This is a genomic window from Agromyces indicus (genome assembly GCF_031432295.1).
Classification (GTDB): domain Bacteria; phylum Actinomycetota; class Actinomycetes; order Actinomycetales; family Microbacteriaceae; genus Agromyces; species Agromyces indicus.
In genome coordinates this window covers 620817-677081 of sequence record NZ_JAVKGS010000001.1, presented here as the reverse complement: position 1 = coordinate 677081, position 56265 = coordinate 620817, and the positions used below count along the sequence as shown (strand labels likewise).

The window sequence follows — 56265 nt, the reverse complement described above, 5'->3', positions numbered from 1 at the left end:
GCGAGGGCAAGGGCGAGCACGGCGAGCTGCCGCCGAACAACTGGCAGTCAGTGTTCGGCGGCTCCATGTGGACCCGCGTCACTGAGGCCGACGGCTCCCCCGGCCAGTGGTACCTGCACATCTTCGACAGCTCGCAGCCCGACTTCGACTGGACCAATGAGGAGGTGCGCGAGGAGTTCCGCCGCATCCTCCGCTTCTGGCTCGACCGCGGGGTCGACGGCTTCCGCGTCGACGTCGCCCACGGCCTCATCAAGGCCGACGGCCTGCCCGACTACACCCCGCCCGCCGACGCCGGGTCGATGGGCGGCAACGCGCACGGCCTCGAAGCCGGCGTGCCGCTCGAGCCCGAAATCCACGACGAGGGCGACGGCGCACCGTACTGGGGCCAGGAGGGCGTGCACGAGGTGTACCGCGACTGGCGGAAGCTGCTCGACGGCTACCCCGGCGAGCGCATCCTCGCCGCCGAGGCCTGGGTCGACCCGCTCACCCGCGTGGCGAAGTGGGTGCGTCCCGACGAGATGCACCAGGCGTTCAACTTCGCCTACCTCGAGACGCCGTGGGAGGCGCCCGCGCTCCGCAACGTGATCGACCACTCGATCGAGACGTTCGGCGCGGTCGGCGCGCCCTCGACCTGGGTCCTGTCGAACCACGATGTGATCCGGCACGCCTCGCGCCTCGCGCTGCAGGCCGACAGCCTGCAGGGCCACGGCATCGGCCCGAAGAGCGCCGGCCTGCCCGACCCGGTCGTCGGCCTGCGCCGCGCCCGCGCCGCGACATCCGTGATGCTCGCCCTGCCGGGTTCGGCCTACATCTACCAGGGCGAGGAGCTCGGCCTGCCCGAGGCGATCCACCTGCCGGATGACGCGCGCCAGGACCCGACCTGGTTCCGCACGAACGGGGAACGGTACGGTCGCGACGGATGCCGCGTGCCCATCCCGTGGGAGGCCGACGCCCCCTCGTACGGCTTCGGGCCGACGGATGCCGCGTGGCTCCCCCAGCCCGCCGAATGGGCCGCCCTCGCCCGCGACCGCCAGCGCGGAGCCGAGGGGTCGACGCTCGAGCTCTACCGCACCGCGCTCGGCCTCCGCCGTGAACTCGGTCTCGCGACGGGCTCCGTCGCGTGGCTCGACGGGTTCGGCGATGACGTGCTCGCGTTCCGCAACGGCCGGGTCACCGTGATCGGCAACACCGGCTCCACCCCCGTGGCCCTGCCCGCGGGCGAGGTGCTGCTCGCGAGCGGTGACGTGTCGGGCGGCGAACTGCCGGCCGACACCACGGTCTGGTTGCGCGCGTAGCGCGAACGACGGGGGCGGATGCTGCGGCATCCGCCCCCGTTGCGTTCGCGCACGCATGAGCTGACTGGCATCCCGGATCCACCCGATCGATCAGGTGTCGACGGGACCGCGGCATCCACTCCCGGAGCAGATCGAGGTGCTCCATCTGAAGCACGCCTCGATCGATCGCCGAATCGACGGTCGCGAGCGTCGTCGCGGCATCGGTGCACGCGAACATCTCGGCAAGCGCGAGGGTGAGCGGATCACGGGCTCGGTCGAGACCGCCGCGCGTGCTGTAGTGCACGCAGACGCCGTGCTCCTCGCGGTCGAGCGGCACACGCCGGTCGGTCGGCGAGCTCAGCCTCCCCGTGGAGTGGCGCACGCGCACGTGAAGCCGGGCGTCGCCATGCACCCACAGTCGGTGCATGCGCGCGACGGTGGTGGCCGTGGCCGTTCCGCCGACCCGCACGGCGCGCATCAGGTCCGGGTGCGCGTCCGGAGCGGCGAACCATCCGTTGCGGACACGATCGATCTCGGCGGCGCGCACGGCCGCCCGCACCTGGTCTCGGGTGCATCCCAGCTCGACCAGCCGAGCCAGTGGCAGGATGCCGCCCGCCGATCGCAGGTGGGCCAGGGGCGTGGACACGGGTCGAGTGTGCCCGACCCGCACGGCCTCATCCGCCGGATCGGTGGGGACTGTGGAGAACCGCACTCACTGATGCATGAGATTCCGGACGCGGGGCCCGCATGAGGAGCTCATGGCCGGATTCTCATGCATCCGGAGCGAGGGGAAGGAGCGGGCGGCGGGCCCGCGGCATCCGTCAATTGGTGTTGGCCCAGAGCCACTCGAGCGGGTCGACGTGGGTGCCGCCGACGCCGCCGATGCGGATCTCGAAGTGCAGGTGCGGGCCGGTCGACATGCCGGTGTTGCCGGTGTTGCCGACGACGTCGCCGACCTCGACGCGGTCGCCGACCTCGAATCGGCGGGTGCCGTACTGCATGTGCGCGTAGACGCTCGTGACGGTCTGCCCGTCGATCACGTGGTCGATCATCGTGACCGCGCCGAGCGACCCGCCCGCGTCGGTGGAGACTGACACCACGCCGTCGGCGATCGCCTGGATCTCGGCACCGTCGCCCGGGTTGAAGTCCTGCCCGCGGTGGTTGGTCGAGCAGCCGGCGCAGTTGCGGTACCCGAACCGGTCGCCGATGTGCACGCCGACCGCGAACGGCCACTGGATGGTGCCGAGCGGGTTGTTCGTGAACGTCGCCTCGGGGCGGATGCCGGCCGCGCGCGCGTACTCCTCGATGGTCTGCGCCTGGTAGCCCTCGCGCCCGACCGCGGCGGCCGTCGCGCCGCCGGTGATGTCGACGCGCTGCCCGTCGAGGGTCGCGACGGTCGTGTCGCCGAGGGCCATCGCCTGCACGTCGGCCGGCGACAGCAGCGACAGCGACGGCACGGATGTCGCCACGGCGAGCAGGGCGACGAAGCTCATCGCCACGAGGCTCGCCACGCGCGTGGTGATCGCTCGGCGCAGCGTGCGGCGCGGGGCCGGTCGGCCCGCGGGGCGCGGCGCCGGGCGGGATGCCGCGGCCGGCGAGGCGGCGGAGCGCCGCGGAGCGGGCTCGGTCACGTCGCGCGGCGCAGCCGACCGGGCCGGGACGTCGGGACGACGCGCATCCGACGCGGAGGGCCGAGCTTCGCCGCCGCCGGAGCGTGCGGGTTCGGCGGAACGGGGAACGACGCGACGGTCGAGGGCCCGGTCGTCGCGAGGTCCGCGAGCCTGCGCGGCCGGCGCCTCAGCGGGTCCATGCCCCTCGGCGGGGCGGGACGGGCGCGGACTCGGGGCGACGTCGGCGGCCGGACTTCCGTCGACGGCGGGCGCGGCCGCGGGACGGGCGGATGCCGACGGGCGAGCGGCCGGTGCAGGTTCGTGACGCGGTCCACGCGCGCCCGGTGCCGGACGCGCGGGCGCGGCCGCGGGGCGACGCTCCCGCGGCGGCTCGACATCGAACTCGCGGAACTCGAGCCCCTCGGGCGCACGGCCCGTGTTCGCCGCAGCGGCGAGCACGGCCGAGAGGTCGTCGGTGGATTCGGCGCGCAGGTCGCGGGGACGCTCCTGCCGCGGTGCGGCGGGCTGCTCCTCGCGGCGAGGCGAATCGGTGGGGATCACGCGCGGCACGGGCGGCTGCAGCGGACGCATCGAGGCCGGCCGCTCGGCGATGGGCCGCTCGACCGGCGAGGGGCGTGCCGCGGTGGCAGGGGAAGGCGACATGGCCCGCGCGGGCGCGGGCGCAGCAGCGGGCGCGGGAGCATCAGCGGGCGCGGCCGCAGCAGCGGGCGCCGCAGCCGGCGCGGCACGACGGCCCGTCCGCGGCGCAACCGGCGCAGACTCCGCCGCTGACGTCGGACCCTGCCGCTCCGGAACCGCAGGCGCCCGCGACGCGGCAGCAGAGGTCGGACGCGGTGCGACGTGCGCGAGCTCCCCGCTCAGCGTCTCGGCCTCGCGGCGGAGGCGGCGCGAGCTCGCGGCCGGAGGGGCCGGCGCGGCCGGCGCGACCGGGGCTGCGGGCGCCTCACGACGCTCGCGCGGACGCAGCGGCCCCGTGGCATCCGCTCGGCCCGACATCGAGGATGACCCCGCCGAGGACGGCGCGGGCGCTGCCCCCCGGCCCGGGAGGAACGACTCGAACGACTCGAACGAGGCTCCCCCGGAGACGCCGAAGGCCGAGTCCATGCCGGCCCGAGGGCCGGCCGGCTCGGCCGACGAGGTGGAGCGGTCCCGCAGTTCGCGACGGGTCAGGGGTCGCTCAGGCCGCGAATGGGCCTGAGTGCCTGGCGTGGAACCGTCGGGCACGAGGGGGGTCTCGGGCACGTGGGGGGACTTTCGGCTCGGGATCGGGGGACCTTCGGCCGCGCACCTTCGAACGCGGTCGAAGGTCACGGATCGATAAAGCGTAACCGCTCCGTCGCCGCGGCGCCATGTCGGTGTGCGAACGCGAGTCGCGCGCGGACGCCCCTGTGGAGAGCCCGGTGCCGCCGGCTCAGTCGGCCGGCACGCCCGCGTCGTGCAGCAGCGCCGCGAGCTGGTCGAACACCGACGGCGCCGCGGCGAGCAGCAGTCGATCGTTCTCGCGACCGCCGTCGGGGCCGCCGACGCGGCCGCCCGCCTCGCGCACGATCAGCGCGCCGGCGGCGTGGTCCCACGGGTTCAGGCCCTGTTCGTAGAACGCGTCGAGCCGGCCCGCGGCGACCGCGCCGAGGTCGAGCGCAGCCGATCCGATTCGGCGGATGTCGCGCACGCGCGGCAGCACGTGCAGCAGCGCCTCGGCCTGGCTGCGCCGCCGGTCGACGGCGTATCCGAAGCCGGTGCCGACGAGCGCCTGCGGCAGTGCGACCTCCGTGTTGACCCGCAGCTCGCGGTCGCCGAGGTGCGCACCGCCGCCCGCCGACGCGGCGAACACCTCCCCCGACACCGGGTTCACGACGACGCCCGCCACCGCGTTCCAGTGCTCCGGGTCGGGCGGCCCGTCGACCACGGCGATGCTCACCGACCACGCCGGGATGTCGTACAGCAGGTTGACGGTGCCGTCGATCGGGTCGACGACCCAGTTGAGTCCGCTCGTGCCGACGTGCGTGTCGTCCTCCTCGCCGAAGATGCCGTCGTCGGGCCGGGCGTCGAGGATCATCGACCGGATGCGCGCCTCGGTGTCGCGGTCGACGGCCGTGACCACGTCGGTCGGCGTCGACTTCGTCGCCTCCACGGCGATGCCGCGGCGACGCTCCTCGAGCGCGGTCTCGGCGACGTCGAGCGCGATCCGTCGGGCGATGGCGAGCAGGTCTGCGGATGCCGCGTGGCCGGCGTCAGGCGTCATGCCCCCAACGCTACGCCTCGCCGCGGCATCCGCCCCGACCACGATCGCCCCTGCATGGACCGCGGCCGGACGCGACATCCGTCGCCGAAGACGACGAAAGCCCCGGCGGACCGGGGCTTTCACGTGGTGGCGAGTGAGGGATTCGAACCCCCGAAGGCTATGCCAGCTGATTTACAGTCAGAGAAATGGCGTCTCATCGGGTATTTTCAGTCTCGCGCCGTCTCGTCTCGTCTCAAGGATTCGCACGGGCTCCGAGACGTGGGGAGACTCAGCGAGACGACCCGAGACGGGTGGTAATCGCAGCGGCGTGCTCACGAGCGTGCTCACGCCGTGCGCACGAGAGAGGCAAAGGTGATCAGCTTCGACGAAGCCCGCGAGCTCGCAAGGCGAGCCACCGGCCACGACATCGCCGCGCACGGCTGGGAAGACGCCGACGCGTACCTCGTACTGCGCGAGCGTCCGGCAGACGAGCCCGTGCCGATCGGCGAGCAGCCGCTCATCGTGTTGAAGTCGACGGGCGAGGTCCAGGAGCTCGTGGCGGTGCTCAACCTCGATCGCATCGCCGCGATGACACCGCTCTGACAGTCATCGGCGAGCGGCGCGCCGACCCCATCGCTGGCGAATGCATGCATAACGTGCGATACTGCTTGCACGACGGTCACATGCAAGCATCTTCGAGCGAGATTGGTTGGCGAGCGAATGACAGAGAGCACCACTACCGGAAAGGCCGCTGGCGGCATCGCGCGTGCGGCAGTACTGACACCCGAGGAGCGATCCGAAATCGCACGGCGTGCGTCAGCCGCCCGCTGGGCGAACAAGGGCGAGATCCGCGATGTATTGGCCGGATCCCCGGATACCCCTCTCGTGATCGGCGATGTCGAGATCGAGTGCTACGTGCTCGACGACGACACCCGGGTGATCACGCAGGCGAGCATGCTTCACGCCATCGGGCGTTCTCGGCGTATTCCGGGTGCAGAGGGTTCCGACGAGAGCCTTCCGCCGATTCTTCGCGCCAAGTCGATCCGGCGCTTCATCCCGGATGATGTCGTCGAACTGGCTCAACCGGTCTCGTTCCGACTCCCCTCGGGCGTCCGTGCGAACGGGTACCGTGCAGATCTCCTTCCGACGATCTGCGAGATCTACCTCGCAGCGCGCAGCGAGAATGCGCTGCCGCCCAACCAGCGCCACATCGCCGCACAGGCGGAACTGCTCGTTCGAGCCCTCGCGCACGTCGGCATCATCGCTCTCGTCGACGAAGCGACCGGCTATCAGGAGATCCGGACGAAGGACGCCCTGTCTCGGATCCTCGAGGCTTTCGTCGCGAAGGAGCTTCAGCCTTGGGTCAAGACGTTCCCTCCCGAGTACTACCGCGAGATGTTCCGCCTGCGCGGCATCGAGTACGACCCGATGTCGGTACAGCGACCTCAGTACTTCGGAACCCTGACCAACGACATCGTGTATGACCGGCTCGCTCCGGGCGTCCGGGATGAACTGAAGGCCTCTCAGAAGAAGGCCGAAGGCAAGTCTGGCAAGCTCTTCCAGCACCTGACGACGAGCGTCGGATACCCCAAGCTGCGTGAACACCTCGGGTCGGTGGTGACGCTCATGAAGTTGAGCACCGATTGGAACGACTTCAAGGCGAAGCTCGATCTGATCCACCCGTCGTACAAGAAGAACATGCCGTCGCCCCTTTGGCTCGATGCATCGGACTTCGGGCTGTGACCGCCTGAGCTCTCCGCGCATCCGGGCCGACGCGGGTCGCGGGCGAGCGCATCGAAACGTGCCGATTTCCGATCGGTCATGGGTTCGCCTGAAGTCGGCGAACATTCGTGATCGCTCGCACGCTTCGTTGTTCACGTGACACGGGTAACGATGCGCGGCGATCGATCGCCGAAACGAGCCGATGTCTTATCGGCCATGGGTTTTCGGCGCACGACGAAACACGCGCGAGCTCCTGATGTCTTGGGCCTCGCCTCGTAGACTCTGGCTCGTTCGGTGGTCGACGACGATGCCCCCGGCATCCGCTCGCGCGGATGACCGGGGGCGTTGTGCTGTTCGAGTCGTCAGTCGCTCGCGGCGACGAACGCGCTGCGCCCGTCTTCGAGCATGCGCAGCTGGCGCGCCGTCTGCTCGCCGCCGCCAGAGCGTGCGATCTCGTACGCGTCGGGGTCGAGCCGGTAGACCTCCTGCATCGCGCTGATCGACGCGTCGAACGACTCCGCCGTCTCGGTCATCGCCCGGTGCCACGCGAGCGGAGCCGCCGCCGCCTGCTCGACCTCGCGGGCGTTCACAGCGTCAGGGTCGCCGAGCTCCACGAGCCGGTCGAACGCGCGCAGCCGCGTCTCGTCGATGATCTCGGCGCGGCTGGTCGACGCGAGCACTTCGGGCAGCGTCTCCACGAGGTCGACGATCGCGAGAGCGCGCTCCGGGCGGGCGTTGCTGAGGATGTTCGCCAGCGACTGCCCGGCTTCAAGCATGGCGCGCACCTGCGCCTGCTCGTGCTGGAGCACGGCGATCTCGTCAGCGGTGCGCGCCCGCTTCGCGTCGAGCACGCCGTCGTGCGTCTCAGACGGCTGCGGCAGGGTCGGGCGTGCGGCGAGCAGAGACGCGCGCGCCTGCTCGACACGCTGGCGACGCGTGGCCTCCAGCGCATCGGGCGTCAGCGCGTCGTCGGTGTGCGTCACAGCGGCGTGCACCGCGTCGCGGTACTGCTTGATCGCTTCGGCGTAGTTCGTCATGTGAGTGATTCCCCTCGTGTTCGGTGGCCGGGTGGCCGGTTACTGCGCGCTGTCTGCGTGCAGGGTCTTCGTGGAGCTCGCTGCTGCTCGCTTCCGTGCGCGATAGGAGCGGTTGTTCTCGCGCTGCCTCGCGCGGAGGCGTTCGAGCTCGTCGGCGCTCATAGCGGCGCGACGCGCACGCATCCGTTCGCGGTTCCTGGCGCGGTACTGATCGCCTCCGCGCTCACGGTCCTCGCGACTCCGCTCGCTCTTGCAGCGGCGGCACATGCCGTCTGCTGCGACACCGAATGCTGCGCGCGAGTGTCCTCGCGGGCATAGCAGCCAGTCGCCGCCGTGATCGAGCTGGTTGTTGTGCGTCATGCACAGAGGCTTGTAGTCGGCGAGATCGTCGCTCCAGCGCACGCGCTTGCCGTGGCCGTCCTCGCTGAACCGCAGGGTGCCCTCATCGCCGACGAGTCCCCACCCGTCTGCGAGTCGTGTGCAGCCGGGTGCGACGCACCGGCGTCCCACAGCGTTGCCTCGCCGCGCCTTGAGCTCTTGATGCACTCGCTCGTATCCGCTCATCGTGTCTGGCTCCCTTCGTCTGTCTCATGCGCGCGCAGCTGGAGGATCGTCGGAGACGCGCTCTCCGCGTCGCTCGCGTGCGAGAGCTCGTCCACGCGTTCAGAGAGCGCCACGCGAGCTCCCAGCGCTGCGCCGCTCATTGCCCGCTTCCGAAGTGCTTGCGGATGATTCGCTCACGACGCCGGTTGATCGCTCGGAGCTCGCGCGCACGGGCGTCGATCGCAGCGGGCGCGTCGAGCTCTTCGAGCAGCACCGCGAGGTCGTCGCTCTCGTCGATCGCGTCGAACGTGGCCGCGAGCTCGTAGACCATCGCAGGCTGAGCAGCACGAGCCGCGCGCTCGCCAGCCTCGATCTCGTCGATGCTCGGGTTGCCGAGCTCGGCCATGATCGCGTCGGCGAGCGCGAACGCGCCGAGCCCGTCGAGGTGCTTCGTCGAGCGCTTCATGCCGCGCTGCCCTTTGCCAGCCGGATGCCGGCCTCGATCTGGCTGCGCGACATGCGCTGCCAGCTGGCGATCTGCTCGGGCGTCACCGTCTCGCCATGCACGGCTTCGCGGAGGAACTTCAGTTCTGCGATCAGTGCGGCGAGATCGACGGTGCTTGCCTGCGAGGCTGCTGCGTCTGCATCGTCGTCAGCGAATGCCCGAGCCGAGTCGTCGACATCGTGACGAGCGCTGTCGACGACAGTCCTCGCAGCTTCGTTCTCGCGATTGTTCAGCGACTCGTCGATGAACGAAACAGAGTCTCTTGTCTCTGTCTCTATAGGCGGTGTCATCTTGACACCGACGCCGGTGTCATTCTGACGCCGAGATCGGTGTCGTTCTGACACCGAAGCGGGGTCACGCGTGACATCGTTTCGGTGTCGATCTGACACCGAAACGCGCAGCAGCCTGTACTCGTTCACGTCGTTCCTGCTGCCCCGCTTGTTGCGACTGACGCGGACGTAGCCGCGTTCCTCCAGCGGCGGGGTCGCGCGCAGGGCCGTCGACTTCGACATGCTCGCGAGCCTTGCGAGATCGTCGACCTTGCCGACCCAGCGACCCTCGCTCCGTCTCGTGAGCCGCTTCAGCACGATCAGCAGCCACCGCGAAGCCATGGGCACGTCCGGGGCGTCGACGAAGCTGTCACCGATCATCGTGAACGTCTCGCGATCGCCGCTCGGCGCACTCTCGCTCATCGGGTGGCTCCCTGTCTCGGTGGTCGTGTGTCGTCGGGCGCGTTGGGAGCCGCGCGGGGTGGTCAGTGCTCGGGGGCCGCGTCGAGCATCGCGAGCAGCGCAGCGCGCGAGACGAGCAGCCGCCTGCCGATCCGGATCGTGGGGATGTCGCCGCGCTTCGCCGCGCGATACGCACCCGGCCTGCTGAGCCCGAGCAGACGCCCGGCTTCCTCGACGCTGATCGTCAGTCGCTCGTCGGTGTTCGCGGCGCTCATCATTCGCCTCGCGCCTCTGCGTCGAGCGTCCGCAGGATGTCGGCGTACGCGTTCAGGTGCTCGGGGCTCGGGCGGCAGAACCCGGCTTCCCAGCGCGAGACGGTCATGCGCGTCACGCCGAGCGATCGGGCGATTGCCGACTGGCTGACGCCTGCGGCTTCGCGAATTGCCTTGGCGAGGGCCGGGGCCGGGAGGCTGCGCCGGGCTCGCGCTTCGTCGATCACGTTCATGCTCATGGGCACCATGATGCGTGATCGAGACGATTGCGCGCAGCCTCGTCCTCTATCGACTCAGCGCGCCTTTGTGAGACAGCTAATGGCGCTTGATAACAAGCATTAGCGCAACTCATCCTGTCTCACGCGCATCTGTCGCATATATCGATACGCGCGTGTAGCATCCAGTCCATGAAGCACTCACGCTGGGACATCACGCCCGCTGCGCCGCTCCCCCTCGATGAGCTCGCAGCAGGCAGCTGGCTCGCCGTCGACGACACCGAAGGCGACGCCGGGCGGCTCTTCGTGCGCGTCGCGGAGGCCGCAGACGGGCGACTCGTCATCACGGGCCTGCACATGAGCGGCGAGGGCGAGATCACGGCGAACACGCTTCGCGCGATCCAACCCGCCGCGATCCTTCGCACGATCGCATGGCGCGAGAGCGGCGTTGCTCCCCCGCGCTCGGTCGGCGAGATCGGCCCGACTGGGCTCGCCCGCTTCGAGGGGGTCGCTGACGAGCTCGCGACGGTCGCAGAGGCCACGGAGCAGACGGGCGACGAGAGCCGACGCGGGCGACGGGGCCCCACCCGCGACAAGCTCGTTCGCTTGGCCGAGACGTACCGCCGTCACCTGCGAGCCGACCCCCGCGATCCGGTGGCCGCGACGCTGCGCGAGCTCGCGAGGGGCGGTCTCCCGATCGCACGAGCGACCGCTTACCGCTGGCTAGACCGCTGCCGCGAGCTGGGCCTGCTCGACCCGAGAGAGGACAACCGATGATCTACCGACGCTGCGGATGCCGCGACACGAGCGGCAAGGTGATGGGCAACGCGTGCCCGAGTCTGAAGTCGAATCCGCGACACGGCACATGGACGTACCGGCTCACGCGCACCGATCCCGACACGGGCAAACGCAGCTTCGTCACGCGGGGCGGCTTCGCAACGAAGAGCGAGGCGAAGCGGGCCCACGATGACGCGTCTCGCGTGCTGCGAGCGGGCGGCACGCTGCGCACGCGTGAGCAGACCCTGGGCGACTTCCTCGCGTCGTGGCTCATCGACGCAGAGCGCTCGCTGAAGCCGACGACCGTGCGCGAGTACCGCCGACACATCGATGCCGAGATCGTGCCCGCTTTGGGGCGTGTGCCGCTGTCCCGGCTGCGCAAGCAGCATGTGGCCGACTTCATCGCGCAGCTGACGCGCGCCGGGCGCGGCGCGACGACGGTGCGACGCATCCACGCGACCCTGCGCAGTGCGCTCAGCGACGCTCTCGCGCGCGACCTGATCGACACGAACCCTGCGGTTCTGCCCGCGAAGTCGAAGACGCTGCCGAACGTCGCCACGAAGCGCGTGAGCCCGTGGGAGCCCGCTGAGGCTGCGCGCTTCCTCGACGTGGCAGCGTCGCATCGTCTCGGCGCATTGTTCGAGCTCGCGATCCTCACCGGCCTTCGGCGCGGCGAGCTCTGCGGGCTGCGGTGGGCCGATGTCGACCTCGCCGCGCGGAAGCTCACGGTGCGCGTGCAGCTGGTCGATGTGAGCGGCGACGTTCGTGAGCAGTCGATCAAGACGGCGGCGGGCTCGCAGCGTGTGCTGCCGCTCGGCGATCGCGCCGTGGCTGCGCTGATCGGGTGGCAGATCGCGCAGCAGGCCGAGCGCGACGCTGCTGGGGTCGCGTGGGTCGACTCGGGGCGCGTGTTCACGATGAGCGACGGGCGGCAGCTGCGGCCCGCGTACGCGTCGAAGCTGTTCGAGACGTTGCAGCGCGACTGCGGGCTTCCGCGTCAGCGCTTCCACGATCTGCGGCACCTGTTCGCGTCGCTCGCGCTGAGCAGCGGTGAGGACATGGGCGTCGTGTCGAAGCTCATGGGTCACAGCACGTCGGTGATCACTCGCGACCTTTACGCGCATCTGGTCGGCGATCGCGCTCGTCAGGTCGTGTCGGGCGTCGCTGATCTGCTCTCCCCGAGCAGTAGTGTGCTCACCCGCGTGCTCACGAGAGACGAAACCGCCCCGCTCAGTGGCTCGCGATGAGCTCTGGCGGGGCGGACTTCCGCATGATTCTGCGGGAGTGGCGAGTGAGGGATTCGAACCCCCGAAGGCTACGCCAGCTGATTTACAGTCAGATCCCTTTGGCCGCTTGGGTAACTCGCCGTACACCCGACCACGTTCCTCACGCGACCGGGGGCCACACAAGGATACCCATGCGGCGGCGTGTCGAGAAATCGAGGCGAGCGGATGCCACGACGCCCGCGCCGCACCCGCGGCGGCCGTCCCGGCGCGGCCCGCCGGGCGGCATCCGTTCACAGGTGGATCGGCATCGTGTCGTTCGGGCCGAGCTCGTCGCGCCGGCCGTCGCGGTACTCGTCGGGGCCGGCAGGGTGACGCGTCGCTGACGGCGGGAACACCTGCGGGACGGGGGCGATCGGCTGGGTGCCGCGCACGGGACCGCGGAGGCCTGCGCGGGCGATGACGCGCTGGATGGTGAGGTCACGCTCGTTGGGCGCCCCGACGTACCGGATCTCCTTGAGCCCTTGGGTCTGCGCGGCCGACTCGAACACGAAGTGGCCGAAGCCGAAGATGCGGCCGACGACCGGCCGGCGCACCGAGATGTCGAGGATTCGCGCGAGGGGCATCGTCGCGATGTTCTGCGTGAGGATGCCGTGCACGCGGAACACGCGCATGTTGGTGATCACGAAGCGGTCCATCTGCGCCTGCAGAATGCGCCACAGGCCCCACACGGCGAGCACGAGGGCGGCGAGCGCCGGCAGCCACCACGCCTGCGGCGGCACCCAGAACGCGATGATCAGCAGCGGCGCCGCGGCGACGAGCAGCAGGACCGGCTTGACGATCGCGGCCCAGTGCTTGGCGACCTCGTCGACGATCACCTCGCCCTCGTCGGCGATGAGGAACCGCTCGACCCGCGGGTCGAACAGGCTGCGGGCGTTCGGGGTCACCGGCGGCATCCGTTCGCGACTACGCGGCGGCCAGCGACGAGAAGAACCGGCCCACCGCCTCGACACCGCCCCACACGGCGGCGACCGCGCCCTGCACCGCGCCGGCGGCATCCTCCGGACGGGTGATCATGTAGAACAGGGCGAACACGACGACGAGCCCCAGGGCGAGGCGCTTGACCCACTTCACGCGGACTTCCCTTTCATCACGGTGCAGGTGGGCAAGCCTGTCCCCCCGGAGGACGAGCCCTGAACGCTGCTTTCCTACCCCAGTCCGAGGGACGCGGCAATGCGCCACTCCGCGCGGCGATAGGATCGGGTGCCGCCGGCCTGCACCCCGAGCAGTCCGCGGCGGGCGAGGAGCGATGGCCGGCATCGAGGAAGTGGCGAAGCTCGCGGGGGTCTCCACCGCGACCGTCTCGCGTGCGCTGAGCGGCCGCGGTCACGTCTCCCCCACGTCGAAGGCGAAGGTCGAGGAGGCGGCGGCCCTGCTCGGCTACGTCGTGTCGTCGAACGCGTCGAGCCTCGCCTCGGGCCGCACCCGGAACATCGGCGTGGTCATCCCGTTCCTCAACCGGTGGTTCTTCTCGTCGGTGCTCGAGGGCGCCCAGCAGGCGCTGCTGCGCCGCGGGTACGACCTCACGCTCTACAACCTGTCCGGCGACGGGCGCGAGCGCTCGAGCGTGTTCGAGCACTTCCTGCTGCGCCAGCGCGTCGACGCGGTCATCGCCGTGTCGCTCGAGCTCACCGAGCACGAGGTGCAGCGCCTCCACGACCTCGGCAAGCCGCTCGTGGGCGTCGGCGGTCCGATCCCCGGCGTGCGCACCCTGACGATCGACGACGTGGGGGTGGCGCGGCTCGCGACCGAGCACCTCATCGGGCTCGGCCACCGGCGGATCGCGCACATCGGCGGCGACCTCGAGTTCGACCTCGACTTCCACCTGCCCACCAACCGACGACTCGGGTACGAGGCGGCGCTGCGCGAGGTGGGCGTCGAGCCCGACCCGACGCTGTTCGCGCCGGCCGACTTCACCATCCGCGGCGGCTACCACGCGGCGAAGCAGCTGCTCGGGCGCCCCCACGACCGGCCGACGGCGATCTTCGCGGCATCCGACGAGATGGCGATCGGGTCGATCCTCGCCGCGCGCGACCTCGGGCTGGTCGTGCCGCGCGACGTGTCGATCATCGGCATCGACGACTACGACCTCTCCGACTTCTTCGGCCTGTCGACGGTCGCGCAGTTCCCGCGCGGCCAGGGCGAGCAGGCCGTCGAGATCCTCATGGAGCAGCTCGAGCCGGGGCCGGATGCCGCACCCGGGGCATCGATGACGCAGCTGCCGTTCGAGCTGCGCGTGCGCTCCTCGACCGCCACCCCGTCCGAGCTCTGACCGGCCCCCGCGGGGCGGGTGCGTCAGGCGGGGAGGCGCAGGCGCGCGAGCGCGCCCTGGATGGCGACGGCGGCCGCGCCGCGGGCCCACGGGTCGAAGCCCGTGTCGTCGACGTGCACGACGACCTCGGACGCCTCGGGGTCGCGATCCGCGGCGAGCGCGGCGAGCGCCGTGTCGCCCGCGACCGACCACAGTCCGACGCCCTCCCCCGAGAGCACGATCGCGTCGACCATGGCGAGGTTGGCGATGTAGCCCATCATGCGGCCGAGCGAGCGGCCCGCGGCATCCGTCACCGAACGGGCGAGCGGATGCCGCGCCGCCGCGAGTTCGATCACCTCGTCGTAGCCGATCTCGCGCCCGAACGCGATGCCGACCTGGGCGCAGATGCTGGGAATGGAGAGCATCGCGGTCGAGCAACCCCGGTGTCCGTCGACGCAGAGCGGGCCGCTGGGGTCGAGGGGCAGGTGGCCGCCGAGGCCGAGGCCCGTGTCGGGCGTGGTCACGACCCGATCGTGCATCACGAGCCCGTAGCCGACGCCGGCGCCCACGGTGACGACGGCGAACGCGTCGCGCCCTCGGGCGGGGCCGAACCACTGCTCGGCGGTGGTGAGCGCGGTCACGTCGTTCTCGACGTCGACGGGCAGGCCGAGGCGCGCTTCGAGGAGGTCGGCGAGCGCGACGTCGCGCCAGCCGAGGAACGGGGCGCGGGTGACGACGCGCTGGTCGGCGACGTTGCCGCCGACGCTCACGCCGAGGCCGGACACGCTCGGGAGGTCGGGCCCCTCGACGGCGAGCAGGGTCTCGACGAGGTCGCCGATGACGTCGACGACCGCGCGGGGGTCGTGCCGGTCGAGCGCGCGTTCCTCGCGCGCGACCGCGGTGGCGCGCAGGTCGGTGAGCACGGCATGGGCGGCGTCGCCGCTGAGCTTCACGCCGACGAATCGGCGGGCGTCGGCGCGCACGTCGAGCGGGCGGGCGGGCCGGCCGGTGGCGCCCTGCACGAGGTCGGGGGCCTCGACGAACAGGCCGCGGTCGAGGAACGGCTTCGACAGCCGGGTGAGGCTCGCGGGCGACAGGCCGAGGCGGCGGCCGAGGTCGGCGCGGGAGATCGGGCCGTGGATGAGCACCTGACGGGCCAGTTCTCGCGCGGAGCCGCCGAGTTCGACCTGCGTCATCGCCGCCTCCATCGCCGTGGTTCGTTCCATCTTGACACGAACGTACCGACGAAACACGGCCCCGACGTCGGGCGCAACGGGATTGACAGATCATTTATTTCTGTCATAGAAAGAACGTCATGCAGCGCGGCACCGACCCGATCCACCTCCGCAACGGCGGCACCAGCGTGGTGCTCTCCCTCGACTACGCGCCCCTCCCGGCGATCGTGCACTGGGGACCCGACCTCGGCGAGGTGGGCGCCGACGAGCTCGCGGCCATGGCCCTCGCGGCGATCCCCCAGCGCGTCTCCGGCGGCATCGACGTGCCCGCCGCCCTCACCCTCATCCCGCAGGAGTCGTCGGGGTGGCTCGGCACCCCCGGCCTCGCGGGTCATCGCGACGGCCGCGACTTCTCGACGCGCCTCGCGACCGTCGACGTGCAGACGGACGCCGCCACGGCGACGATCACCGCCCGCGACGACGCCGCCCGGCTCGAGGCGACCATCGAACTCGAGGTCACCGCCTCGGGCCTGTTCCGGCAGCGCATCACCCTGCGGAACCTCGCGGACGCGCCCTACTCGGTCGTCGCGCTCACCCCGTTCTTCCCCGTTCCCGCGATCGCCGACCAACTCCTCGACACCACCGGGCGCCACCTGCGCGAGCGGTCGCCGCAGCGCCACGAGTTCACGATCGGCACGCACCTGCGCGAGAGCCGCCGTGGGCGTCCCGGCGCCGACGCGAGCCTGGTCATCGCCGCGGGCCGCCGCGGATTCGGCTTCGAACGCGGGATGGTCCACGCCGTGCACACCGCCTGGAGCGGCAACCACCGCCTCCTCGCCGAGCGCCTGCCCACCGGCGAGTCCTCCCTCGGCGCGGGCGAGCTGCTGGCCCCCGGCGAGGTCGTCCTCGAGCAGGACGAGTCGTACGCGACGCCGTGGGCGATCGGCTCCTGGGGCGACGGGCTGACCGAGCTGTCGAGCCGGTTCCACCGCGAGCTGCGCGCGCGTCCGCAGCATCCGCGCCGCCCGCGCCCGGTCACGCTGAACACGTGGGAGGCCGTGTACTTCGACCACGACCGCGAGAAGATCGACGAGCTGGCCCGGCGTGCGGCATCCGTCGGCGTCGAGCGGTTCGTGCTCGATGACGGATGGTTCCTCGGCCGCCGCGACGACACCGCGGGCCTCGGCGACTGGTGGGTCGACGAGACCGTGTGGCCGGACGGGCTCGGTCCGCTCATCGAGACGGTCACGTCGCTCGGCATGGAGTTCGGCCTGTGGGTCGAGCCCGAGATGGTGAACCTCGACTCCGAGCTCGCCCGCAACCACCCCGACTGGATCCTCCGCGGGCGCGACGACCTGCCCGTGCCCGCGCGCCAGCAGTACGTGGTCGACCTCGCCAACCCCGACGCCTGGCAGTACCTGCTCGAGCGGCTCGACGCGCTGCTCGCCGAGTACGACATCGCCTACCTCAAGTGGGATCACAACCGCGACCTGCTCGAGGCCGGCAGCGCCCACACCGGCCGAGCGCGCGTGCACGAGAACGTGCAGGCGCTCTACCGGCTGCTCGCCGAGCTCAAGCGCCGCCACCCCGGACTCGAGATCGAGTCGTGCGCGTCGGGCGGCGCGCGCGTCGACCTCGGGATCCTCGAGCACACCGACCGGATCTGGACGAGCGACACCCTCGACCCCATCGAGCGTCTCCAGATCCAGCGCTACACCGGGATCCTCGTGCCGGCCGAGATGATGGGCGCCCACCTGACGAGCCCCGAGGTGCACACCACGGGCCGCACCGTGCAGCTCGACACGAGCGCCGGCGTCGCCCTGTTCGGGCACTTCGGCGTCGAATGGGACCTGACGACCCTCGACGACGCCGGGCTCGCCCGCGTGCGCGAATGGGTCGACCTCCACAAGCGGCACCGCGCGCTCATCCACACCGGGACGCTCGTGCACGGCGACACCCGCGACGACACCACCGACGTGCGCGGGGTGGTCGCGGGCGACGCGGCATCCGCGCTCTTCACGTTCACGCAGGTGACCACCAGCGTGACCCACCCGCCCGGCCGCTTCACGCTGCCGGGCCTCGACCCGGACCGCAGGTACGCGGTGCGGATCGCCGCCGGACGCGTGGACCACGGCCCCGGCCAGTCCACGCTCCCCTGGGCCGAGCAGCCGATCGTGCTGACCGGCCGGCAACTGGGCACCGCGGGCCTGCAGGCCCCGGTGCTCTTCCCCGGGCAGCTCGTGCTGCTCGAGCTCACCACCGCCTGACGCTCCAACCCGAACGCGCAAGGAGGCGCACGATGAGGGACCAGACCATCCGCACGCATTCGCACCGGAGACGGCGAGGTCGGCGACGAGCGCCCGTCGCCGCGGCATCCGTCGCCCTCACCGCCGCCGCGAGCCTGCTGCTCGCCGGGTGCGCGACCGGGGGCGGCGGCGACGGCCGGACTCAGCTCGACTTCTTCCAGTTCAAGGGCGAGGCGCTCGAGGACTTCCAGCAGATCATCGACGACTTCGAGGCCGAGAACCCCGACATCGACGTGGTGCAGAACCAGGTCGCCGACGCCGACACGCTGATCCGCACGCTCCTGGTGAAGGACCGCACGCCCGACGTCATCACGCTGAACGCCAACGGGAACTTCGGCCGCCTCGCGCAGGCCGGGGTCTTCCACGACTTCAGCGACGATCCCGTGCTCGAGACCATCAACCCGGCGGTGCAGGAGATCCTCGCCGACCTCGGCACGTTCGGCGACGAGGTCAACGGCCTCGGCTACGTCAACAACGCCGACGGCATCATCTACAACATCGACATCTTCGAGGAGCAGGGCATCGAGGTCCCCGAGACCTTCGACGAGCTCATCCAGGTGTGCGAGCAGTTGCAGGATGCCGGGATCACGCCGTTCTACGGCACGCTCGGCGACGCGTGGACGACGCTGCCATCGTTCAACGGCCTCGGCGCCTACCCGGCGCAGGAGGGCTTCTTCGACGAGATGCGCGAGGAGGGCGCCGACGTCGGCGCCGACTCGTCGGTGTCCTTCCAGCAGGACTACCAGGAGGTGCTCGACCAGCAGGCCCAGCTCTACTCCTTCGCGCAGGAGGGCTATCGCGGCCGCACGTACGACGACGGCAATGCGGCATTCGCCAACGGCGAGGCGGCGATGTACATGCAGGGCATCTGGGCGGTGAACCCCATCCTGGGCGTGAACCCCGACATCAACCTCGGCATCTTCCCGTATCCGACCGAGAACCCGGACGACCGGCTGCTCGTCTCCGGCGTCGACGTGGTCGTGACCATGGGCAAGGACGCGCCGAAGAGCGAGGAAGCCATGCGCTTCATCGAGTACCTCTTCCGGGAGGACGTGATCACGGCCTTCGCGGCGTCGCAGTTCATGATCCCCTCGGTCGAGGGTGCCGAGCTCAGCGACGACCCGGCCATCCAGTCGGTCGCACCGTGGTTCGAGGAGGGCCGGATCACGGGCTTCATCGACCACCAGGTGCCGCCGGGCATCCCGCTCGACGCGACCGTCCAGCAGGCACTCTTCACCGGCGATGCGGACCAGGCGCTCGCCACCCTCGATCGCGAGTGGGCCAAGGTCGCCGCTCGCACGATCCCCGTGACGGGAGAATGACATGAGCACTCTGACCCAGGCGACGCGGTCGTCGACGGGCGGCGGCGGTGCCGGGCGCGCCACCCGGATGCGCTCCGACAGCAGGCGGGCGGCGCCCGCGTACTACTGGATGGTCTGGCCCGCGGTCATCGCCTTCGCGGCCTTCCACACCCTTCCGGTCCTCGTGGGCATCTTCTTCAGCTTCACGAACTACGCCGGCTACGGCGCCTGGAACTTCGTCGGGCTGTCGAACTACGCCAACCTGTTCGGCGACGAACGGGTGCTGCAGGCGTACGGGTTCTCGTTCCTGTTCGCGATCGTCGCGACGATCCTCACGAACGTGTTCTCGCTCGCCATCGCGCTCGGACTGAACGCGAAGATCGTCGGCCGGAACTTCTTCCGCGGCGTCTTCTTCGTGCCGTACGTGCTGGCCATCCTCGTCATCGGCTACGTGTTCCAGTTCTTCTTCTCGAACTCGCTGCCGAGGATCCTGGCGGGCATTCCGGTGTTCCGCGACAACATCCTCACGAGTCCCGAGTGGGCGTGGATCACGATCGTGGTGCTCGCCGTCTGGCAGGCCTGCGCGTTCGCGATCATCATCTACCTGTCCGGGCTGCAGACGATCCCGGGTGAACTCTACGAGGCGGCGTCCATCGATGGTGCCGGTGCGTGGCGGCAGTTCCGGTCGATCACGTTCCCGCTCATCGGGGCCTTCTTCACCATCAACGTGGTGCTGAGCCTCAAGAGCTTCCTGCAGGTGTTCGACCCGATCGTGGCCCTCACCAACGGCGGGCCGGGCACCTCGACCGAATCGGTGACGCTGCTCATCTTCAAGGGCGGCTTCTCGGGCGGCGAGTTCGCCTACCAGACGGCGAACGCGGTGATCTTCTTCATCGTCATCACGATCGTCTCGCTCTTCCAGTTCCGGGTCCTTCAGCGCAGAGAGGCCGAATTCTGATGACCACCACCACGACCACGGCGGCGCAGGCCTCCGAGGCGATGCCCGAGGAGCGGGCACGCCGCGGACGGCGCCGCCCCGGACGCGAATCCGACGACACCCGCCGCATCAACTGGTGGGCGACCGCCCTCATCGCGGTGTGCTCGCTCACCGTGCTCATCCCGATGTACCTCGCGGTCGTGGTCGCGCTGAAGACGCCCGACCAACTCGCCGGGGGAACGGGCTTCGAGTGGCCGAGTCCGATCAACCTGCAGAACTTCGCCGAGGCGTGGGAGCGCACGAACTTCCCGCAGGCGCTGCTGAACACGGCGTTCATCACGGTCGGTTCGGTGATCTTCACGCTGCTCACGAGCTCGGTCGTCGCCTACGGCATCGCCCGCAACCTGCACCGGCCGTTCTTCAAGGTCGTGTTCTTCTACCTGCTGGCGGCGCTGTTCATCCCGTTCCCGATCATCATGCTGCCGCTCGTGAAGCAGACGGCGATCCTCGGGATGGACAACCCGGGCGGCCTGATCATCCTGTACACGATCTACGGCCTGTCGCTGAACATCTTCATCTACACCGCCTACATCCGCTCGATCCCGATCGAGCTCGAGGAGGCGGCGAGGGTGGACGGCGCGGGCACCTGGCGGGTGTTCTGGCAGGTGATCTTCCCGTTGCTCATGCCGATGAACGCCACGGTCGGCATCCTCACGTGCGTGTGGGCGTGGAACGACTTCATCATGCCCCTCGTCGTGCTGACCGAACCCGAGCACCGCACGCTGCCGCTCGTGCAGTACGTGTTCCAGGGGCAGTTCAACGTCGACTACACGGTTGCGTTCGCGTCGTACCTCATGGCGATGGCGCCGCTGCTCATCATCTACATCTTCAGCCAGCGCTGGGTCATCTCCGGCGTCACGCGGGGATCGATCAAGTAAGGTCCACGGATGCCGCGGGGCGGGCGCATGCGCACACCGCCGCCCCGCGGCATCCGCTCGGCCTCACGTACCGCACCACCCTCGAGAGGAAACGCACCGCATGACCACCTCGCGCCCGACCACGATCGACGCCGGAACCGTGCTCGCCACCGACCCGGACTGGTGGCGCCAGGCCGCCGTGTACCAGATCTACCCGCGCAGCTTCGCCGACGCGAACGGCGACGGCATCGGCGACCTGAAGGGGATCACGTCGCGCATCCCGTACCTCGTCGAGCTCGGCGTCGACGCGGTGTGGCTTTCGCCGTTCTACCCGTCGGCGCTCGCCGACGGCGGGTACGACGTCGACGACTACCGCGACGTCGACCCCAAGCTCGGCACGCTCGCCGACTTCGACGAGATGATCGCGGCGCTGCACGCCGCCGGCATCCGGCTCATCGCCGACATCGTGCCGAACCACTCGTCGAACCGGCACGAGTGGTTCCGCGAGGCGCTCGCGTCGCCGCGCGGCTCGGCGGCCCGCGACCGCTACCTCTTCCGCGACGGCGAGGGCCCGGACGGCACGCAGCCGCCGAGCGACTGGCAGTCGATCTTCGGCGGGTCGGCATGGGAGCCGGTGGGCGACGGCCAGTTCTACCTGCACCTGTTCGCGCGCGAGCAGCCCGACCTGAACTGGGCGAACCGGGAGGTGCGGGACGACTTCCTGCGGACCCTCCGCTTCTGGTCCGACCGCGGCGTCGACGGGTTCCGGGTCGACGTCGCGCACGCGCTCGCGAAGGACCTGACCTACCCGCTGCGCTCGCACGCCGAGCTCGAGGAGATGAAGCTCGCCACCGACGGCGCGCACCCGCTGTGGGATCGCGAGGAGCTCGACGAGATCTACGCCGAGTGGCGCGCCGTGTTCGACGAGTACGACCCGCCGCGCATCGCGGTCGCCGAGGCGTGGGTCGCGCCGTCGCGCCGGCACCGGTACGCCGCACCGACGAGCCTCGGCCAGGCGTTCAACTTCGACCTGCTGCGCGCCAACTTCGACGCCGCCGAGTTCCACGAGATCGTCGACCGCAACATGGCCTTCTCGGCCGAGACGGGCTCGTCGAACACGTGGGTGTTCTCGAACCACGACGTCGTCCGCCACGCGACGCGGTACGGCCTGCCCGACGACCCCGACAACGAGGGCGACGTCGGCCGGCAGTGGCTGCTCGCCGGCGGCGACCCGGCCGAGGTCGACTCGGAGCGCGGGCTGCGGCGGGCGCGCGCAGCGAGCCTGTTCCTGCTCGGCCTGCCCGGCAGCGCCTACCTGTACCAGGGCGAGGAGCTCGGGCTGCCCGAGGTGGCCGAGATCCCCGACTCGGAGCGGCAGGACCCGTCGTTCTTCCGCAATGCCGGCGTCGAGGTGGGGCGTGACGGATGCCGCGTGCCGCTGCCCTGGGTCGCCGACGCGCCGTCGTTCGGGTTCGGGCCGTCCGCGGCATCCCATCTGCCGCAGCCGGCGTGGTTCGCGTCGTACGCGGTCGACGTGCAGGCGGACGACCCGACGTCGACCCTGTCGATGTACCGGCGGGCGCTCGCACTGCGGCACGAGCTGCAGGGCACCGAGAAGCTCGCGTGGGTCCAGCTCGACGAGCCGGAGGTGCTCGGGTTCCAGCGCCCGGGCGGCTGGACCGTCGTGACGAACTTCGGCACCTCGCCCGTCGCGCTGCCCGCGGCCCTCGCCGAGCGCGAACTGGTGCTCGCGAGCGGGCCGCACCCCGACCCGGCGGTGCTGCCCGGCGAGACCACCGTCTGGTACCGCTGAGCGCTGCCGGCTCGGTGTCCTTCCGGCGCCGCCCCGTTCGTCCTTACAGTAGAGCCGGCCACGGGGGCCGGCCGAGCGAACGGAGCGGATCATGCCCACCTACATCGCACTCACCTACACCGCCGACGTCGATTGGACGGCGCCCGAGCAGGCCGAGGAGATGGCGCAGTACTCGCGGTTCGGCCAGGAATCGGCCGACGTCATCCGCGGCGGTGCCGTCCTGTACCCGACCGGAACCGCGACCACGGTGCGCGTCACGGGTGGCGAGGGGGGTGACGTCGTGCTGAGCGACGGCCCGTACGCCGAGACGAAGGAGGCGCTCACCGGGTTCTTCCTCCTCGAGTGCGCCGACCTCGACGAGGCGATCCGGCACGCGACGCGCATCCCGGCGGCCTGGAACGGAGCCGTCGAGGTGCGCCCGGTTCCCGACCTCCCTGCGATGGCGCCGTCGGAATGACCGACGCCCGCGGGTCGCGCGACGCGCTCGCGAGCGTCATCCGTCTCGAGGGGCGGATGGTGCTCGCGACGCTCGTGCGACTCACCGGCGACCTCGGCGTCGCCGAGGACGCCGTGCAGGACGCGTCCATGGCGGCGCTGCAGGAGTGGCCGCGCACCGGAGTACCTGCGGAGCCTCGCGCATGGCTCATCGTCGCTGCGAAGCGACGGGCCATCGACCGGCTCCGACGCGACCGCATCCGCCCGCAGAAGGAACGGGAGGCGACGCTGATGGCCGTGCAGACGGCGCCGGACGCGCCCGAGCCGAGCGTGGTGCGCGATGACCAGCTGCGACTCGTCTTCACCTGCTGCCACCCCGCGCTCGCGCCCGAGGCGCAGGTCGCGCTCGCCCTGCGCACGCTGTGCGGGCTGAGCGTGGGCGAGGTCGCGCGAGCCCTGCTCGTGAACGAGGCGACGATGGCGAAGCGGCTCGTGCGCGTCCGGGCCAAGATCGCCGATGCCGGCATCCCGTACCGGATCCCCGACGAGGCCGACCTGCCGGAACGGCTGCGCACCGTCGCGACGACGGTGTTCCTCATGTTCAACGAGGCGTACGCGTCGCGATCGGACGGGCCCCACGAACGTCGAGCGCTCGCCGACGAGGCGGTGCGGCTCGGTCGCCTGCTCGTCGAGCTGATGCCGGGCGAGGCGGCGCTCGAGGGGCTGCTCGCGACGATGCTCCTCCAGCACTCGCGGCGCGACGCGCGAACGGATGCCGCGGGCGAACTCGTGCTCCTGGCCGACCAGGACCGCTCGCGCTGGGACCGGGCGATGATCGCCGAGGGCGTGGACCGGGCGGCTCGTGCCATCCGTCTCAGCTCGCAGCGGCCCGAGCGTTTCGCCGTCACCGCCGCCATCGCGGCCTGCCACGCGATGGCCCCCGACGCGGCATCCACCGACTGGACGGCGATCCTGTCGTGGTACGACGTGCTGCTGACGCTCGACCCGAGCCCGGTCGTCGCGCTCAATCGCGCCGCAGCCGTCGCGGAGGTGCGCGGACCCGGCGCCGGTCTCGAGGAGCTCGACCGCATCGCGGGGCTCGACCGCTACCCGTGGGCGCACGGGCTCCGCGCCGAGCTGCTCGCCCGGCTGGGCCGGCACGACGAGGCGACGGATGCCGCGCGGCAGGCGATCGCCCTCACCGACTCCCCCGCGCAGCGTCGGCAGCTGGCGCTGCGGTTCCCTCCGGTCGAGGGACCCTGACCCGTGGCATCCGCTCGGCGCCTCGATAGACTGGCCCGCATGGCAGATTCGACGTTCGACATCGTGAGCAAGGTCGACAAGATGGAGGCCGAGAACGCGGTCAACCAGGCCCGCAAGGAGGTCGAGCAGCGCTACGACTTCAAGGGCGTGGGCGCGTCGGTCGAGTGGTCGGGCGAGAAGATCCTGCTGAAGGCGACCTCCGAGGAGCGCGTCAAGGCCGTGCTCGACGTGGTGCAGTCGAAGTTCATCAAGCGCGGCATCTCGCTGAAGTCGCTCGACTCCGGCGAGCCGTATGCGTCGGGCAAGGAGTTCCGCATCGAGATCGCCCTGAAGAACGGCATCTCGCAGGAGAACGCGAAGAAGATCGGCAAGATCATCCGCGACGAGGCCCCGAAGACGGTGAAGTCGCAGATCCAGGGCGACGAGCTGCGCGTCTCGTCGAAGAGCCGCGACGACCTGCAGGAGACCATCCGCCTGCTGAAGGCCGCCGACCTCGACGTCGACCTGCAGTTCGTCAACTTCCGCTAGTCGGCGCGTACCCGCGGAGCCAGCGGGTGATCGCGGCGTAGGCGGCGGCGCGCGCCGGCTCCCGCGACAGGAACACGTCGTGCAGCGCCCCGTCGACCCGCACGACGGTGACCTCCGAGCCGAGGTCGATGGCGTGCCGGGCGATGTCGTCGACGACGAGCACGGTGTCGGAGGTCAGCATCGCGTCATCCCACCGCGGCTGAAACGTCGAACGCGCCGAGAGCAGCGTCAGCACCGGGGCGCCCACGTCGATCCCCGCATCGATCGCCTTGTGCCCGGCGAGGATCGCCGTCAGCCACGCGGGGTGGATGGGGAAGCCGCGGTCGGGCCGCAGGCGCGCGTCGTACTCCCACTCGCCGTCGAACAGGCGCGAGATCGAGCGCGCGTAGAACCCGCGGTCGATGTTCGGCAGCGGCCGCGACGGGTTCACGCGCGCCCCGAACTCGATCACCGGCGAAATCGCCTGCCGGCCGATGCTCCGCAACTGGAACTCCAGCCACGGGCTGTTCAGCACGAGCGCCACGGCGCGTCCCCGATTGCGATCGGCCCAGAGGCTGAGCGTGAGACCGCCGGTCGAGTGCCCCATGAGCACGAGCGGGCGAGCGGATGCGGCGGGGCCGGCCGTGCCGGCGGCATCCGTCGTCGACTCGGGGCGGCCGTGGCCCATCACGGCGAGCGCGGCCTCGATGTCGGCGTCGTACGTCGCGAGGTCGGTGACGTACCCGGGCGTCTGGCCGTCGCGGAGGGAGCGCCCGTACTTGCGCAGGTCGAGCGCGAAGAAGCGGGCCCCGGCGTCGGCCCAGAAGCGCGCGATCCCGGGGTTGAAGAAGTAGTCGCTCCAGCCGTGCACGTACAGCACGTCGGCTCCGGATGCCGCGGGCGGCTCCTCCGGCTCGGGCGCGGGCTGCCACGGCCAGCGCCAGCGCGGCTCGCGCCGCGGCTCGCGCGGCGGCGGGACGTACCGGACCAGCGTCGCGACGACCTCGCCCTCGTCGTCCTCGCCGAGCGGCAGGGTGAGCTGCTCGAAGTCGGGGCCGAGGACGTCGGGCGCCCACGCGGCGGATTCCGTCCGCTCGGGTGGCGATGCGGTGGTGGCGGTCGTGTCCCCCTCCATGCGGCCAGCCTAGGCGGCGGCGCGCGCTGCCATCTGAAGCCAACGTCTATCGCAGCGTTCTCGAGGACGCGCTAGGCGAATCGCTCGATGATCTGCAGGACCGCTGGTGTGAGAATCACGATGAACAGGACGGGAAGGAGGCAGAAGATGAGCGGGAAGAGAATCTTGACGGTCACCTTCTGTGCCGCTTCCTCCGCACGCTGGCGGCGCTTCAACCTCATTTCGCCGGATTGAACGCGCAGGACGTCGCCGACCGAGATGCCGTATGCGTCGGCCTGGATGACCGCGCGAACGAATCTCCGGAGCTCCTCCACGTTCGTTCGTCCTTCAAGTTCATGAAAGGCATCGCGGCGCGAACGACCGATGCTCATGTCCTGCAGCACGCGCACCAGCTCTTCCGCGAGCGGCCCGTGGCCCCCACGTGCTGCCTTGGCCATCGCAGCATCGAATCCGAGCCCCGCCTCGACGGCAATCGTCATCTGGTCCAAAGTGTCCGGCAGCGCGCGCTGGATCTTGTCCTGTCTATCGTGCGCCTGACTGTTGATGCGCACGTCGGCGAGGAAGAAGAGCATGAGAACGCCGGCTATCGAGAGCAGGATCCTGAATGGGTGCGGGTCTATCGCGATGACAAGCGCGCCTACCACGGCGGCGAGGACCCCCAACACGATCTTGCGCCGCAGAATCCGCGCGACTGTCAGGCCCGCTGGCCTTCCCGCGAGCACGATCTGGCGGCCGAGCCAGCCGACGTAACCTTGAGGAGCAGCAGTAACGAGGGATGCGCCCATTGAAGGCTGCTGCGTCAATACGGCGGCATCCGCGCTGGCATTCGAAGACACTGTCTTCCGCGCTGGGAAGAGCAGGAACACGAACGCCGCGATACCGACGACTGTGGCAGCGACGGCTGCATAGCCCAGGATTTCCCAGCCCATCAGAATTTCACCTTCACGACCGCATTGATCCAGATGCTTCCCAGAACGAGAAGCACGCCTGCGAGGATGAGCGCGATGACGCCCAGTGGGTTGGTGAAGAAGACGCCGATGTATGCCGGCTGAAGGAACAGCAGGGCGACGAATACGAAGATGGGCAGCGCGATGAGAATGAGCCCAGACAGTCGCCCCTCGGCACTCAACGCGGCGACGTGCCGGCGAATCTGGTTACGCTCACGAATCGTGCGGCCCACCTGGTCGAGGACTTCGGCGAGATTGCCTCCGGTCTCTGCGTTGATCGCCACGGCCTGAGCCATCCACTCGAAATCATCGCTCTGCATCCTGTGGGCGGCGATTGTGAGCGCATCTGGCAGAGGGCGCCCGAGGCGCGTCTCGTTTACCACTCGCGCGAGTTCCTCACCCATTGGGGCGTCCGCGTCCGAAGCCACACCCGCGACCGTACGCGAAAGTCCATGGCCGGCGCGGAGCCCGCCAGCAATCAATTGGACGGTGTCATCGACTTGGTCGGCGAACTTCGCGCGCCGCGCACTCGTTCGCATGATCAGGATGATCTTGGCCGCGATCGGGGCCACCGCTGCAAAGATGATGGCCAACAGAAGCGAAGTCCCGTTGATCAATCCGAGCACTGCCCCGATGACAGCTAGGACGCTCGCGCCGGATGCTATGTAGATCGCGAACTGCGAGGGCGTCGACTTGATGCCGGCCAGGTCGAGTTCGCGCTCCCCGAATAGCCTCGTGCGTCCACGCGCCAAGGCTTCATCGACGGCGCCCGTCGCCCGATTCGACGCGCGTCGAAGGAACGTGACGCGTTCCGTGCCAGGTGCTATGCGACGCTCAACCGCAATGCGCGGGGGTGGAGGAGCGATGACGACGAAGACGAGGGTCAGCAAGGCTAGAAGGCTGACGACAACTCCGAGAATGAGGACGACCGGACTCACAGGATCTCTCCGAGCATCTCCCGGCGCGGCACCTGGAACATTGAGATCGGCAGTTGGATGCCGTGGTCTGCGATCCGTTCAGCGAACCGAGGCCTCACCCCTGTCGGTTCGAGTCGGCCTCGCAGACGGCCATCCGGCTCGAATCCTCGGCTGTGATCGAAGGCGAACGCATCCTGCAACGTGATAATGTCACCCTCCATCCCGTGCACCTCGGTGATATGCGTGATCCGGCGAACGCCGTCCTTGTGACGCTGAATCTGGACGATGAGATCGACGGCAGACGCAATCTGCTCGCGGATAGCCCTGAGCGGGAGGTCCATGCCGGCCATCAGGACAAGTGTTTCCATGCGAGAGACCGCGTCCCGGGGCGAGTTGGCGTGGATCGTCGAGATCGAACCTTCGTGGCCCGTGTTCATGGCCTGGAGCATGTCAAGACTTTCCGCGCCGCGTACCTCTCCGACGACGATGCGGTCAGGGCGCATGCGCAGGGAGTTTCGGACGAGATCGCGGATGGTGATCTCGCCCCGACCTTCGATGTTCGGCGGGCGCGACTCCAAGCGAACCACGTGGTTCTGCTGTAGCTGCAATTCGACAGCGTCCTCAATCGTGATGATCCGCTCATCGCCCGGAATGAACGCCGAAAGCACGTTGAGAAGGGTGGTTTTTCCGGTCCCCGTTCCACCGGACACGATGATGTTGAGCTTCGCGCGTACGGCGGCATCCAGAACGGTCGCTGCCTCGCGGGTCATTGTTCCGAAGGTGACGAGATCCTCGTAGGTGAAGGGCGTCGCGGCGAACTTCCGGACGGTGAGCGACGCGCCGTTGACGGCGAGCGGCGGGATAATCGCGTTGACACGCGAACCGTCTTCGAGGCGCGCGTCGACTAGCGGCGAGGCCTCGTCGATGCGCCGACCAACCCGCGCGACGATCCGCTCGATGACCCGACGGAGCTGGGGCTCACCGGTGAAGCGAAGGGCAGACTCGTACAGACGGCCGTGGCGCTCGACGTAGATCTGGTCATGTCGGTTGACCATGATCTCGGTTACGGAGTCGTCCGCGAGAAGCCCTTCGAGCGGTCCCAGGCCAAGCACGTCCGCCCCGATCTCATCGATGAGGCGATTTCGCTCGGAGGTCGACAGTGCCAATTGCTCGCCTGCGACGATTTCCGCCAGCTCTGACCGTGCGATCTCGTGCAGTTGCTGCTCGGTCAGACTCGGATCGTTCAGCCTGTTGCCAATTCGTCCGAAGAGTTCCTCGGCGGCCTTCTCCTTCACGGGTGCCAGCGCGTCGTAGGCCGCGTTCGACGACGGGTGCGGCGGCGCCACCATGAGCACGGCGTCCGGGAGGCCCTCTGAGCGCGCCGGACCGGGCGAAGCCGTCTCCTGCGGAGGCGTGAGCGCAGCAGGACTCTGCTGGGCCTGCGCCGAGTCCTGCGTCTCCCCGTCGCCGTTACGCGGCGTACGAACCGCCCTCAGTCGATCATTGAGGCTCAAGGATCCGCCCCTTCCGTAGGCCGCGCTTCCGTTTGGGTTGCTCCTCGCGCGCGATTCGGGCAATGAGCCCGCGCAGTGCCCTCGAGGCGGGGTCGCGCGGCTCGTCATGTATCAGCGGTCGACCTCGATTGCTCGCGAGCACAACTGCCGGTGAGCGGGGGATCTCCAGGTCGATCGGCGCGCCGATGATCGCTGCGGCGTCCTTCGTCGTGAGCCCGGCCATTCGGTCACTGAAGTTCAGGACCACGTGGCGATTAGCCGGCATCAACCCGAGCGTCGTGAGCATGGTCAGCTCCGCGCGAAGGGCCCGGAGGCTCGAGACGGCCATATTCGAAACGAACACCGCGTCCGTGACGTGCTCAAGCACGTGAAGCGTGTGTTCGCCTAGACCAGGAGTGGAATCGACGACGACGTACCGGAAGATGCCGCGAAGACGAGTGATGAGCTGCCCCAGTTCTCGCGGCTGGACGGCGTCGCCGAGCTCAGGCGACGGTGCGCTTGCCACGACGAAGAACCCGGCCGGATGGTGCGTGAAAGTCGTCTTGAGGACAAGCTCGTCGGCCGCTTCCGGAGCCACCGCGTCCACGATGGAATGCGTCGCCTCCAGGGCGAGCGCGACGCTCACATCGCCGAACTGCAGGTCGCCGTCGACAAGAACCACGGAATTCGGCGCCAACTCCGCCAGCCCCACAGCCAGATTGATAGAAAGCGTCGACTTGCCCTGACCGCCCTTCGGCGCAACGACCGCGATCGCTTCGCTGCGTTCACCCGGCTCGAGCGGCGGAAAAAGCCACCCGGCCTCAGTCGGCGCGTTGTCGACCGCGTCGCTTGAGAGTTGGTTTCCTGTCCCCCCCACCGGTTCTTCCGCGGTCTGGGTGACAGGGTTCCGTACCTCGGGTGCCTGTTCGAGTTCGACTGCGTTGAAGTCGTCGGGGCTGGCGCGGCCGGTGCCCACGAGCCAGTCAGTCAGCCGATTCAGCAGTTCGACCGTTACTTCCTCGCTCGCCAGGGGACTGAGCACAGCGTGAATGGGAAGTGCATCTACCCAGTCCTCGAGGTCCGCACGCTGCTCGCGAACCACGATCAGTCCGATGCCAGGGTTGCGCTCCGTCAGTCCGCGTGCGAGCTCCCGCGTCTCCTCGAAGCTGAGCACTGGGCCGAGCAGCGCGACCCGCGGCTCGCTCGTCACCTGCTTGAGTACGGATTCCGGCCCCAGGGTGAGGAGTTCACCCGTCACCACGCTAAGTCTGGCGCCGAGCAGATCCCGGAGCTTCGACTCGTATTCGATCGAGCGGCTGATGAGCAGAAAGGGAGTCATGCTCAGTCCACGTAGATGTTCTGCCCGAATCGCGGCGAGGATCCGGACGGGTCGGCAGTCTCAGGTTCGAGCGTCAACCAGAGCCCGCCATTCCCGTCGGCTTGTTGTTCCGCTCCGTAGACCAAGCGCTCCACCTGCGGAGTTGTCGCGGCGAAGGTGACCATGATGGTTCCGGCAGAGGTCTCGTTGGTCGAGGATCCGTCCGAAGCGACCGTCGTGCCGGGCGTCACGCGCGTAACAAGCATGCGATGAAACATGAACTTGGTGACCGCGACGTTGCTGTTTGGGGAGATCGTGTTGGTATTGGTCGAGTAGACAACACCTACGGTTGAGCCGGGTGACACCTGTCCCCCCACGACGCGCTCTACGGGAAGCGCAATCGTGACCTCCTGCAGGCCCTCGGGGACAGGAATTTCGCCGGTCGCGTTCAGCACAGCGGGGTCCGAGAACCGCGAGTTCAGCAACTGCTCCCCCGGCAGGACATCGTCGAGGGCAACCAACCCTTGGAGATCGGCCAAATCTGTCACGCGATCCTCGTTGAGATTTCGCGCCGGCACTTGGTCGACGGTCACGAACTCGCCGACCTCCTCGCCTGGCGTGCCCTGCGGAATCTCCTCTTCGACGATGTATACGTCGCTGAGCTCCGCCCCGGCCGCCGCCCGCGCATCGGCAGCTTGAACGTAGTTGACGAGCACGAACGCGCCGACGACGGCAAGCAATAGGGCGACGATCGCGCCGATGATTCGGGTCTTCATGGCTTGTGCTTCCTTACAGCGGTAGAGCGCCGATGGCGGTGGTTCATTCGGTCATTCGGACGACCATGAGTCCGGTACTGTTCCCATTGCCGAGCTCGAATTCCTCGCCCAGTTCGACGTAGCGAACGAAATAGCCCTGTAGTCCGCGTGAGTTACCGGTAAACACCGGAGTGAGCGGGCTACCCCCGAGGTACACGGCGCTCGAGCCACCACGAGGCTTGACGCCTGTGATGTAGAAGGCCGCGAAGCGCGAGATCGTATAGCGAACTGGGTCCGAGGCTGAGTTACCCGTTCCGACCGAGCTGTCGTAGAGCGGCACAAGGATCGTCTTGCCGAGCAACCCCACGGCGAAGTCCGCGGGGCAACCGGTGCCGTTCTCGTTGTTGCCGACTGTCCCGAGGACAACCGAATCGTCGCCCACCTCGACCAAGCAGTTGTCGTCCGCCAGCCAGCCGAATCCACCGGGACCGCCGCCGGGGCACGACGCGTTCGTGTCGTTGCGGATGAGTATTCGCTGCGGCGTCGTCGCGTCCAATGATGCAAGCCGGTTGGTGAGTTCGCATTCCGCCATCGCAAGCGGGATGGTGGAGCCATAGACCGGAACACCCCACTCAGCCTTGGCGGTCGCGGTCATGGTCGCGTCACTCGGCCGGAAGAGCGATGCGAAAGGCAGGCGGATAGTGGTGCTGGCGCCGTTGAGAGTGGTGGCGGTGACTCGGACCTGGCCGCTGTTGCCATCGATGACGAAATCCGAGATCGCCGCATTAGCTTGGGTGTCATTAGCGTTCCCGCCGGCCATGGTGGTGGCGATGCCGCTGGCTTCGCCGAAACAGCCGGCTGGATCGGACCCACAGTTCTGCGCGACGGCGAGCGCTGCGGCATCAGCGCCATTCTGGAGTTGACCTCGTTCCCACGCCGCGAGGCCGTAGTCCGCTACCAGCGCGAGGAACATGAGAAGAGGAACGATGGCCAGCGCCACCCAGACCGCGATCGCGCCGCGGTCGTCCTCCCGCGCGGTCATCCGCCGCATCTCATACTCCCGACTCCCGTAAGGCTGGTGCTGCTTGCGATTGACGAGAGCCAGCCCGTCAGATCGTCGAGCGGAGCCGAAACCGTGACCGTCGCCACGTCATCGAGGATCGCCGGACTGCAGGTCGCGGTGAAACTCACGGTGACCTCGGAATTCACGAGCTCATTGACCCGTGCCTCTGCGCGTCCCGATGCACCGGGATCGTCGTGGTGGACCGCCATGATACGCGCCCCCTCCCGCGCCGCTGCCGTAAGCGTGAGCTGCTGGTTGAACACCCACCCCAGGTCGGCGATCGCCAGAATAATCAGCAGCAGGAGCGGCGTGACGAGTGCGAACTCGACCGCCGCCGCACCGTCATCGGCTTTGTGGAACGACTTCATGCTGCTCCCGTAACGTCGGCTGTCCCGGCCGGGCATTTGCGGCCCGGCCGGGACACTGCGGCCACTGCTGCTGCAGATCAGCCGGCGTCGCCGCCGCCCGCAGCACCTCCGTTGAGGGCGGGGATGACGGTGGTGTTGATGAAGCCCTCGATGGCGGGCGCCAGCAGCGCAAGGGTTGCGACGATCGCGATAGAGGCCACGCCGATGATCAGCGCGTACTCGGTGGCAGTTGCGCCGTCTTCTTCGTTCCGGATCGAATTGATGCGGGCCTGAGCCTGCGTGTAGAGCTTGAGCATTGCGGTCACCCTTCGGGTCGGTAAATACAGGGGCCGCCATGGGGAAGCGGCGAACCGAACGCTATCCGCGCTCGTATGCGTGCGCATATGCCCCATTTCGGGTCACCCCTTGTTTGGGGGTGATTCCGTAGGCCGATTGTGTCCGCGCCGTTACCGTTGCGCTGCTAACCTCTTCGGCCGGTTTCGGAGGACAGGGTCCGAAAGGGCGCTTCAGGCGCCGAAGACGAGCAGGGCCACTATGGCTCCGGCGAGCATCGATGGCCCGAACGGAATGGACCCGCGCAGCGTCACGCGCCTCGTCGCGAGGGCGATGAGCGAGACGATACCGCCGATCACGAAGCCGGCGGAGACCCCCGCGAACCACACCGTCCAACCGAACCAGCCGAGCACGAGCCCCAGGGGTGCGGCGAACTTCACGTCGCCCATGCCCATCGCCGACGGCGAGATGAGGGCGAGCACCAGGTAGAGGGCGAACATGCCCGCGCATCCGGCGAGCGCCCAGAGCAGCGACATCCACTCGCCCGAGACGGCCGAGGCGACCACCAGGAGCACGGCGAGCGCGATCAGGGTGGGCAGCATCACCGCGTTCGGCAGCCGGTGCTCGGTGAGGTCGACGATCGAGAGCACCACGCCCGCCGCCGCGAGCGCGAGCAGCGCCGGCAGCACCGGGTGAAGGCCGAACCGCCAGGCGAGGAGCCCGAACGCCACGGCGGTCGCGACCGCGGACCACACGCGCAGCCGGCGCAGCGGCATCCGCTCGGCCAACGGCCGATGGATCGAACGATCGGCCCAGCCGACCAGCGGCCCCCAGCCGATCGCCGCGCCGAGCAACGTGGCCAGCAGCACCGTCAGGACCGGGACGGCGGCGACGGGCATGAGGTGCAGCGTAGCGGGTCTGCGGGCGGGGTCTCGGTACGGGCGCTGCGCGTCCTACTCGACCACCGGGGCCGCTGCGCGTCCTACTCGACCACCGGGGGCGCTGCGCGTCCTACTCGACCACCGAGGGTGCTGCGCGTCCTACTCGACCACCGAGGGCGGGTCTAGGCGCCCGCCGGGTACTTCCCCTCGATCCGCACGTACTCCTCGAACCGCGCGAGGGGCGCCCCGCCCTCGGCCCTGAGCGCACCCGCCATCGTCTCGCGGGCATCCCGCCCCTGGGGCAGCGGCGGCAGCAGCGGGGTGTCGCGATCGCTCACGAGCTGGATCACCGCGGGCCGACCGGCCGCGAACGCACGCTCCCACGCACCGTCGACGTCGTCCCGCGAGTCGACGACCTCACCGTGCAGGCCGAGCAGCTCGGCGTACCGCGCGTACGGGAAGGCCGGCAGCTCCTGCGTCACCGCGAACCGCACCTCGCCCTCGACCTCGCGCTGCTCCCATGACACCTCCGCGAGGTCGCCGTTGTCGAGCACGAGCACGACGAACGTGGGGTCCTCCCATGACCGCCATCGGTCGGCGACGGTGATGAGCTCCGCGATCCCCGTCATCTGCATGCCACCGTCGCCGGCGAGCACCACGGCCGCCCGGCCGGGGAAGGCGAGCTTCGCCGCGAGCCCGTACGGCACGCCGCATCCCATGCTCGCGAGCGTGCTGCACAGGTGCGCGTCGGCGTTCTGCGGCAGCCGCAGCTGCCGCGCGTACCAGTAGACGACGCTGCCGACGTCGAGCGCGACCATCGCATCGTCGGGCAGGTGCCCGTTGAGGGCGCGCACGGCGAACTCCGGGTTGATCGCGTCACCGGATGTGTCGGCCCGCTCGTCCGCGATGCGCCGCCACTCGCGCACGTGCTCCACGACCCGCTCCCGCCATCCGTCGGTGCGCACCTGCGGCAGGCGCACGGCGAGCTGCCGCAGGGTCTCCTTCGCGTCGCCGACGATGCCGATCTCGACCGGATAGCGCCGGCCGACCGCCCGGCCGTCGATGTCGATCTGCACCGCGCGAGCCTGCCCCGGCTCGGGATAGAACTCCGTCCACGGGTCGCTCGAGCCGACGATCAGCAGCGTGTCGCACTCGGCCATGACCCGCGCACTCGCGGTCGTGCCGAGATGGCCCATCGTTCCGGCAGCGAACGGCAACGACTCGTCGACGAGCGGCTTGCCGAGCAGGCTCGTCACGACGGCGGCGCCGAGGCGTTCCGCGAGCGCGATCGCGTCGTCCACGCCGTGCCGCGCACCCTGGCCCAGCAGCATGACCGGGCGCTCGGCCGCGGCGAGCACCCCCGCGGCACGCTCCACCGCTACGGCGTCGGGCAGCACGCGCGGCGGGCGGTAGCCGACCGCCGAGGTGACGTGCCCGTGCTCGCCCGACGGCTCGGCCGAGGGCTCGTCCTGCACGTCGTGCGGCACGATGACGACCGTCGGCGACCGCGTCGCGAGCGCCGTGCGCACGGCCTGGTCGATCGCCGCCGGCACCTGCTCGGCCGAGACGACCATCGTCGCGTACTGCGCGGCGACATCCGCGAACAGGCGCAGCAGGTCCACCTCCTGCTGGTACTCGGTGCCGAGCACGGTGCTGACCTGCTGGCCGACGATCGCGACGACGGGCGCGCCGTCGAGCTTCGCGTCGTACAGGCCGTTCAGCAGGTGGATGGCGCCCGGCCCCTGCGTCGCCGCGACAACGCCCACCCGGCCGGTGTACTTCGCGTGCGCCACCGCCATGAAGGCGGCGTTCTCCTCGTGCCTGGCCTGCACGAACTCGGGCGCGTCCGGAGACCGGCGCAGCGCGAGCAGCACCCCGTTGATCCCGTCGCCGCTGTAGCCGAGGATGCGGTCGACGCCCCACTCGCCGAGCCGCGCCACGATCGCGTCGGCGACGGTCGCGTCGGCGCCGCCGCCCTGGCCTGCATCGTCCGTCGAAGCGTCCATCCGGTCACGTTAGGCACGATGGGCGACGGATGCTGCGGGGTTGACAGGGTTCGGGTGGGGGCGGCGGGTCTCGGTACGGGCGCTCCGCGCCCTACTCGACCACCGGCGGGTCAGACCTCGCCGCGCGAGATCGAGACCATCTCGTCGCGCGGCACCACCTTGATGCGCACGCGCTCCTCGGCGGAGCCGAGGGCCTGCTCGTGCTCGTCGAGCCGGTGCCATCCGTCGAGGTCGGTCCAGCGGATGCCGCGCGAGTCGAGCAGTTCGACGATCGACTCCTCCGACGGCGACGACGGCCGCCACCAGTTGCCGAGGTCGTTGATGAGGTGCTTGATGGTCTCCATCGCGTCGGACTTCGTGTGCCCGATGAGCCCGACCGGGCCGCGCTTGATCCAGCCGGTCGCGTACACGCCGTACATCTGGCGCGACTGGCCGGTCTCCTTGTCGCGGATCAGGACCTGGCCCTCGTGGTTGGGGATGACGCCGAACTTCTTGTCGAACGGGATGCCGGGCAGCGGCGAGCCGAAGTAGCCGACCGCGCGGTACAGCGCCTGGATCGGGATCTCGCGGATCTCCCCCGTGCCGACCACGCCGCCCTCGCCGTCGGGTGCGGTGCGCTCGTACCGGATGGCGCCGACCCGGCCGGTGCCGTCGTCGACGATCTCGAGCGGCTTCGCGAAGAAGTGCAGGTGCAGGCGCCGCGACGCCTGGCCGGTCTCGCGCTTGCGCCACTGCTGCAGCACCTTGTCGATGACGAAGACCTGCTTGTTGCCGGCGACCGCGGCGCGCGCGGCGTCGTCGTAGTCGAAGTCCTCGTCGTAGACGATCATGTCGACGTCGCGCAGCTCGCCGAGCTCGCGCAGCTCGAGCGGCGTGAACTTCACCGACGTCGGGCCGCGGCGGCCGAAGACGTGCACGTCGGTGACGGGCGACGCCTTCAACCCCTCGTAGACGTTCGCGGGGACCTCGGTCGGCCGCAGGTCCTCGGGATGCTTCGCGAGCATGCGCGCCACGTCGAGCGCGACGTTGCCGTTGCCGATCACGCCGACCGACTGCGCCTCGAGCGGCCACTCGCGCGGGTAGTCGGGGTGGCCGTCGTACCAGCTGACGAAGTCAGCCGCGCCGAACGAGCCCTCGAGCTCGACGCCCGGGATGTTCAGCGACGCGTCGCGCACGGCGCCCGTGGCGAAGATGACCGCGTTGTAGTGCTGCTTCAGGTCGTCGAGGGTCAGGTCGGTGCCGTACCGCACGTTGCCGAAGATGCGGATGTCGCCGCGGTCGAGGACCTCGCGAAGGGCGGTGATGATGCCCTTGATGCGCGGGTGGTCGGGCGCGACGCCGTACCGCACGAGCCCGTACGGGGCGGGCAGGTGGTCGAAGAGGTCGATGGAGACGTCGAAGTTCCGCTCGGCCTTGAGCAGGATGTCGGCGGCGTAGATCCCCGCCGGTCCGGCGCCGATGATGGCCAGGCGCAGCTTGTTCCTCGTCACCTGCACGGTCCTCCTGTGATCAGCTCGATCGCTCGACGATGGTGTCGGCGAAACGCGTCAGCGCCTTCTTGACGCTGCCCTCCGGAACGGGCGCGAGCGCCGCGACCGCCTCGCGTGCCCACCGGTGGGCTTCGGCGAGCGTGGCGCGCGTGGCCTCGTGCTCGCGCAGCTCGTCGACGAGGGCGTCGATCGTCGCGCGCGACGGCACGATCCGCGAGGCGCCGGTGTTCGTGTCCATGGGGTCGTCGACGCCGGTGCCGTCGGGCGGCAGGACGTCGCGGCGGATGCGCTCGAGCAGGTCGGCCGAGGCGGCATCCGTCTTCGCCAGGTCTTCGAGGCGCAGCAGCGGCAGGGTCACGACGCCCGCCCGCAGGTCGGTGCCCGGGACCTTGCCGGTCTCCTCGGGCTGCGGCGACAGGTCGATGACGTCGTCGATGAGCTGGAAGGCCACACCGATCTTCTCGCCGAAGTCGACGATGGGTGCCTCGAGCGCCGGGTCGGCGTCGGAGAAGACGATGCCCGACTGCGCGGCGGCCGCGATGAGCGATCCGGTCTTGTCGGCCAGCACCTGGATGTAGTGCTCGATGGGGTCCTCGTCGGGGTCGGGCCCCACGGTCTCGTTGAGCTGCCCCAGCACGAGCCGCTCGAACGTGTCGGCCTGCATGCGGATGGCGCGCTCCCCGAGCTTCGCCATGAGCTGGCTGGCGCGCGCGAAGAGCAGGTCGCCGGTGAGGATCGCGACCGAGTTGCCCCACACGTTCTGCGCCGTCGGCACGCCGCGGCGACGATCGGACTCGTCCATGACGTCGTCGTGGTACAGCGAGCCGAGGTGCGTGATCTCGATGGCCATGGCGGCGGTGACCACGTCGTCGACGACACCACTGCCGAGCTGCGACGTGAGCAGCGTGAGCATGGGACGCACGCGCTTGCCGCCGGCCTCGAGCAGGTAGCGCCCCGAGACGTCCGCGAGCGAGTCGGCGAAGCGCACCTCGTCGACGAGGCCGGCCTCGACCCGGTCGAGCCCGTCGTCGATGGCGTTCGCCATCGCCCGGTCGGCCGAGGACGCGAACACGCGCTCGCTGAGGCCGAGGTTGGCCGCGAGCTTCGACCCGCGGCGGACGACCGGATGGCTCGGATTCACGTCGCCAAGCCTACCGAGAGCGAGCCGAGCGGATGCTGCGAGCTTGTCGAACGCGAACCGGCCCACGCTCCATCGTGGCGGTCGCGGTACGGGCGCTGCGCGTCCTACTCGGCGGCCGTGCCCTCGGGCTTGCGCCCGCGGTGCAGCGCGACGATGCCGGCGGTGAGGTTGCGCCAGGCGACATCCGCCCACCCGGCCTCGCGGATCCACGCTGCGAGGGTGGGCTGGTCGGGCCAGGCGTTGATCGACTCGTTCAGGTACTCGTAGGCGTCGTCGTTCGAGCTCGACAGCTTCACCAGGGGCGGCATGATCACGCGCTGGTAGAAGTCGTAGCCGGCGCGCACGATGCCGACGGGCGGGTGCGAGAACTCGCACACGACGAGGCGTCCGCCGGGCTTGGTCACGCGCAGGAACTCGGCGAGCGCGACCTTCGGCTCCTTGACGTTGCGCAGGCCGAACGAGATCGTGACCGCGTCGAACGACGCGTCGTCGAACGGCAGGTCCATGGCATCCGCCTCGACGAAGACGAGGTTCGGCACGTGCGCCTGCCGGCGTCGGCCGACTTCGATCATTCCGGGCGAGAAGTCGGCGGCGACGACGCTCGCGCCCGACTTGGCGAGGCTCGCACTCGAGGTGCCCGTGCCGGCGGCGACGTCGAGGATCCGCTCCCCCGGCTTGGGCGCGACCGCCTTGGTCGTGGCGACGCGCCACAGCGACGCGTTGCCCACCGAGAGCACGGTGTTCGTGCGGTCGTACCGCGCCGCGACCCGGTCGAACATCGCCGAGACGTCACGGGGGTCCTTGCCGAGGTCAGCGCGCGCCATGCTGCGAGTCTACGTTTCGGCGCTGAGCGCCGCCGGGGAGCCGCGCGCCCGCCGTTTCCCGCCCGAAACCGGGCATCCCCTGTCGGAACCCTGTGAGATTCCATGCAATGGGATGGACCACCGCGCGATCCGCGTTGGAATCACGTGACGGAGGCGGGGCACCTGCCGCCGCAGGACACAGGAGGAACGGCATGAAGGCGATCTGGAACGGCACGGTCATCGCGGAATCCGACGACACGGTCGTCGTCGAGGGCAACCACTACTTCCCCCGCGAGGCGATCCGCCCCGAGTTCTTCGCCGACAGCGACAACCGCAGCGTCTGCCACTGGAAGGGCACCGCGAAGTACTTCCACGTCGAGGTCGACGGCCAGCGCAACCCGAACGCCGCCTGGTACTACCCCGAGCCCTCCGCGGCCGCGGCCGAGATCCGCGACCACGTCGCGTTCTGGCGCGGCGTCGACGTCGTCCCCGCGTAGCGGCCCGCGCCCGCGGCGTAGGCTGGTCCGGTGACGCGAACGGATGCCGCGGCGCCGGCCGACGCCCACACCACCGCCCCCGCGCGACTGCGCGTCCGCACGATCGCGGTCGACGAGACCGCGCCGCTCGTGCCGCGGCTCGACCCGCGGCATCCGCTGCTCTGGATGCGCCGCGGCGAGGGCATCATCGGGCTCGGCGAACTGCTGCGCATCGAGACCCGAGGTCCCGAACGCATCGCCGACGCCGCCCGCGAGTGGCGGCGGCTCGTCGAGCAGGCCGACCTCGACGATCGCGTCGGCCTGCCGGGGTCCGGACTCGTGGCGTTCGGCGCCATCGCGTTCGCCGATCGTTCCGCGGCGACGAGCGTGCTCGTCGTGCCGGAGATCGTGCTCGGCCGGCGCGACGGTCGCGCCTGGGTGACGCGGATCGAGCGGCTCGACTCCGCGTCGGTCGACCCCGCCCCGGTCGAACTGCCCGAACCCGCGCCGAAGCGCGACGTGCCACGGGTGCGGTTCACGCCCGGCGCGATGCCGCCGGAGGCATATACCACGGCCGTCGACGACGCGGTCGCCCGCATCGACGGCGGCGACTTCGAGAAGGTCGTGCTCGCACGCGAACTCGTCGGCGAGCTGCACGAGGACGCCGGGCTGCGTGCCGCGCTCGCGAAGCTCGCCGACGACTACCCCGACACGTGGGTCTTCGCGGTCGACGGCCTGATCGGCGCGAGCCCGGAGACGCTCGTTCGCGTCGACCACGGCACGGTCTCGGCGCGCGTGCTCGCGGGCACCGCGTCACGAGGTCGCGACGCCGCATCCGACCGCGAGCAGGCGGCCCGCCTGGCGGCGTCGCACAAGGATCTCGCCGAGCACGCCCTGGCCGTCGAGAGCGCGGTCGCCACGCTCGCGCCGCACACCGCGCGTCTCGACGCCAGCCCCGAGCCGTTCACGCTCCAGCTGCCGAACCTGTGGCACCTCGCCACCGATCTCAAGGGCACCCTGGGCGACGGCTCGAGCTCGCTCGACCTCGTGCAGGCGGTGCATCCGACGGCCGCGGTCGCCGGCACGCCGCGGGAGGTCGCGCTCGCGGCGATCGCCGAGCTCGAGGGCTTCGACCGCGGTCGCTACGCCGGCCCGGTGGGGTGGATCGACGCCGACGGCGACGGCGAGTGGGCGATCGCGCTGCGCTGCGCGCAGGTCTCGCCGGACGGCACGGTCCGGGCATATGCCGGTTGCGGCATCGTGCACGACTCGGTGCCCGCCGACGAGCTCGCCGAGACCGACATGAAGTTCCGCCCGATCGTCGAGGCGTTCGGGGCGCCCCCGCCCTCCCCGCCCATCCCGTAGCGGAGCCCGGTGGTCGAGGAGGACGCGAAGCGCCCCTACCGAGACCCGGTGGTCGAGTAGGACGCGAAGCGCCCGTACCGAGACCTCAACTCGCCTCGAGCCGCGCCTTCTGCTCCTCCACGTCGAAGTCGGCGACGGGCCAGTCGAGGTTCATCGCCTCGAGCGCGTCGATGAGCAGGTGCTGCACCGCGAGCCGCGCGTACCACTTGCGGTCGGCGGGCACCACGTACCAGGGCGCGTGCGGCGTCGTCGTGCGGTCGAACACGAGCTGGTAGGCCTCGCGGTACATGGGCGCGAGCAGGCGCTCGTCGATGTCGCCGGGGTTGAACTTCCAGTGCTTGTCGGGGCGCTCGAGCCGCTCCATCAGGCGCTGCTTCTGCTCCTCCATCGAGATGTGCAGCATGACCTTGATGATCGTGACGCCCGAACCGGCGAGTTCGGCCTCGAACGCGTTGATGGCGTCGTACCGCCGCTCGATCTCCTCGGGCGGGGCGAGTTCGCGCACCCGGGCGATAAGCACGTCCTCGTAGTGCGATCGGTCGAACACGCCGATGATTCCCGGGCCGGGCAGCTCCTTCTCGATGCGCCAGAGGAAGTCGTGCGCGAGTTCCTCCTCGGTGGGCTTCTTGAACGCCGCGAACTGCACGCCCTGCGGGTCGACGGCGCCCATCACGTGCCGCACGATGCCGCCCTTGCCGGCGGTGTCCATGGCCTGCAGCACGAGCAGGATGCGGCGGGGATCGCCGCCCATGCGGCTGCCCGCGAACAGCTGCTCCTGGAGCCCGGCGAGGATCTCCGCACCCTGGGCGAGCGACGCCTCGGCCGCGTGCTTGTCGCCGTCGTAGCCCGGCGTGCTGCGCGGGTCGACCTCGTCGAGGCGGAACCCCTGCCGCACCCGCAGCTGGTCGGACGGATCCTCGTTCCAGTACGTCTCCAGCCCCACGCCGATCCCCTCTCGTCGCGGCAGCGGCGCCGCTCCCCCATCATCGGGGCGTGACGGATGCCGCGGCAAGGGTCAGCGCTCGAGCGGCACCTCGAGCAGCGTCGGTCCGGTGACGGCGGTGCCGAGCGCCTCGTCGAGTTCGCCGCGCGTCGTCGCCCGCCGGTACTCCCAGCCGTAGGCCCCTGCGAGCTGCGCGAGGTCGACCCGCTGGGGCGTGTACTGCACCCGGTCGAACGCCTCGGCCGGGGCGGATGCCGCCACTTCGAGCGCGTCGAAGATGGTGCCGCCGCCGTCGTTCCCGACGATCACGAGCACGCGCGGGCGGGGTTCGCCCTCGCCCAGCAGGAGCGAGCCGACGTCGTGGAGCAGGGTGAGGTCGCCGATGAGGGCGCGGGTCGTACCGTGCGCGTGTTCGCCGGCCTGGCTCGCGACGGCAATGCCGAGGGTCGTGGCGACGGTGCCGTCGATGCCCGCGAGCCCGCGGTTGGCGTGCGCGAGGATGCGGCGGCCGGGCACGACGCGGTCGGCGTCGCGGATCAGTCGGGAGGCACCGAAGACGAGCCGGTCGTGCGGCCAGGTGGCGGCCCACAGCGACTCGACGAGCATGCGCCGGTCGACGGGCTGCCGGATCCGCGCGAGCTGGTCGCGCAGGTAGCGGCGCTGGGCGGCGAAGTCGGAGACGTGCCCGGTCTCGTCGACGCCGCTCCGGATGGGCTCGCCGTCGGCACCGTCGGTCTCGGGTCTCCCGTCCGCCGCGTCGAGCAGCATGCGGCTCGCCCGCACCCACCGGCCGGTCCACGCGCGCTCCTCGACGGTCGGCTCGTGCGGTTCGACCGCGACGGCTCGCTCGAACCGGTCGACCGCGTGCCCGGGGTTGAACCACTCGATGCCCCACGGCGCCACGGCGATCGCCTCGACGTCGCGTCGCTGCACGAGCGCGGGCACCTCGCGCGAGAGGGTCGGATGTCCGAACACGATCGCCCGCTCCACCTCGTCGCCGAAGCCCGGCTCCGTCAGCAGCTCTCGGTACGCGACGACGAGGTTCGGTCCGAAATGCGCCCCGCTCGTCACCTCGGCGAGGAGCGGCCACCCGCCGGCGCGAGCGAGCTCCTCGGCCTCCGGGCCGGCTCCGGCGCCCGCGACGACGACGGTGCGAGGGCCTTGCGCGAGTCGGGCGACGTGCAGGCCGGTGCGGTCGGCGTCGGCGGTGCGGGTGACGGATGCCGCGGCATCCGCCATCGGCACCTCGCCCGCCGCGAGCGCGACCGGCGTCGACAGCGGCTCGCGCAGCTGGAGGTTCAGGTGCACCGGACCCGGGCCCGGGCCCGGCACGAGCACCCCGTCGGCGTCGACGCCGATCGCGGCCCGGTACGCCTCGCGCGCGAGGGCGGCCGCGGCATCCGCTTCGCCCGCGCGCCCCTCGGGCGCCTCGACGTCGCGCTCGAGTCGCACCGCGCCCGCGAACATGCCGGGCTGCACGGTGGTCTGGTTCGAGCGGATGCCGCGGAGCTCGGCGGGCCGGTCGGCCGTGGCGAGGATCAGCGGCACGCCCGCGTGGTGCGCCTCGAGCACCGCCGGGTGCAGGTTGGCCACCGCCGTGCCGGAGGTCGTGACGACCACGGCCGGGCGCCCCGTCTCGACGGCCAGGCCGATGGCGAGGAAGCCGGCACCGCGCTCGTCGATGCGCACGTGCAACCGCAGCGCGCCGACCCGCTCGAGCTCGGCCGCGGCGAGCGCGAGCGCCTGCGACCGCGACCCGGGTGCCACGACGACGTCGGTCACGCCGAGGCGGACGAATTCGGAGAGCAGGGCGAGCGCCGATGCCGTCGCCGCGGAGGCGACGGCGGGCGCGTCACGCATTCGGCCGGCCCGAGCCGCCGGGCTCGCCGGGGTTGTCGTTGCCGTCGGGTCGGCGACCGTCGGTGCCGAGCGCGTCGTCGGGGTGCTCGCGCGTGTCGGGGGCGTCGGAGTCGAGCTCGGCCAACTCCTGCTCGAGCTTGCGGATGCGCTCCTCGTGCGCCGCATCCTCGCGGAGGCGACGCAGGAACTCCGGGTCGTCGTCGGGCGCGTTGCTGCGGCGACCGCCGCCGCGGCCGAACTTCAGGGGCCGGCCGCGACCGACCAGGAACCAGAGCGCGCCGCCGATGACGGGCACGAGGAGGATCACGACGATCCACCACCCGCGCGGCAGCCCGCGGATGCGGGAGCGATCGAAGAGGGCGCAGTCCACCACGGCGTAGATCGTGAAGACCACCACGGCCACGATCGCGATCACCCAGAAGCGGACCATGTCCTGATTCTAGGCGCGCAGCATCACGGTCGGCTGGGAGCGGTCACCCAGAATCAGGCTCCTACACTGATCGGGTGAACGCGCTCCCCCTCTGGCTCCGATACACGCTGCTCCGCGTGCTGCTGTTCGCGGCGCCGCTCGCCGTGCTGCTCATCGCCGGGGTCACCCCGTGGATCGCCGTGCTCGTCGCGGCCCTCTTCGGCTTCAGCGCGTCGCTCATCTTCCTGCGCCGCCAGCGCGAGCAGCTCGCGACCGACCTGTACGCCGCGCGGCACCGCGAGGCGCCGGTCACCCGCGACGACGACGAGGTCGAGGACGCCGCGGTGGACGCGTCGACCGTGGATGCATCGACCGCCGACGACGAGCGCCGCGCGGCCGAGTAGCGGCATCCGCTACAGCGCGAACACGAGCCCCAGCCCGACGCCGTAGGCGAGGGCGGTGAGGCTCGCGAGCTGCAGCGCCGAGATGAACTCCCGCGGCGTGCGGCCCCACCCGACGATGACGCAGGCGGGGATCGCGGCGAGCAGCGCGAAGAGCACGAGCGTCGCCGTCGGGTACACGAACGACCAGAACACGACCAGGCCGAACGGCAGCAGCAGGAAGACCGCGAAGAGGATCCGCGACACGAGCGGGCCGACGAGCACGCTCAGGGTTCGCTTGCCCGCCGCGCGGTCCTGGTCGATGTCGCGGAGGTTGTTGGCCATGAGCACCGCGCACGCGATGAGGCCGACGCCGGCGCCGCCCGTCCACGCCTCGAGGTTCACGTCGAGCGCCTGCACGAACGCCGACCCCGCCGTCGCGACGAGGCCGAAGAACACGAACACGAACAGCTCGCCGAGGCCGGCGTAGCCGTACGGCCGCTTGCCGCCCGTGTAGAACCAGGCCGCGACGATCGCCGCCGCGCCGACGGCGAGCAGCCACCACTGCTGCGTGAGGACCACGAGCACGAGCCCGGCGACGGCCGCGATGCCGAAGAAGACGAGCGCGACCGCGAGCACCCGCTTGGGCGGCACGAGGCCCGACCCGGTCAGCCGCGACGGGCCGACGCGGTGCTCGTCGGTGCCGCGGATGCCGTCGGAGTAGTCGTTGGCGTAGTTCACGCCGACCTGCAGGGCGAGGGCGACGATGAGCGCGAGTACGAATCGCCACGGATGCCACGGCTCGTCGACGAACGAGAGCATGAGCACGCCCGCACCGGTGCCGAGCGCGACGGGGGCGATCGCGAGCGGGAGGGTGCGCAGGCGCGCACCCGCGACCCAGTCGCGCCAGGTGATCGGACCGCGCTGCACGGCGGGCGCGGTCGCCGCCTTGGCCGGGTTGCCGGAGCGCCCCGCGGGACGGCCCTTCGACGGGGTCTTCGACGCCGCGATCTTCGCGGACGGGTTCATGCGCTGGGGTTTCGGGCGTGCCACCCCGACATCGTATTCGGCGCGTCGCCCCCGTTCGAGACCGCGGCGCGGGCGAGGGCGGATGCCGCGACCCGGTCGGGCTTGCCCGACGCGAGCCTCGGCAGTTCGCCCGCGGGCGGGCGCACCGCGAGCACGGGGCGTGCGGCGGGCGGCAGGCCCGCGGCATCCGTCGCCGTTCGCAGTGCCGCGAGCGCGCCGGAGCCGGGTTCGGCCGTCGCCGCGACGACGATCGCGACCCGCTCGCCCCACACGGGATCGGGCACGGCGACCGCGACCGCGTCCGCGAAGCCGGGCACCCCCTGCACGGCCCGCTCGACCTCGCCGAGCACGACCTTGACCCCGCCCGACGTGATCACGTCGTCGGCGCGTCCGCGCACGCGGAGCACGCCCTCGGCGTCGATCGAGCCGAGGTCGCCGGTGCGGTACCAGCGGAGGCCCGCGGCATCCGTCGCGAACGCTTCCTCCGTGCGGGCGGGGTCGTCGAGGTAGCCGTCGGCGAGCGTCGGTCCGCCGAGCTCGAGCTCGCCGTCGACGGTGCGCGCGAGCACCCCCGGCAGCGGGCGACCGTCGTACACGCAGCCGCCCGCCGTCTCGCTCGAGCCGTACGTGCGCACCACCCGCGCGCCGAGGGCGGCGGCCCGCTCGACCAGGGCCGGATCGACGCGCTGGCCGCCGACGAGGATCGCCCCGTACCGCCCGAGGTCGCGGGCGAGGTCGCCCGACGGGTCGGCCTCGGCGGCCTCGACCACGCGCGCGAGCTGCACGGGCACGAGCGACGTGTACCGCGGCAGGGCGTCGCGCAGGCGCATGAGGCGTGCCGTCGCCGCCGCGAAACCCTCGGCGGTGAACGGCTCGCCCGCGGGCATCGGCGCGGGCGGGGTGCCGGCGACGATGCCGCGCACGAGCACCTGCACGCCCGCGATGTAGTGCCCCGGCAGCGCGAGCAGCCATCGGCCGTGTCCGCCGAGCACCGCGGCGGAGGCCTCGGCGCTGGCCCGCAGCGCGTCGGCCGAGAGCAGCACGCGCTTGGGCGCCGCCGTCGAGCCCGAGGTCTCCACGACGACGGCCACGGCGTCGGCCACCTCACCGACCGGCGTGGGCGCGGGCGTGGCAGCGGGCGCGGCACCGGCGGGCACGGCGGCCGGCACGGGCCAGACGGCAGGGCCGCCGGCGAGCGCCTCGGCGAGCAGCGCGCGGAGCGCGGCGACGTCCGTCACCGGCACCTGCAGCAGCGGCTTCATCGCGGCATCCGTCGACTCAGTAGTGCCAGGGGAACGGGCCCCAGTCGGGGTCGCGCTTCTCGAGGAACGCGTCGCGGCCCTCGACGGCCTCATCGGTGCCGTACGCGAGTCGCGTGGCCTCGCCCGCGAACACCTGCTGGCCGACGAGCCCGTCGTCGACGGCGTTGAACGCGAACTTCAGCATGCGGATGGCGGTGGGCGACTTCGTGAGGATGGTGCGCGCCATCCGGATCGCCTCGCGCTCGAGGTCGGCGTGGGGCACGACCCGGTTCACGGCGCCCATCTCGTAGGCGCGCTCGGCCGAGTACTCCTCGGCGAGGAAGAAGACCTCGCGCGCGAACTTCTGCCCGACCTGGCGGGCCATGTACGCCGACCCGTAGCCGGCGTCGAAGCTGCCGACATCGGCATCCGTCTGCTTGAACCGCCCGCGCTCGCGGCTCGCGATCGTCAGGTCGCAGACCACGTGCAGCGAGTGTCCGCCGCCCGCCGCCCACCCCGGCACGACGGCGATGACGACCTTCGGCATGAAGCGGATGAGCCGCTGCACCTCGAGGATGTGGAGGCGGCCGACCGCGGCGTGCGTCGCGCCCTCGACCACCGCCGTCTCGCTGTCGGAGTACTTGTAGCCGTCGCGGCCGCGGATGCGCTGGTCGCCGCCCGAGCAGAACGCCCAGCCGCCGTCCTTCGGGCTGGGGCCGTTGCCGGTGAGCAGCACGACGCCGATGCGGGGGTTCGTCCGCGCGTCCTCGAGGGCGCGGTAGAGCTCGTCGACCGAGTGCGGGCGGAACGCGTTGCGCACCTCGGGCCGGTCGAACGCGATGCGCGCGATGCGCCCGTCCGTCGAGTGGTGGTACGTGATGTCGGTGAACCCGCCAGCGCCGGTGACGGATGCCGCGGCATCCACCCACTCGCTCGGATCGAACAGTTCCGACACCTCGCCTGCCATGCCGACCAGCCTACTTCCGCGCCCGGGGGCACGGACGCGCCGAGGCGCGGGCTCAGACCGCGGTGCCGGTGACCTCCGCCGGACCGCCGGTGAGGAACGACAGCACCGCGGCGTACACGATCGACCCGACCCAGACGGCGCCGTAGACGAGCGGCACGAGCGCCGCGATGACGACGGCGATGCCCACGACGGCGATCCAGGCGTTGCGCGCGGCGGAGTCGTGCACCTCGACGGCGTCGACGCCGAGCGCGTCGATGCCGTCCGTCGTGTCCGCCGGACGGTCCGCGACCGTGCGCTCGTCTGCCATGCCTTCCAGCCTACGTCGCCGGTCCCCTTCTCAGGAGCCCGCGGCGGGATCGCGCGGTTCCTCAGGACGACACGCCGGGCCCGGCGGGCGCCGGCGGCGCGCCGTCCCGAGAAACGCAGCGCGGTGGCAGACTCGGGGCATGAGCGACGTCGCCCTGCCGCCCCTGTCCGACCTGCTCGGTACCGCGCGGGTGGTGGCGCTCCCGCTCGTCACCCGGTTCCGCGGCATCGACGTGCGCGAGGCGGTGCTGATCGAGGGCCCAGAGGGATGGACGGAGTTCGCGCCGTTCGCCGAGTACGACGACGAGGAGGCGGCGACCTGGCTCGCCGCCGCGGTCGACTTCGGATGGCAGGCGCCGCCGCCGGCGCACCGCGATCGCGTCCTCGTGAACGCGACGGTGCCGTCGGTCGATCCCGACGCGGTGCCGTCCGTGCTCGAGCGATTCCCGGGCTGCCGGACGGCGAAGGTGAAGGTCGCGGCATCCGATCAGACCCTGGCGCAGGATGTCGCGCGCGTCCGCGCGGTGCGCGACGCGATGGGCCCCGAGGGTCGCATCCGGGTCGATGCGAACGGCGGCTGGAACATCGACGAGGCCGAGCACGCCATCCACGCGCTCGCGCCGTTCGACCTGGAGTACGTGGAGCAGCCGTGCCCGTCGGTCGGCGAGCTCGCCGAGATCCGCCGCCGCACGAAGTACATGGGCATCCCGATCGCCGCCGACGAGAGCGTGCGCCGCTCCGAGGATCCGCTCGCCGTCGCGGAGGCCGGCGCCGCCGACCTGCTCGTCGTCAAGGCGGCTCCGCTCGGCGGCATCCGACGCGCCCTCGACGTCGTCGCGCGTGCCGGGCTGCCGATCGTGGTGTCGAGCGCCCTCGACACGAGCGTCGGGCTCGCGATGGGCGCCCACCTCGCGGCATCCGTCGACGACCTCGAATTCGACTGCGGGCTCGGCACGGCCTCGCTGCTCGCCGCGGACGTGACCCGTGCGCCGCTCCTTCCCCGCGAGGGCGCGATCGAGGTGCGGCGCGTGGTTCCGGACCCGGCGCTGCTCGAACGGCACGCCGCCGATGAGGAGCGGACGGCGTGGTGGCTGGCGCGGCTCGAGCGGTGCCACGCGATCCTCGCGCCCTGAATTATTGAGAACGGTTCTCATTACGCTACGCTGACCGGTGCGCGCGCACGTCACCCGTGTCCACCGACCAGAGAGGATGCCGCGGCACCACCGCGGCGCCACCCACATGATCCGAACCACCACCGTGGGCGCCCTGGCGCTCACCGCCGCAGCCGCACTCGCCCTGAGCGGGTGCGCCACGCCCGGCGGCGCCGCCTCGGCACCCGAGGAGACCGAGGCCGCCTCCGACGTCGCCGAGCTCGACGCGCCCCGGCCGCGCCTGGCCGTCACCCACGACGACGGCGTCGTCGTGCTCGACGCCGCGACGCTCGACGTCGTCGCGGACATCCCGACGGACGCCACGCCGCGCGCCGTCGCCGCCGAGGACGGCCGCCACGCCTTCCTCACCGATCCCGAGGGCGTGAGCGTGCTCGACCTGGGCGTGTGGTCCGACGCGCACGGCGACCACGGCCACTCCTACGAGACCGAGCCCGCCCTCACTGACCTGCGCTTCGAGCTCGCCAAGCCCAGCCACGTCGTCGAGCACGACGGCGTGACCGCCCTGTTCGGCGACGGCGAGGGCGAGGTCGTGCTCGTCGATACGAGCGACCTGGCCGACGGGGCCGACGAGCTCCGCCGCATCGAGCTCCGAGCGGCCCACCACGGCGTCGCGTTGCAGCTCGAGGACGGCGTCGTGCTGACGACCGACGGCGACGAGTCCGCGAACGACTCGGTCGTCGCGCTCGACGCCGACGGCGAGGAGCTCGCCCGGACGGACGACTGCACCGGCGTCCACGGCGAGACGATCGCCGCCGGCGCGACCGTCGCGTTCGGCTGCATCGGCGCCGTGACCACCTACGCCGACGGCGCCTTCGACCGCATCGCGCTCCCCGACGCCGACGGCCGCGTCGGCGGGCCGAAGGGCGACGCGGAGTCGCCCGTGCTGTTCGCCGACTACTCGCGCGAGGGCGAGGACGGCCGCGACACCGTGGCGCTCATCGATGTCGAGTCCGGCACCGTCCGGCTCGTCGCCCTGCCGACCGGCTACTCGTACAGCTCGCTCGCTCGCGACGGCGAGGACCGCGGCGTCGTGCTCGGCCTCGACGGTGCGCTCCACCTGATCGACTTCGACGCCGGCGAGATCACGACGTCGATCCCGGCGATCGACGCGTGGACGGCCCCCGAGGGGCACGGGACGCCGACCCCGGGCGTGGTCGTGCACGACGGCGTCGCGTACGTCACCGAGCCCGCCGCCAACCGGGTCGCGGCCGTGGACCTCGACGGGGCATCGGTCCTCGCCGAGGCCGAGCTCGACGTGGCCCCGCGCCAGGCTGCGGTCGTCTCCGGCTGAGATCCCACTTGGACGCCCGACGCGGAGACGGACCCGCGTCGGGCGTCCTCGCGCGTCCTCGAGCACTCCAGACGGCGCATCCGAGCTCGGGGTCAGCACGGATGTCCTGATCAGGCGCTCGATCCACGGTAGAGACGGCCGGCCTTCGCCGGCCTCGCGAAACCCGATCGAGAAGGAAGACCATGATCTCCAGGACCATGACCAACATCGGCGCCGGCGTTGCACTGGCCGCCGCAGCGGTGCTCGGCACGGGCGCCGCCGCGTACGCCCACGAGTGCTTCAACCCGAACCGCTCGGAGCAGGGCAACGCGGGCGCGTCGAACTCGCAGGCGTGGCTCACGGTGCACGTCGAGGAGCTCACCTCGCACCTCGACGACGTGACCGCCTCCTGCGTGCTCGACGCGTACGCCGGGACCGGCGCACCCTCGTCGTTCACCATCTTGGTGAAGGGCGCGAACGGCCAGGGCGGGACGATCGCCTCGAACAACCCGCACCCGGACAAGGCGTCCGACGGCACCGGCATCGACCAGATCTTCGCCGCCCACGGCACCGACATCATGGGCAGCTTCGACGCCTGCGGGGCCGAGCTGCCGTTCTGAGGATCCGGCCTCCGCACCGCGGTGCGGACACGACGATGCCCGGCGCGTAGGGAGCGCCGGGCATCGCCGTGTGCGCGGGTCGTCGCCCGGGCGGGGGGACCCGGGCGACGGGCCGAGCGTCCGGGCGGAGCGGCGCACACCCGCCCCGCCCGGCCGCGTCAGGCCGTGCCGCGCAGTCGCCGCACGCGGGGCGCGGCGAGCATCAGGCCGACCGCGAGCAACGCGATCGCGAGGAACCCGGCGAGGCTCGCCTGCAGGCCCGTGAGCCCGAGCGAGTTCACCGCCGTGAGCTCCGCCACCGCCTCGGTGCCCGAGGCGACGCCGATCAGCCGGATGTGGTGGTCGCCGAGCTCGGTGCCCTCGGGGATGCCGATCTCGAACTCGACCGTGCCGTCCGCGGAGGCGGGCTGCGCCTCCATGAGCGTCGGCGTCGACTCCAGCCACACCTGCACGAGCTCGCCCTTCGCGAAGCCCTTCCCGGACACGGCCAGGGTCGAGCCGGTCTGCACCGACGCCGCGTCCAGGCGGACGACCGGCTTGCCGGGCTGCTCGGGCTTGCCGGGCTTCTCCGGCTTGCCCGGCTTCTCGGGCTTGTCGGGCTTGCCGGGCTTGTCCGGCTTGCCGGGCTTGTCGGGCTTGCCCGGCTTGTCGGGCTTGCCCGGCTTGTCGGGCTTGCCGCCGCCGGGCTCGGCCTGGTCGTCGACGAGCACCGCCGCCGTGCGGGCCGGGATCGTGAGCGTGCCGGTCGCGGCCTCCCACGCGGTCTGCTTGACGACCGCGTCGGTCCCGTCCGCGAGCGCCGGGGCGAGGGCGAACCCGCGACCGGCGAGTCCGTCCACCGCCTCGGTGATCGGCTCGGCGGAGGCGTTGAACACGACCAGCGCACCCTCGAGCTCGGCGTCGACGTCGTCGCCCACGAGGTCGTCGATGAGCATCACGATGAGCCCGTCCGTGGCATCCGCACCGCTGTTCGGGAACGACACCTTCTGCGTGATGAGCTCGGCCGAGCCCAGCTTGAGCAGGTCGACGCTGTCGCGCACGCGCAGCAGGTCGAGCGCGGCGGCCTCGGCGGCGGCGATGTCCGCCGGAGCGGGCTTCAGCGCCGGGTCGGCGAGCAGCGTCGCCATCGTCGGCCAGTGGTCCTCGTTGTCGGACTTCATCGGCAGGCCCGACCCGAACGTCGACTCCTGGCCGGTCCAGTCGATCCGGTTGAACCAGTCGCCCGAGTTGTAGCTGTTGCGGTCGAGCGACTTCGAGCGGAGCAGCTCGGTGCCGGCATGCCAGAACGACGGGCTCTGCGAGAACGTCACGGTCGCGAGCGACAGCGTGTTCATGCGGATGCGGTCGGCCATCGACGTCTCCTGCGGCAACTTCAGCACGCCGAGGTCGAACAGCGTCTCGTTGTCATGCGCGTCGACGTAGTTGATGACCTCCTCGGGGTGGTCCGCGTAGCCGGCCGGCGACCCGTTGTAGTCGACCTCGGCGCCCGACTTCAGCACCCCGTCGTACCCGGTGAACTGGAAGTCGCGCAGGTTGCCCGCGAGGCCGATCTTCACCAGGTCGGTCTGCTGGCCGAGGTTCCGGATGCCGTCCCGCACGGGCAGGCCGTTCGGCTCGCCCGCGAGGCCGGTGCCGAAGCCCTGCTCGTACTTCGAGTCGCCCGCGACCGGGCTGCCGCCGTGCACGCCGTCACGCAGCCGGTCGTTGAACGTCGCGATGCCCGTGCCGCCGAGTTGGCCCTGCGAGGCCTGCTCGAACCGCGCGTTGTTCGCGACCTCGCCGAAGTTCCAGCCCTCGCCGTAGAGGAAGACCTTCGAGCCGTCGACGCCGTCCTCGGCGAGCGTGAGCTCGTCGAGCGCCGCGCGCACGGCCAGGAGGTTCGCCTTGGAGTGGTGGCCCATCAGGTCGAAGCGGAAGCCGTCGACCTTGTACTCCTTCACCCAGAGCACGGTCGAGTCGACCATGAGCTTCTCGGCGACGGCGTGCTCGGTCGCGACGTTCTGGCAGCACGTCGAGGTCTCGACGCCGCCGGTGGCGTTCAGGCGGTGGTAGTAGCCGGGCACGACCTTGTCGAGCACCGACTTCTCGCCCTGGCCCGACTCGGCGGTGTGGTTGTACACCTCGTCGAGCACGACCTGCATGCCCGTGGCGTGCAGGGCGCCGACCATCTCGCGGAACTCCGCGACGCGTGCGCCGCCGTCGGGGTCGACCGCGTAGGAGCCCTCGGGCGCCTGGAAGTGGTACGGGTCGTAGCCCCAGTTGAAGCCGTCGAGGTCGCGGATCGCCTCGATGCAGGCCTGCTGCTCCTCCGACGCCGGACCGTACGACTCGAGGTCGCAGTCGGGGGTCGCCTGCTGGTCGCGGCGCTCCTCGATGGTCGCGATGTCGAACGTGGGCAGCAGGTGCACCGTGTTGATGCCGGCCGCGGCGAGCTCACGCAGCTGCGCACTGCCCGCACTGTTGCGGGTGAACGCCCGGTAGGTGCCGCGCTCGGCCTCGGGCACCGTCTCATCGGTGATCGAGAAGTCGCGCACGTGCAGCTCGTAGATCGCCCGGTCGACCTGCCGCTCGACGACCGGTGCGGGCGTCTCGGCCCACAGCTCGGGTGCGAGCGCCGGGTCGTCGAGGTCGACGACGACGGTGCGGGCGGAGTTCACGGTGAGCGCGACCGAGTACGGGTCGGTCACCGAGTTGCGCTCCACCTCACCGGTGGTCGGGGCGTACACCTCGACGAGCCAGCGGTACTCGTCGCCCGCCTCGATGCCCTCGTCGACCGACCACGCGCCGGACTCGGCGTCGAACTCGGCCGGCAGCACCTCGGGGTCGCCCGTCGCGCCGGCGGCCCAGACCTGGGCCGACACCGACTTCGCGGTCGGCGCCCAGACCGACAGGCTCGCGGCGTCGCCGTCGACCGTGGCGCCGAGCGAGGCGGATGCCACGCCCTGGGCGTAGAGGTCGTCGAGCACGCCCGGCAGCTGCACGCCGGTCATCGCGGTGAGCTCGTCGCCGGCGCGCTGCGCCACCTGGAGCTCGCCGGTGACGAGTTCGGCGATCGCCGCGCGGTCGAGGCCGACGGGCCGGAGCGCCACGTAGCTCGCGAGATGCGGGAACCGCGCGGTGAGCTCCGCGCCGATGCCCACGGGCTCGTGGGCGAGCTCGACCGTCCGGTCGGCGCCAGTCACGGCGCCGTCGGCGGTGCCGAGCCCGCCGTCGGCGGCGAACTCGAGCGTGTAGGCGCGGTCGGCCGCGTTCGCTCCGCCGAGGAGCGAGGCGGGCCAGGCGAGCGTCTCGGCGTCGAGCCAGTACGCGCGCTGCTGTCCGGTACCCGCGAGCGGCGGGTCGGCCACGACGACCTCGAGCACGTGGGTCTCGAGCGTGTAGCGGAAGGTGACGAACTCGCCGTCCTTGCCGACGACGAACGAGATGTTGCCGCCGTTGCGGACGCCGTCGAGGCCGTAGTTCTCATCCCACGACAGGCCGTGCGCGACCTTCAGTTCGTACGAGCCGGCCGGCAGGCCGTTCGTCGAGAACTCGTAGACGCCGTCCTTGTCGCCGTCCTGCGCGAAGGTGACCATGCAGTCTGGCTGCCAGTCGCCGGGGCAGCCGAGTTCCGACTGCATGCTGCCGGGAAGCGTGACGATCGGCCCCTCGGCGGTCGACGAGAACACCTTGCTGCGCGGGTCCCAGTAGAAGGTGACCGCGCCGCCGCCCGTCGTGTAGGTCGCGTTCGCGCCGTCCTGCACGCCGTTGGCGCCGTAGTTCAGCGCCCAGCTGCCGTTGATCGCGACCTTGTACTCGTACGTGCCGGCCGGGATCTGGAACGTGCCGGCGTAGATGCCGTCGGCGCGCTTGGTGAGCTTCGCGGCCTCGCAGCCGGGCTGCCAGTCGCCCGGGCAGCCCATCTCCGAGTTGTGGCTGCCGGGGACGGTGACGAGCTCGATGTCGGTCTCGGGCTCCTCGACGACCGCGAGGTTCACGGCGTTGCCGACCGAGGCGTAGGTCGATGCGGCGGCGCGGTTGCCCGCGGCATCCGTCGACACGGCCCGGTACTCCACCAGCGTGCCCGTCGCGAGGCCCGCGGTGTCGTGGTAGACGCGCGGCGTCGTGTCCTCGGCGGTACCGAGCGGCGTCCACTCGTCTGAACCGGCCACGCGCCAGGCGAAGCTCGTCTCCTGCCAGGTTGCGTCGGCGACGTCGGCCGAGACGGGTGCGATGCCGGTGACGCCGGCGCCGGCGACGGGCACGTCGACGGCGATGGCGGATGCCGCCTCAGGGGCGGTCACCTCGCGGTCGGCCTTCCACACGACGGCGCCGAGCGCCGGCACGGTGACGGATGCCACGCCGTCGGCGTTCGCGGTCACCGCGTCGCCGCCGCCGTACAGCACCTCGAACGCGCCGTCGGCGGTGAGCGTCGAGACCTCCACCGTCTTCGACTCGTTCGCGTTGTTCACGGCCACGAGGTACTCGACCTTCTCGTCGCGGTCGACGCGGCTGAACGCGTACACGCCCGCGCCGTCGGCGACGAAGCGCTCGATCTGCGCGCCCTGCTCGAGCGCCGGGTGCGCCTTGCGCAGCTCGGCG

54 protein-coding genes and 2 tRNA genes (2 of these 56 running past the window's edge) are annotated in these 56265 nt (G+C 70.8%); 21 read left to right on the top strand and 35 right to left on the bottom strand.

Annotated features, from left to right (window positions below):
* Window positions 1–1295 carry the 3' portion of a glycoside hydrolase family 13 protein gene (locus RH861_RS03240; RefSeq protein ID WP_310519725.1) on the top strand. The gene continues 388 nt to the left of window position 1, outside the view, so only the last 1295 of its 1683 coding nucleotides appear in the window; its start codon lies off the left edge, out of view; the stop codon is at window positions 1293–1295.
* A 136-nt stretch (window positions 1296–1431) separates the two neighbouring features.
* Window positions 1432–2025 carry a hypothetical protein gene (locus tag RH861_RS03235; RefSeq protein ID WP_310519724.1) on the top strand — a complete coding sequence of 198 codons (594 nt, stop codon included), beginning with the start codon at window positions 1432–1434 and terminating at the stop codon, window positions 2023–2025.
* 70 nt (window positions 2026–2095) lie between these two features.
* Here RH861_RS03235 and RH861_RS03230 read toward each other — a convergent pair whose 3' ends face one another.
* The 3 genes from RH861_RS03230 to RH861_RS03220 form a co-directional block, all read right to left on the bottom strand.
* A complete protein-coding gene (locus RH861_RS03230; protein ID WP_310519723.1) occupies window positions 2096–3547 on the bottom strand; it encodes a peptidoglycan DD-metalloendopeptidase family protein in 1452 nt (483 codons plus the stop codon).
* Window positions 3548–4316: 769 nt separating this feature from the next.
* Complete coding sequence (locus RH861_RS03225; RefSeq protein WP_310519722.1) at window positions 4317–5147, bottom strand: inositol monophosphatase family protein; 831 nt, start codon at window positions 5145–5147, stop codon at window positions 4317–4319.
* Window positions 5148–5271: 124 nt separating this feature from the next.
* Window positions 5272–5366: transfer RNA gene (locus tag RH861_RS03220), tRNA-Tyr, on the bottom strand.
* Between the two features lie 132 nt (window positions 5367–5498).
* On the opposite strand from RH861_RS03220, the gene RH861_RS03215 reads away from it, so the two are divergent.
* Window positions 5499–5729 carry a hypothetical protein gene (locus tag RH861_RS03215; RefSeq protein ID WP_310519721.1) on the top strand — a complete coding sequence of 77 codons (231 nt, stop codon included), beginning with the start codon at window positions 5499–5501 and terminating at the stop codon, window positions 5727–5729.
* Window positions 5730–5846: 117 nt separating this feature from the next.
* Window positions 5847–6869, top strand: coding sequence for a P63C domain-containing protein (locus RH861_RS03210; RefSeq protein WP_310519720.1), 1023 nt, complete (start codon window positions 5847–5849; stop codon window positions 6867–6869).
* Window positions 6870–7210: 341 nt separating this feature from the next.
* Here the strand turns inward: RH861_RS03210 and RH861_RS03205 are convergent, their stop codons facing one another.
* The 6 genes from RH861_RS03205 to RH861_RS03180 all read right to left on the bottom strand — a co-directional run bounded on the left by RH861_RS03205 (window position 7211) and on the right by RH861_RS03180 (window position 10115).
* Window positions 7211–7885, bottom strand: a complete 675-nt coding sequence (locus RH861_RS03205; protein ID WP_310519719.1) for a hypothetical protein — start codon at window positions 7883–7885, stop codon at window positions 7211–7213.
* A 39-nt stretch (window positions 7886–7924) separates the two neighbouring features.
* Window positions 7925–8449: a hypothetical protein gene (locus tag RH861_RS03200; RefSeq protein WP_310519718.1), complete on the bottom strand. Its 525-nt coding sequence runs from the start codon at window positions 8447–8449 to the stop codon at window positions 7925–7927.
* Between the two features lie 136 nt (window positions 8450–8585).
* On the bottom strand, window positions 8586–8894 hold the full coding sequence (locus tag RH861_RS03195) for a hypothetical protein (protein WP_310519717.1): 309 nt from the start codon (window positions 8892–8894) through the stop codon (window positions 8586–8588).
* Complete coding sequence (locus tag RH861_RS03190; RefSeq protein WP_310519716.1) at window positions 8891–9625, bottom strand: hypothetical protein; 735 nt, start codon at window positions 9623–9625, stop codon at window positions 8891–8893. Before RH861_RS03190 ends, RH861_RS03195 begins: the two co-directional genes overlap by 4 nt.
* A gap of 62 nt (window positions 9626–9687) precedes the next feature.
* The gene (locus RH861_RS03185) at window positions 9688–9879 is read right to left on the bottom strand and encodes a helix-turn-helix domain-containing protein (RefSeq protein WP_310519715.1); all 192 of its coding nucleotides are present in this window, start codon (window positions 9877–9879) and stop codon (window positions 9688–9690) included.
* Window positions 9879–10115 carry a helix-turn-helix domain-containing protein gene (locus RH861_RS03180; RefSeq protein ID WP_310519714.1) on the bottom strand — a complete coding sequence of 79 codons (237 nt, stop codon included), beginning with the start codon at window positions 10113–10115 and terminating at the stop codon, window positions 9879–9881. The genes RH861_RS03185 and RH861_RS03180 overlap by 1 nt, the downstream gene beginning before the upstream one ends.
* Window positions 10116–10283: 168 nt before the next feature.
* Here RH861_RS03180 and RH861_RS03175 point away from each other — a divergent pair, with 168 nt between their 5' ends.
* Both RH861_RS03175 and RH861_RS03170 read left to right on the top strand, forming a co-directional pair.
* Window positions 10284–10868 carry a hypothetical protein gene (locus RH861_RS03175; protein ID WP_310519713.1) on the top strand — a complete coding sequence of 195 codons (585 nt, stop codon included), beginning with the start codon at window positions 10284–10286 and terminating at the stop codon, window positions 10866–10868.
* Entirely contained in the window at window positions 10865–12115 is a 1251-nt protein-coding gene (locus RH861_RS03170) for a tyrosine-type recombinase/integrase (RefSeq protein ID WP_310519712.1), read from the top strand. Before RH861_RS03175 ends, RH861_RS03170 begins: the two co-directional genes overlap by 4 nt.
* A 38-nt stretch (window positions 12116–12153) precedes the next feature.
* Here the strand turns inward: RH861_RS03170 and RH861_RS03165 are convergent.
* From RH861_RS03165 to RH861_RS03155, 3 genes are all read right to left on the bottom strand, one after another.
* Window positions 12154–12235 (bottom strand) — tRNA-Tyr (locus RH861_RS03165).
* Window positions 12236–12384: 149 nt separating this feature from the next.
* Window positions 12385–13038 carry a PH domain-containing protein gene (locus RH861_RS03160; protein ID WP_310519711.1) on the bottom strand — a complete coding sequence of 218 codons (654 nt, stop codon included), beginning with the start codon at window positions 13036–13038 and terminating at the stop codon, window positions 12385–12387.
* A gap of 19 nt (window positions 13039–13057) precedes the next feature.
* Window positions 13058–13225, bottom strand: coding sequence for a hypothetical protein (locus tag RH861_RS03155; RefSeq protein ID WP_197467039.1), 168 nt, complete (start codon window positions 13223–13225; stop codon window positions 13058–13060).
* A 175-nt stretch (window positions 13226–13400) separates the two neighbouring features.
* Between RH861_RS03155 and RH861_RS03150 the strand changes: the two genes are divergently transcribed.
* Complete coding sequence (locus RH861_RS03150; protein WP_310519710.1) at window positions 13401–14423, top strand: LacI family DNA-binding transcriptional regulator; 1023 nt, start codon at window positions 13401–13403, stop codon at window positions 14421–14423.
* A gap of 23 nt (window positions 14424–14446) precedes the next feature.
* On the opposite strand, the gene RH861_RS03145 is transcribed toward RH861_RS03150, so the two are convergent.
* On the bottom strand, window positions 14447–15628 hold the full coding sequence (locus RH861_RS03145; RefSeq protein ID WP_310519709.1) for an ROK family protein: 1182 nt from the start codon (window positions 15626–15628) through the stop codon (window positions 14447–14449).
* An 89-nt stretch (window positions 15629–15717) separates the two neighbouring features.
* Here RH861_RS03145 and RH861_RS03140 point away from each other — a divergent pair, with 89 nt between their 5' ends.
* From RH861_RS03140 to RH861_RS03105, 8 genes are all read left to right on the top strand, one after another.
* Window positions 15718–17844, top strand: coding sequence for an alpha-galactosidase (locus RH861_RS03140; protein WP_310519708.1), 2127 nt, complete (start codon window positions 15718–15720; stop codon window positions 17842–17844).
* Between the two features lie 32 nt (window positions 17845–17876).
* Window positions 17877–19205 (top strand): ABC transporter substrate-binding protein, encoded by a 1329-nt coding sequence (locus tag RH861_RS03135; RefSeq protein WP_310519707.1) that lies wholly within the window; start codon window positions 17877–17879, stop codon window positions 19203–19205.
* Between the two features lies 1 nt (window position 19206).
* Entirely contained in the window at window positions 19207–20142 is a 936-nt protein-coding gene (locus tag RH861_RS03130; RefSeq protein WP_310519706.1) for a carbohydrate ABC transporter permease, read from the top strand.
* Entirely contained in the window at window positions 20142–21059 is a 918-nt protein-coding gene (locus tag RH861_RS03125; RefSeq protein WP_310519705.1) for a carbohydrate ABC transporter permease, read from the top strand. Before RH861_RS03130 ends, RH861_RS03125 begins: the two co-directional genes overlap by 1 nt.
* Before the next feature lie 100 nt (window positions 21060–21159).
* Window positions 21160–22851, top strand: a complete 1692-nt coding sequence (locus tag RH861_RS03120) for a glycoside hydrolase family 13 protein (protein ID WP_310519704.1) — start codon at window positions 21160–21162, stop codon at window positions 22849–22851.
* Between the two features lie 91 nt (window positions 22852–22942).
* Window positions 22943–23308, top strand: coding sequence for a YciI family protein (locus tag RH861_RS03115; protein WP_310519703.1), 366 nt, complete (start codon window positions 22943–22945; stop codon window positions 23306–23308).
* Window positions 23305–24549, top strand: coding sequence for an RNA polymerase sigma factor (locus RH861_RS03110; protein ID WP_310519702.1), 1245 nt, complete (start codon window positions 23305–23307; stop codon window positions 24547–24549). The genes RH861_RS03115 and RH861_RS03110 overlap by 4 nt, the downstream gene beginning before the upstream one ends.
* A gap of 39 nt (window positions 24550–24588) precedes the next feature.
* Window positions 24589–25077 (top strand): YajQ family cyclic di-GMP-binding protein, encoded by a 489-nt coding sequence (locus RH861_RS03105; protein WP_067950348.1) that lies wholly within the window; start codon window positions 24589–24591, stop codon window positions 25075–25077.
* On the opposite strand, the gene RH861_RS03100 is transcribed toward RH861_RS03105, so the two are convergent.
* From RH861_RS03100 to RH861_RS03035, 14 genes are all read right to left on the bottom strand, one after another.
* Complete coding sequence (locus RH861_RS03100; protein ID WP_310519701.1) at window positions 25064–26191, bottom strand: alpha/beta hydrolase; 1128 nt, start codon at window positions 26189–26191, stop codon at window positions 25064–25066. The two genes, RH861_RS03105 and RH861_RS03100, sit on opposite strands and share 14 nt — an antisense overlap.
* Before the next feature lie 71 nt (window positions 26192–26262).
* Window positions 26263–27120, bottom strand: a complete 858-nt coding sequence (locus RH861_RS03095) for a type II secretion system F family protein (RefSeq protein ID WP_310519700.1) — start codon at window positions 27118–27120, stop codon at window positions 26263–26265.
* Window positions 27120–28028: a type II secretion system F family protein gene (locus RH861_RS03090; RefSeq protein WP_310519699.1), complete on the bottom strand. Its 909-nt coding sequence runs from the start codon at window positions 28026–28028 to the stop codon at window positions 27120–27122. Before RH861_RS03090 ends, RH861_RS03095 begins: the two co-directional genes overlap by 1 nt.
* A 44-nt stretch (window positions 28029–28072) precedes the next feature.
* A complete protein-coding gene (locus RH861_RS03085; protein WP_310519698.1) occupies window positions 28073–29569 on the bottom strand; it encodes a TadA family conjugal transfer-associated ATPase in 1497 nt (498 codons plus the stop codon).
* Complete coding sequence (locus RH861_RS03080; RefSeq protein ID WP_310519697.1) at window positions 29556–30887, bottom strand: CpaE/TadZ family protein; 1332 nt, start codon at window positions 30885–30887, stop codon at window positions 29556–29558. Before RH861_RS03080 ends, RH861_RS03085 begins: the two co-directional genes overlap by 14 nt.
* 2 nt (window positions 30888–30889) lie before the next feature.
* Window positions 30890–31642, bottom strand: coding sequence for a Flp pilus assembly protein CpaB (gene cpaB, locus RH861_RS03075; protein ID WP_310519696.1), 753 nt, complete (start codon window positions 31640–31642; stop codon window positions 30890–30892).
* Between the two features lie 43 nt (window positions 31643–31685).
* Entirely contained in the window at window positions 31686–32663 is a 978-nt protein-coding gene (locus tag RH861_RS03070) for a pilus assembly protein TadG-related protein (protein WP_310519695.1), read from the bottom strand.
* The gene (locus RH861_RS03065) at window positions 32660–33052 is read right to left on the bottom strand and encodes a TadE/TadG family type IV pilus assembly protein (RefSeq protein WP_310519694.1); all 393 of its coding nucleotides are present in this window, start codon (window positions 33050–33052) and stop codon (window positions 32660–32662) included. Before RH861_RS03065 ends, RH861_RS03070 begins: the two co-directional genes overlap by 4 nt.
* Window positions 33053–33129: 77 nt before the next feature.
* On the bottom strand, window positions 33130–33348 hold the full coding sequence (locus tag RH861_RS03060; protein WP_310519693.1) for a Flp family type IVb pilin: 219 nt from the start codon (window positions 33346–33348) through the stop codon (window positions 33130–33132).
* A gap of 210 nt (window positions 33349–33558) precedes the next feature.
* Window positions 33559–34224: a prepilin peptidase gene (locus RH861_RS03055; RefSeq protein ID WP_310519692.1), complete on the bottom strand. Its 666-nt coding sequence runs from the start codon at window positions 34222–34224 to the stop codon at window positions 33559–33561.
* Between the two features lie 164 nt (window positions 34225–34388).
* Window positions 34389–36212, bottom strand: a complete 1824-nt coding sequence (locus tag RH861_RS03050) for a thiamine pyrophosphate-requiring protein (RefSeq protein WP_310519691.1) — start codon at window positions 36210–36212, stop codon at window positions 34389–34391.
* 110 nt (window positions 36213–36322) lie between these two features.
* A complete protein-coding gene (locus RH861_RS03045; RefSeq protein WP_310520274.1) occupies window positions 36323–37702 on the bottom strand; it encodes an FAD-dependent oxidoreductase in 1380 nt (459 codons plus the stop codon).
* Window positions 37703–37721: 19 nt separating this feature from the next.
* On the bottom strand, window positions 37722–38843 hold the full coding sequence (locus RH861_RS03040) for a polyprenyl synthetase family protein (protein ID WP_310519690.1): 1122 nt from the start codon (window positions 38841–38843) through the stop codon (window positions 37722–37724).
* Between the two features lie 104 nt (window positions 38844–38947).
* Complete coding sequence (locus tag RH861_RS03035; RefSeq protein ID WP_310519689.1) at window positions 38948–39667, bottom strand: demethylmenaquinone methyltransferase; 720 nt, start codon at window positions 39665–39667, stop codon at window positions 38948–38950.
* 191 nt (window positions 39668–39858) lie between these two features.
* Here RH861_RS03035 and RH861_RS03030 point away from each other — a divergent pair, with 191 nt between their 5' ends.
* Complete coding sequence (locus RH861_RS03030; protein WP_310519688.1) at window positions 39859–40143, top strand: DUF427 domain-containing protein; 285 nt, start codon at window positions 39859–39861, stop codon at window positions 40141–40143.
* A gap of 30 nt (window positions 40144–40173) precedes the next feature.
* Window positions 40174–41487 carry an isochorismate synthase gene (locus RH861_RS03025; RefSeq protein ID WP_310519687.1) on the top strand — a complete coding sequence of 438 codons (1314 nt, stop codon included), beginning with the start codon at window positions 40174–40176 and terminating at the stop codon, window positions 41485–41487.
* An 85-nt stretch (window positions 41488–41572) separates the two neighbouring features.
* On the opposite strand, the gene RH861_RS03020 is transcribed toward RH861_RS03025, so the two are convergent.
* From RH861_RS03020 to RH861_RS03010, 3 genes are all read right to left on the bottom strand, one after another.
* Window positions 41573–42430: a polyphosphate kinase 2 family protein gene (locus RH861_RS03020; RefSeq protein ID WP_310519686.1), complete on the bottom strand. Its 858-nt coding sequence runs from the start codon at window positions 42428–42430 to the stop codon at window positions 41573–41575.
* Window positions 42431–42502: 72 nt separating this feature from the next.
* Window positions 42503–44290, bottom strand: a complete 1788-nt coding sequence (gene menD, locus RH861_RS03015; protein WP_310519685.1) for a 2-succinyl-5-enolpyruvyl-6-hydroxy-3-cyclohexene-1-carboxylic-acid synthase — start codon at window positions 44288–44290, stop codon at window positions 42503–42505.
* Window positions 44283–44720: a PLD nuclease N-terminal domain-containing protein gene (locus RH861_RS03010; RefSeq protein ID WP_248598046.1), complete on the bottom strand. Its 438-nt coding sequence runs from the start codon at window positions 44718–44720 to the stop codon at window positions 44283–44285. Before RH861_RS03010 ends, menD begins: the two co-directional genes overlap by 8 nt.
* 74 nt (window positions 44721–44794) lie before the next feature.
* Between RH861_RS03010 and RH861_RS03005 the strand changes: the two genes are divergently transcribed.
* Complete coding sequence (locus RH861_RS03005) at window positions 44795–45103, top strand: DUF4229 domain-containing protein (protein WP_231878651.1); 309 nt, start codon at window positions 44795–44797, stop codon at window positions 45101–45103.
* 9 nt (window positions 45104–45112) lie between these two features.
* On the opposite strand, the gene RH861_RS03000 is transcribed toward RH861_RS03005, so the two are convergent.
* Genes RH861_RS03000 through RH861_RS02985 form a run of 4 tightly spaced genes read right to left on the bottom strand, consistent with a single transcriptional unit; the run spans window position 45113 to window position 48623 of the window.
* Window positions 45113–46108, bottom strand: a complete 996-nt coding sequence (locus RH861_RS03000) for a 1,4-dihydroxy-2-naphthoate polyprenyltransferase (RefSeq protein ID WP_310520273.1) — start codon at window positions 46106–46108, stop codon at window positions 45113–45115.
* Window positions 46105–47370 (bottom strand): AMP-binding protein, encoded by a 1266-nt coding sequence (locus RH861_RS02995; RefSeq protein ID WP_310519684.1) that lies wholly within the window; start codon window positions 47368–47370, stop codon window positions 46105–46107. The genes RH861_RS03000 and RH861_RS02995 overlap by 4 nt, the downstream gene beginning before the upstream one ends.
* A 16-nt stretch (window positions 47371–47386) precedes the next feature.
* Entirely contained in the window at window positions 47387–48316 is a 930-nt protein-coding gene (locus tag RH861_RS02990; RefSeq protein WP_310519683.1) for a 1,4-dihydroxy-2-naphthoyl-CoA synthase, read from the bottom strand.
* Window positions 48317–48368: 52 nt separating this feature from the next.
* Entirely contained in the window at window positions 48369–48623 is a 255-nt protein-coding gene (locus tag RH861_RS02985) for a hypothetical protein (protein ID WP_067948299.1), read from the bottom strand.
* Window positions 48624–48762: 139 nt separating this feature from the next.
* On the opposite strand from RH861_RS02985, the gene RH861_RS02980 reads away from it, so the two are divergent.
* The 3 genes from RH861_RS02980 (at window position 48763) to RH861_RS02970 (ending at window position 51684) form a co-directional block, all read left to right on the top strand.
* Window positions 48763–49755, top strand: a complete 993-nt coding sequence (locus tag RH861_RS02980) for an o-succinylbenzoate synthase (RefSeq protein ID WP_310519682.1) — start codon at window positions 48763–48765, stop codon at window positions 49753–49755.
* A 106-nt stretch (window positions 49756–49861) separates the two neighbouring features.
* Window positions 49862–51085 carry a hypothetical protein gene (locus RH861_RS02975; RefSeq protein ID WP_310519681.1) on the top strand — a complete coding sequence of 408 codons (1224 nt, stop codon included), beginning with the start codon at window positions 49862–49864 and terminating at the stop codon, window positions 51083–51085.
* A 182-nt stretch (window positions 51086–51267) separates the two neighbouring features.
* Complete coding sequence (locus tag RH861_RS02970) at window positions 51268–51684, top strand: hypothetical protein (protein ID WP_310519680.1); 417 nt, start codon at window positions 51268–51270, stop codon at window positions 51682–51684.
* 158 nt (window positions 51685–51842) lie between these two features.
* Here the strand turns inward: RH861_RS02970 and pulA are convergent, their stop codons facing one another.
* Window positions 51843–56265, bottom strand: the 3' portion of a protein-coding gene (gene pulA, locus RH861_RS02965; protein WP_310519679.1) for a pullulanase-type alpha-1,6-glucosidase. It continues 1835 nt past the right edge of the window; the window shows 4423 of its 6258 coding nt (coding positions 1836–6258); the start codon falls outside the window, past its right edge — the gene reads right to left on this strand; the stop codon is at window positions 51843–51845.

Bases quoted from the DNA above. Each gene is read 5' to 3' on its own strand.
- RH861_RS03230 (WP_310519723.1), bottom strand. From the start codon at position 3,547: ATGTCGCCTTCCCCTGCCACCGCGGCACGCCCCTCGCCGGTCGAGCGG.
- RH861_RS03225 (WP_310519722.1), bottom strand. From the start codon at position 5,147: ATGACGCCTGACGCCGGCCACGCGGCATCCGCAGACCTGCTCGCCATC.
- RH861_RS03210 (WP_310519720.1), top strand. From the start codon at position 5,847: ATGACAGAGAGCACCACTACCGGAAAGGCCGCTGGCGGCATCGCGCGT.
- RH861_RS03205 (WP_310519719.1), bottom strand. From the start codon at position 7,885: ATGACGAACTACGCCGAAGCGATCAAGCAGTACCGCGACGCGGTGCAC.
- RH861_RS03200 (WP_310519718.1), bottom strand. From the start codon at position 8,449: ATGAGCGGATACGAGCGAGTGCATCAAGAGCTCAAGGCGCGGCGAGGC.
- RH861_RS03195 (WP_310519717.1), bottom strand. From the start codon at position 8,894: ATGAAGCGCTCGACGAAGCACCTCGACGGGCTCGGCGCGTTCGCGCTC.
- RH861_RS03190 (WP_310519716.1), bottom strand. From the start codon at position 9,625: ATGAGCGAGAGTGCGCCGAGCGGCGATCGCGAGACGTTCACGATGATC.
- RH861_RS03185 (WP_310519715.1), bottom strand. From the start codon at position 9,879: ATGAGCGCCGCGAACACCGACGAGCGACTGACGATCAGCGTCGAGGAA.
- RH861_RS03180 (WP_310519714.1), bottom strand. From the start codon at position 10,115: ATGAGCATGAACGTGATCGACGAAGCGCGAGCCCGGCGCAGCCTCCCG.
- RH861_RS03175 (WP_310519713.1), top strand. From the start codon at position 10,284: ATGAAGCACTCACGCTGGGACATCACGCCCGCTGCGCCGCTCCCCCTC.
- RH861_RS03170 (WP_310519712.1), top strand. From the start codon at position 10,865: ATGATCTACCGACGCTGCGGATGCCGCGACACGAGCGGCAAGGTGATG.
- RH861_RS03150 (WP_310519710.1), top strand. From the start codon at position 13,401: ATGGCCGGCATCGAGGAAGTGGCGAAGCTCGCGGGGGTCTCCACCGCG.
- RH861_RS03145 (WP_310519709.1), bottom strand. From the start codon at position 15,628: ATGGAACGAACCACGGCGATGGAGGCGGCGATGACGCAGGTCGAACTC.
- RH861_RS03140 (WP_310519708.1), top strand. From the start codon at position 15,718: ATGCAGCGCGGCACCGACCCGATCCACCTCCGCAACGGCGGCACCAGC.
- RH861_RS03135 (WP_310519707.1), top strand. From the start codon at position 17,877: ATGAGGGACCAGACCATCCGCACGCATTCGCACCGGAGACGGCGAGGT.
- RH861_RS03130 (WP_310519706.1), top strand. From the start codon at position 19,207: ATGAGCACTCTGACCCAGGCGACGCGGTCGTCGACGGGCGGCGGCGGT.
- RH861_RS03125 (WP_310519705.1), top strand. From the start codon at position 20,142: ATGACCACCACCACGACCACGGCGGCGCAGGCCTCCGAGGCGATGCCC.
- RH861_RS03120 (WP_310519704.1), top strand. From the start codon at position 21,160: ATGACCACCTCGCGCCCGACCACGATCGACGCCGGAACCGTGCTCGCC.
- RH861_RS03115 (WP_310519703.1), top strand. From the start codon at position 22,943: ATGCCCACCTACATCGCACTCACCTACACCGCCGACGTCGATTGGACG.
- RH861_RS03110 (WP_310519702.1), top strand. From the start codon at position 23,305: ATGACCGACGCCCGCGGGTCGCGCGACGCGCTCGCGAGCGTCATCCGT.
- RH861_RS03105 (WP_067950348.1), top strand. From the start codon at position 24,589: ATGGCAGATTCGACGTTCGACATCGTGAGCAAGGTCGACAAGATGGAG.
- RH861_RS03100 (WP_310519701.1), bottom strand. From the start codon at position 26,191: ATGGAGGGGGACACGACCGCCACCACCGCATCGCCACCCGAGCGGACG.
- RH861_RS03095 (WP_310519700.1), bottom strand. From the start codon at position 27,120: ATGGGCTGGGAAATCCTGGGCTATGCAGCCGTCGCTGCCACAGTCGTC.
- RH861_RS03080 (WP_310519697.1), bottom strand. From the start codon at position 30,887: ATGACTCCCTTTCTGCTCATCAGCCGCTCGATCGAATACGAGTCGAAG.
- cpaB (WP_310519696.1), bottom strand. From the start codon at position 31,642: ATGAAGACCCGAATCATCGGCGCGATCGTCGCCCTATTGCTTGCCGTC.
- RH861_RS03070 (WP_310519695.1), bottom strand. From the start codon at position 32,663: ATGACCGCGCGGGAGGACGACCGCGGCGCGATCGCGGTCTGGGTGGCG.
- RH861_RS03065 (WP_310519694.1), bottom strand. From the start codon at position 33,052: ATGAAGTCGTTCCACAAAGCCGATGACGGTGCGGCGGCGGTCGAGTTC.
- RH861_RS03060 (WP_310519693.1), bottom strand. From the start codon at position 33,348: ATGCTCAAGCTCTACACGCAGGCTCAGGCCCGCATCAATTCGATCCGG.
- RH861_RS03055 (WP_310519692.1), bottom strand. From the start codon at position 34,224: ATGCCCGTCGCCGCCGTCCCGGTCCTGACGGTGCTGCTGGCCACGTTG.
- RH861_RS03050 (WP_310519691.1), bottom strand. From the start codon at position 36,212: ATGGACGCTTCGACGGACGATGCAGGCCAGGGCGGCGGCGCCGACGCG.
- RH861_RS03035 (WP_310519689.1), bottom strand. From the start codon at position 39,667: ATGGCGCGCGCTGACCTCGGCAAGGACCCCCGTGACGTCTCGGCGATG.
- RH861_RS03030 (WP_310519688.1), top strand. From the start codon at position 39,859: ATGAAGGCGATCTGGAACGGCACGGTCATCGCGGAATCCGACGACACG.
- menD (WP_310519685.1), bottom strand. From the start codon at position 44,290: ATGCGTGACGCGCCCGCCGTCGCCTCCGCGGCGACGGCATCGGCGCTC.
- RH861_RS03010 (WP_248598046.1), bottom strand. From the start codon at position 44,720: ATGGTCCGCTTCTGGGTGATCGCGATCGTGGCCGTGGTGGTCTTCACG.
- RH861_RS03000 (WP_310520273.1), bottom strand. From the start codon at position 46,108: ATGAACCCGTCCGCGAAGATCGCGGCGTCGAAGACCCCGTCGAAGGGC.
- RH861_RS02995 (WP_310519684.1), bottom strand. From the start codon at position 47,370: ATGAAGCCGCTGCTGCAGGTGCCGGTGACGGACGTCGCCGCGCTCCGC.
- RH861_RS02990 (WP_310519683.1), bottom strand. From the start codon at position 48,316: ATGGCAGGCGAGGTGTCGGAACTGTTCGATCCGAGCGAGTGGGTGGAT.
- RH861_RS02985 (WP_067948299.1), bottom strand. From the start codon at position 48,623: ATGGCAGACGAGCGCACGGTCGCGGACCGTCCGGCGGACACGACGGAC.
- RH861_RS02980 (WP_310519682.1), top strand. From the start codon at position 48,763: ATGAGCGACGTCGCCCTGCCGCCCCTGTCCGACCTGCTCGGTACCGCG.
- RH861_RS02975 (WP_310519681.1), top strand. From the start codon at position 49,862: ATGATCCGAACCACCACCGTGGGCGCCCTGGCGCTCACCGCCGCAGCC.
- RH861_RS02970 (WP_310519680.1), top strand. From the start codon at position 51,268: ATGATCTCCAGGACCATGACCAACATCGGCGCCGGCGTTGCACTGGCC.